Below are 57671 nucleotides of genomic sequence, written 5' to 3' on the forward strand. Positions count from 1 at the left end.
AAAAAACGGAAATTTATTTTTTTAATCCTTGATTTCCCGTCACCCATTATCAATAATTTAAAACTATTGATAACGATCTCGATTGTCTAAAAACCTTGCCGACTAAGGGTTGTGTCAGACACAGCCAGGTTTTGGCAAGTTGTGTGTACACGGTAGCCTTGTAGGGGCGGTGGATGGTGCGTGCCCGCCCTCTTGGCTCGTTCAGATCTAAATTTAATAGTTAAACAGCAGTCTGTGGATGGGTTTGAACTTAAGTTGTCACCAATGGATTAACTCTGAGAAGGAATAGTCATTTTCAGACATTCCATTTGGGGAAAATCCCGTTCAATAATATCGATAACTTGCTGTTGACTTTCATCGTCTTTTACGATAAACTGAGCAGTGCCATCTCCTTGAGAACCGACACCCTTGCCGCCCAAAATATAAGGCTGAATCGGTTGATAGTTCAGGAGTTCGTGCAATATAGGGGCCGTTAATTGCGATCGACAAGCGGGGATTAAATGCGTGTCAAATTCCCTCTGAGCAACTTTCATCAACTCGCCGATTTTGACCGCATCTCCTTGCTGCAAAGCTGAGGCGACCTCTTGCGTAATTTTAGCACTAATTAAACCAAGATATTTCTGCACGTTTTCTTGAACTTCATTCACAGGAAACGGATAAGCCTGATTTAGACTTGCCAGGATTTCTTGAGTATTTTTTCTCGCACCCAAATCTACTATGACAAAAAACAAATCTTTGGGTACTTTTAACTCAACAACATCCATGTGCGTGCCGTCAAAAATCATCATAATCGATCGATTTCCGTAGGCGCAACCCTGATCCATGCGGCCGCAGCGCGAAGGTGTGGCTGTTTCGCCTAAATAAGCCATTTCCATTTCGTCGCGGACGTTCATTTTTAAATCGTACAAGCGATTGAATGCGCGGGCTACTAACACGCAAATTGCGGCACTCGAAGACAAGCCTTTTTTAATTGGCAAATCCGTTAAATAATTGTCTATTTCTAGCCCTCCGACGCGGTAGTGTGTGAGAAATTGAGCAGCAACGCCGGCCACATAACTGAAAAAACTGCCTGTTTCGGCTTCTGCAAGCAGAGCAGTTTTATCCATCGGGAATGCAGCCTCAATTTTTTTGCCGTCGTTCAAAGAAGCGCGAAAAATTAAATGCGTGGGATGCGGCCTAACTTCGGCATAAATTCCTCGATCGATACTGGCAATCAGAGTGTAGCCTTTTTCTATAGCGGGATTGAGCTGGCGGTAACCCGCTGCCCAATCGCTGTGTTCGCCAAACAGGCAAAGACGGCCTGGAACAAAAAGTTGCATCTATCCAAAGGTATCTATATTGCGATTACTTTAACCTGAAATGCCGTAATTTTACCAAAGTTCGATCGTCCTCTAGAGTGATGTATTTGACTGAGGTAATTTGTTCTAATAGGTGAAAACTTAGAGTTGAAGGAAGCAGTTGCAATGCGTAAGTTAAACATAGGTCTATCTGAAGAGCAACGTGCCGGTGTGATCGAACTATTGAATCACGACCTGTCAGATGCTTATCTGCTGTTAATCAAAACCAAAAAGTATCACTGGGATGTAGTTGGCCCGCAGTTTCGATCGCTCCACCAGTTGTGGGAAGAGCACTACCAGGCGTTAACAGTAAATATCGATGCTATGGCCGAACGGGTGAGAACTTTAGGTGGCTACCCAATTGGTACTGCTGAGGGTTTTCTGAAGTATGGTTCGATTAAAGAACATATCGGCGATTTGCCTTTGGCGACTGAGATGGTGTCGCGTTTAGTTGATGACCACGAACTGATTATTCGCAATCTCCGCAAACACGTCGAACAGTGCGGTGAAGAGTTTAAGGATGATGGAACGGCAGACTTTTTGACTGGTTTGATGGAACAGCACGAACAAATGGCTTGGATGTTGCGATCGTTTATTGAAGGGGAATCTATTTCGCCGGATGGTAAGCAGCCGAAAGCTAAAACTCCTACAGCTTCTCACGCTTAGATTATAGCTCGATCGAACAGATTTAACTGTTGTGAGTCAGAGAATTTCACCGCGATTCCCGCAGTACGACAGGGGTTGAAAACCCCTGTCTCATAGCGAAAGTCCTCTTTTAGAGGACTGGAGTTAACCTGATTTCGATCTGGTTTTTGAGTTGTTTTTTAACCGATTTTCGCCTTGAGGCAGGGGTTTAAACCCCTGCCGGACTCCGAGGAGAGCGTGCTTTTTGACAGATTTTGAGTAAGACATGATTACCGACAAATTTGATCTACATTCTCTACATAAAAAATTGATATTATTCTATAGCCTTTCTCAAAAAGATGAGGTATGACTGACAGCTTATATAATCAGTTCAACTACAATACCTCGGACTGTTTTTTGAGCAGCGACCCAAAGCCTCATTCTACCGTTAATATTTCACAGAGGCTGGAACCCAGAACCCTCATTCTACCGTTGGTCATTGAAAACTGTCCGGAGTATTGAACTAAAGATCGCAAATTAAATAATTTACAAAAAATCGCAAATTAAATAATTTACACAAGTTTGTGGGATGGGCGAGAAAGCCCGTCTGTTCTGGACCGGCTCTCCCGCCCATCCCACAAGAACAATAAAGATTGTAAGTTATTTAATTCTCATTCCTAAGAGGGCTGAAGCCCAACAACGTACCTCATCTTTCCGAGAACCGCTATAGTTCTAGATTTCCTAAACTCTTCAACCGCATTCTTTCATAAACCTGCGACGGCAACATTCTGTGAATATTCATTCGCTTTTCGATCGCAGCAATTGTCGTCCCGGCACTTGAATCCGATGTTTGCTTCAACTCCAATCCCGATTCACTTCTCGATCCTAATATCATTTTTAACATACTTTCTATTGCCAACAAATACAAATTATGCCGCAGCAAAACCATTAAAAAATCTTCTTTTAAAGCTCGATACAGCCACAACAGCGTACTCCGGTAATTGCCGTTGCGGTTGCTTTTCACAGCTAGATAAATGTAAAAATTACTGCTAGACCAGCAGTAAACTTTCTCGGGAACCTTCGAGTGATACCGCCGGACATCTGCCATAATTAACGAATGGCCTTTTGCCATTGCTGCATAATTGCAAGACATACTGCTGGCAATTTGTCGGTAGCCGACTAAATACTCCGGTACTACTTTAAATTGATAGTATTGGGCGATGCGGAGGTGCAATTCCCAGTCTTCGCAACCTTGAGCATTTTCTAGTTTGAATTTGCAGTTGTAACCGCCGACTTTTTCAAAGCAAGCGCGACGGATTAGAGATGAACTGGCATTGCCGATAAAATATTTATAAACTAAGGCATCGTGAACCGATCCTTCGATTGTTGAGTTGTAAAATCCACCTGTCAGCAAACCTTCTTCGTTAATATCTAATGACCAGGAATAAACAACTCCAACAAAAGATTCCGATTTTGTCAGGCATTCAACTTGTTTTTCCAGGTTTTGCGGGTACCAAATATCGTCAGCGTCGATCGGAGCAATATGTTCGCCTTTTGAGTGTAAATAGGCTAGGTTGCGAGCGACGGCTACACCTGCATTTTGCTGCTGCAATAAAGTGATTCGCCTATCTTTTTGAGCAAAAGATTTGATGATTTCAGCGGTTGTGTCTGTAGAGCCGTCGTCCACAACTAAAATTTCTATATTCTGATAAGTTTGAGATAGCACAGACTCGAGTGTTTGGGCAATAAATTCCTCAGCATTGTAAGCCGGTATAATTACTGAAATTAATGGCTGATTTAAATTGTGTTTGGTGTTGTTCATGCGATATAAAAACTTTTTTATGTAAAAATTTTGACTCTCAGGCACCGATTTAATGGTATCTTAACAAAGACCTAAGGTCGATCGCACACCGTCGAAAATTTGCAGGCGTACAGTTGAAATATATTGCCAAAACTCATCAAATGTGCATTGACATAGCAGTCGGGATACAGACTTGGTGCAGGAGTGACTCGCCGATCGCATATATAAAATCAACTGTACTGGGCAACTCGCGATCGCCGGAGAGTCTCAGTATATCATATGTTGCTTTTTATACTTGTTACGGTCGAAAAAAATCAAATTCTTGTGCGGTGGAATACTCTGAAACACAATGGCTGGTGGGGCTTTTTAGAAGGTTTACAAAAACAATGATATATATAAAGATTTCGTAAAGCTGTTGTCTTCATCAGGTGAGTCTCAGCCAGATGTGGCTTAGAATACAGGCATGAATGGGTATAAATGCAGCCTACATTGCCAGCAAAAAATTTAGTTGAAGATAAACAGAAATCGGGTTATAAACAAAAATGTAGAGCTGATTTTACTTTTCGTAAAGTAGGAGCATTGAAATTCAATCATTGGTTTTCCATGCAATTCAAAACAAACTCGGTAATGATTTATACCAACGAACCGACTGTATCCGTAATTATCCCAGTCCACAACGGGGGAGCTTACTTCCGCACCTGTTTGTCAAAACTGGCTCAAGCTAGACCGAAGCCGATCGAGATTATTGTAGTAGCAGATGGCGAAAGCGACGGTTCTTGGCGTCTGGCCAAGGAATTCGGCGCCAAAGTCATCAGAATTCCCGAATGCGGCGGCCCCGCCCGAGCGAGAAATTTGGGAGCGCAAGCTGCGAAGGGAGATATTCTGTTTTTTGTGGATGCTGATGTCGCTGTTTGTCCTGAGGCTGTGGGTTATGCGAAATCGGTGTTCAAAAATAATCCCTACTTAGCTGCTTTGATCGGTTCCTATGACGATGCTCCTGGAGATCCCGATTTTTTATCGCAGTACAGGAACTTGCTCCACCACTACGTGCACCAAACAGGTAATGAAGAAGCTTCGACTTTTTGGGGCGCTTGCGGAGTAATTCGCCGGGAAATTTTTTTGCAGATGGGTGGCTTTAATGAGAGTTACCGCCAAGCTTCGATCGAGGATATTGAGCTGGGCTACCGTTTGAAACAAGCCGGTTATAAAATTCGACTGTGCAAAACATTGCAAGTCAAGCATTTAAAGCGCTGGGAAGCGCTGGGGATGGTGAAAGCTGACTTTTTTTACCGAGCGCTGCCTTGGACTGAACTGATTTGGCGCGATCGCAAATTGAATAATGACCTCAACTTGCAAGTATCGAACCGAATTAGTGTAGTTTTAACTTATGCCATGCTGCTGGCAGTGGTGGGGACGTGCTGGTCGCTGAACTTTCTGCTATTGGCTGGGTTGCTGGCAATACCCTTAGTAGCAATTAATTCAGAGCTTTATCGATTTTTTCAGCAAAAACACGGTATCTTATTTGCACTGAAAACCATTCCTTGGCACTGGCTTTTCTATTTTTACAGCGGACTGGCATTTGCGATCGGCACTGCTCGCCACTTATCCCAAAAAAAGCTGTTGACTGGCAAAGTTAGGTTGCCAGTATCCGCTCAATAAATCAAGACAAATTGTCCTTCAGCTTCTAGCCGATCGATATTTTATCAGGGTATTCACTGGTGCATATATTAATTTTAGAAGTTATAAATAATTGTATAGTGGTATAAAAAGGCTGGAGGTAGGCTGAGTGAAACATTATCCTGTGGCGATCGTCGGTGCTGGGCCTGCGGGTTTGACTGCTGCTTACGAGCTAGTCAAGCAAGGCATCGTGCCAGTCGTACTGGAAAAAGGGGATAAAGTTGGCGGGTTGGCCCGCACCGAAAGCTACAAAGGCTATCGTTTCGACATTGGCGGCCACCGATTTTATACTAAAGTTGCAGCGGTGCAGCAGTTGTGGCAAGAGGTACTGGGAAATGAGTTTATTAAAGTGCCGCGCTTGTCGCGAATTTTTTATAGAGGTAAATTTTTTAACTATCCGATCGGGGCCTTCAATACTCTGTTTAATTTGGGAATAATTGAGAGTGCGCTGATTATTGTGAGCTATCTGAGAGTTAGACTCTGGCCGCTTCCCAAAGAAGAAACTTTTGAACAGTGGGTGATCAATCGTTTTGGCGATCGCTTGTACAAAACATTTTTTAAGACTTATACAGAAAAAGTTTGGGGAATTCCCTGTTCGGAAATTCAAGCGGATTGGGCGGCGCAACGGATTAAAGGATTGTCGCTGACAACAGCGATAATTAATGCTTTGTTTGGCAGTAACGATACTAAAACGTTAATAAAAGAGTTTGACTATCCGGCTTTGGGGCCGGGGATGATGTGGGAAAAGTTCGCCGAAGCTGTGGAAGATAAAGACGGCAAAGTTTATCTCGATACCAAGGTGATTAGCTTTGAGCGTGAAGGTAATAAAATTAAAAGTATTACTGCTGAGCATAACGGAGAATTAGTTGAATATTCGGCCGATAATTTCATTACGAGTATGCCGATATCGGCGCTGGTAGCACGGATGAAACCGCAGCCGCCTGAGCCAGTGTTGCACGCAGCGCGATCGCTAAAATATCGAGATTTTTTGATTGTATCGCTGATTGTCGATCGCCCAAGTTTGTTTCCTGACAACTGGATTTACATTCATTCTCCCGAAGTGAAAGTCGGACGGATTCAGAATTTTAAGAATTGGAGTGCTGCATTGGTTCCCGATGCGAGCAAAACTTGTTTGGGAATGGAGTATTTTTGCAATGAAGGCGAGGAACTTTGGCAAATGTCGGATGCTGAACTTGTGGAGTTAGCAACTCGCGAGTTGGCTGAGTTGGGTTTGGCAAAAATGGCGGATGTTAAGGATGGGGTGGTGCTGAGGCAGCCGAAGGCTTATCCTGTTTACGATGCCGAATATCGCGGACATTTGCGGGTTTTGGAGGGTTTTTTGACTGGGATGGAGAATTTGCAGACGATCGGGCGAAATGGTATGCACCGATACAACAACCAAGACCATTCTATGCTGACGGGGATGCTGGCGGTGAGAAATCTGCTTGGGGAAAAGCACGATTTGTGGGATGTGAATACTGAGCGATCGTACTATGAAGACTTTAGTGTCGATCGATCCAAGGAAAAAAGCGAGGCATCTTTAATCGCGCAGTCCAGTGGATATTTGTGAACTCTAGTTGTGACAATGTGAGTTAACTCAGACTTGAAATGGCGATCGCCCGCTCATATTTTCTGCATAATCTTGTAGAGCCGATCCCTTGCGCCGCTTCATCCGGGGCAAGTACGGGCGGACTCCCCTCTACATCTACCACAACCTGTTTAGGTGCTCTGAAGTGCAAATATTGTATATTGGTTAATTAAACTGACCATTTTTTTCACTTTTCACTCTCGGAGTCGTTTTTCTATGCTCCAAAGACTATACGTACATAACTTCAGATGCTTGGAGAACTTTGAACTGATTCTCAAAGAGATGCCATCCTCCCTTTTAATTGGGAAAAATGGTGCAGGTAAATCAACCATCCGTGTTGTATTGGAAATCCTTCAACACATCGGTCGAGGCATTAACAGAATGCGTGACTTTGATAAAAATCATCTGGGTCTTATCGATCCGAAAGATTTCAATCGAGGCAGGTCTGATGTTCCAATTCGATTTGAGATAGAAGTATTACTTGACAATAAACTATACAAATATATCCTAGCATTGGAATTACCAGAAAACTTTAGAGAGCTTCGAGTTTTTGAAGAGCAACTGTTAATTTCAGGAAATCCAATTTACTCTCGCAAGGAAGCCCAAGTCACTCTTTACACCAGCCACAGCCAACGCAATCTTGAAGCTCAGTTTCTGGTGGATTGGCATCTCGTTGCTCTTCCAGTGATTCAGGAACAATCAGAAACCGATCCGCTTCGTATTTTCAAAACTTGGCTGGCCCGCACGATTATTTTAGCCCCGATCCCAAGCCTGATGACTGGAGACTCTAACGGGGAAACGTTGGAGCCAAAACGAGACGGTTCAAACTTTGGGGAGTGGTTCTCTGGGTTACTCAGTCGTTACCCTGCTGCCTACACACAGGCTTACAGACACCTCCAAGAAGTTATGCCTGACTTTCAGGATTTTCTGAATGAACAAATCGGGAAAGACTCTAAAAGTATGATTGTTAGGTTTGAAGCAAAGAATGCCAATCTGAGTGTTGACTTTAAAGACTTATCTGATGGGGAGAAATGCTTTTTTCTTTGTGCTGTTGTCTTAGCTGCTAACAAGTATTACGGCCCACTTTTTTGCTTTTGGGACGAACCCGATAACTATCTTTCCCTGTCAGAGGTTGGACATTTTGTTACATCACTGCGACGTTCATTTAAGGATAGCGGTCAGATTGTAGCAACCTCACATAATGAGGAAGCAATCAGAAAGTTTTCAAATGAAAATACCTTTGTACTCGATCGAAAAAGTCACCTAGAGCCAACCTTAGTTAGGTTGCTGGGCGATATACCTGTCAGTGGGGATCTTGTAGATACCTTGATTCGTGGCGACATAGAATTATGACTGTGAATAAGTATCAAGACCATGTTCTTGTGTTGCCTGAAGATGATGCTAATCGCCAAATTGCCACCGGATTCATTCTCAACTCAAACGTTATTAATGAACGTGCTATTCAAGTCTTGCCAATTGCTAATGGTTGGGGAAAAGTTGTGGATAATTTTCAAGACAATCATGTATCTGAAATGCGAAGACTTCCACAAAGAATGATGGTCTTGATGATTGATTTTGATGAAGATTATGACAATAGGTTTAAGTATGTAAAGGATCGGATTCCCGATGATTTAGAAAATAGAGTATTTGTTATTGGAGTATTATCTGAACCAGAGAAGTTAAGGAGCGATATTAGAAAGAGTTTTGAAAATATCGGAGAAGCCCTTGCAAATGACTGTTCTGATAACACGAATGAATTATGGGGACACGATCTTCTCAAACACAACAAAATGGAGTTAGATCGTATGATTTTATTTGTTAAACCATTTCTGTTTAATTAAGTCAAGGAGAAATTAATGCGTTTTGTCGATCAAAAGAGCGATGTTGGTGTTTTAACCGTTAAAATAGCTAGATAATTAGGAATAAGTGGAATGCGATCGGGACGCTCGCGAACGAAAGGCTCGCACTCCCAAATAGCGATCGCGCATCTTTGGTTTGCGGGCGATCGCTCTTGTAAAATATCTCTTTATTCTAGAAAAACCTATTAAAATAGTCGATATAATTGGTTAAAAAATAGTAGGGAAAAATTTATGAAACTCGCTGATTTACCCCAAGATGCGCTCGACGATTTATGTCAAGACGAACAGTGGCGGTTAGATATCGATCCGGGATTGGACGCCAAACACGAATTTTGGATGGCGTGGCACCATTTTCTTAAGTTACCGGAGCAATCCTATTTTGAGAGTACCGAAGAAGATCTGGCAGAATTTCTCACATTTGAAGGGTACAACTTGCTGCTACCAGTGGCGCGATCGCACCATGCTAGCATTCATCCCATTCGATTGATTCCGAGTGCCGACGGACAGACACTCACCCTGTTTCTTCAGGATTCTTACCATCGCAATTGGTTCACCGAACCCAGCGATGCCCGTTATGGATTTCTGGCGATCGCCGATCGCTATCAGAAGTTTGGCTGCGATTTCTATCTTGCCAGCTATTATCATTTTGCTTACCTCATCGGCAGGGATTACGAAGCGGCTGTGGCGATTCTTACTCAGAAATTAGGTCAGCTATCTTGATAAATCTGGGTTTTATGCCAAGTCTAGATCTCCCTAAATCCCCCTGATAGTCGGGGGACTTTGATAAGACTCTTGTCCCCCCCTTTTTTTAGGGGGAGTAGGGGGCAGGCTAAGGGGGGATCTTGCCTTTAATGGTCAAGCCAGCAGTTTGTGACTGGGTTTTAAGTTAAGTTAACACCAATTGCCTGCGCCATCTCCCAAAGTGAATCATTATTCCGATCGCCCGCTTGCATAAATCACTCGATGCGTTTTCAAAATGTTCGATCGCAAATAAGGATTTTTTAACAGCTTTTTTTCCACTAAATCTACACGACGGTGAAATAAATTCTCTATTTCTTCCTGCATACCCAATAAATGAGAAAGCGTGAGGCGGTGCGATGGCTCGTAAGTAACTAATACATCCACATCACTATCGGGGCGAAAGTCATCCCGCAGCACTGAGCCAAACAGGGCAAACTCGACAATGTTCCAGCGCTGGCAAAATTGTGCGATCGCATCGAGAGAGACTTTTAGGCGATCGTTCACCACATATTCTAAATCTGACTGCAACTCAATCATGCGCTAGCAAACCTCCAACGAGAGCCAATAATATCAGATTCTCAGGCGAGCAGAGTTTGTGTGAACTACCCGCCAGCAATCGGAGTACCGATATGCTCTGTTTCTTCATTGTGAAAGCAGAGATACCAAGTAGACCCAGATGATTGACAGTTGACTGTACCTCAGCCAAATTTGTGAAATATGTGCTAACTCTTGACTACATACAGATAACAGTGAAAAATATGCAAAAACGCAACCAACAAACCAAGCAACCCATGAACCTTTCCCAGAAATCAGGGGGCAAGAGTGGCACATCCCCAAAAACCTACACCACACTGAATCTGCACGCCGCAGGATTGCGGAAAATACTTGTAGCCGCAGGTATAGCCTCTCTTTGTGCTAGTTGTCAGAGTCCCCAAACACCAAGCGCCACAGCCCCCGGCAGCACTCCCGGAACCACTCCCGCAGCCACTCCCGTCGCAGTCACTACCCCCGGAGACCCAAATACCGTCAAAATTGTCTCCATGCTACCGATGACAGGTAGCGCCTTGGGTCAAGCTCAAACAATGGTCAACGGTGTCAAACAAGCCCTTGCCGAAACCGACTCTAAAGCCTGCGATGGCAAAATCAAAATCGAATACGAGATTCTCGATGATGCGACTGCTGCGGCTGGCAAATGGGATCCCAGCCAAGTCACATCCAATGCTAACAAAGTAGCAGCGGATGGATCGGTAGTTGGTGCGATCGGTCATTACAACTCCGGTGCCGCCAAACTTTCAATTCCCGTGCTCAACCAAGCCAATATAGCGATGGTGAGTCCCGCTACCACCTATCCGGGCTTGACAAAACCAGGAAAAGGTGAGCCGAAAGAACCCAACGTTTATTACCCAGCAGGCACTCGTAATTTCGCCCGCGTTGTACCCGCAGACGACCTTCAAGGTGCGATCGCCAGTAATTGGGCGAAATCTTTAGGAGTTAAAAAAGTCTACATTCTCGACGATCAAGAACTATACGGCAAAGGCATTGCTGACGTTTTTGAAGCAACTGCTAAAACTGCGGGAATTGAAGTCCTCGGCCGCGAGGGAATTGATATCAAAGCCAGCGATTACAAAGCTTTAATGAATAAGATTAAAGCTTTAAGTCCCGACATGATTTACTTTGGTGGCACTACCCAAAGTAATGCCGGACAGATAATTAAAGACATCAGAAATGTCGGAATGACTGCGGACGCAGTTAAAATCATGGGCCCGGATGGCATTAAAGAGCAAGCTTTAATTGATGCCGGAGGCAAAGATGCCGAAGGCGTTTATGCTACTTTTGGCGGTTTGCCTCCTAAAGAATTGACTGGCGTGGGTGCGAAGTGGTATGAAAGCTACAAGGCAAAATTTAATGCTGAACCGGAAGCTTATGCAGCTTATGCTTATGAATCTGCTAAGGTGATTATCGGCGCAATTAATAAGGTCTGTAAAAATGACCGCGCGGCGATCCGCGATGCTGTCTTGGCAACTAAAGATTTTAACGGCGTACTTGGCACTTGGAGTTTTGATGCTAATGGTGACACTAGCTTGACTACAATGTCAGGAAATGTTGTTAAAGCTGGTAAGTGGGAATTTGTGAGCCCCCTAAAGACTGAATAATTAGTCAGTTGACTGTTGTCAGTTGACTGTTCATTTATCGATTACCGATCGCAGTTTAGGACGCATTCATACTAAAGAAACCGGGTTTTTACTGGATTTAAGGTTTCGAGCGAGTTGTTTCGGAAAAAACCCGGTTTCTGCCTCAATGCACAATGCCCAATGCCCAATTCCCCATTCCCCATTCCCAATAATTATGAAAAACTGGAAAAGTATTCTCTTATATATAGGTGTAGCGTATATAGTTTTGTTGTTAGGCCCGATCGCCGGATTTGACTTACCGAAAATTATTGGCGAAATAGTCCGCAGCCCAGAAGTGCTGATTCAACAGTTGTTAGTGGGTTTAGTCAACGGCGCGCTGATTGCAATTATTGCTTTGGGTTACACGATGGTTTACGGCATTATTGAGCTGATCAATTTTGCTCACGGCGATTTGTATATGTTGGGCGCTTTTGCTTCGCTGACTGTGTTTGGAGCTTTTGGGATTCAAGACGGCGCACCTTTAAGTGTTGCGATACCGGTGATGTTAGTCGCTTTAATTGTATGTTCGGCGTTTTGTGCGGGGCTGAATATTGTCGTCGAAAAGTATGCTTATCGTCCTTTGCGAAATGCTCCGCGTTTGGCTCCGTTAATTTCGGCGATCGGCGTTTCGTTTATTTTCCAAAATATGGGATTATTTTGGGGAGGTTTGAAAGCTTTTTTTCCGGTGATGGGGTCTAATTCGGCCGCACCGAAAAGCTTCCCTGATTTGTTACCACGAGTTGATATTCTCAAAGCTATGGGAATTGAAACGAGTATTGTATTTACTACAAAAGATTTAATTGTGTTGGTGGTGGCTCTGGTATTAATGGTTTTGCTTCATGTGTTCGTGCAGTACACTCGTCTGGGAAAGGCGATGCGGGCTACTGCTCAAAGCCGCGATGCTGCTAAGATTATGGGAATTAATGTCGATCAGATTATTGCTCTGACTTTTTTGATTGGCGGCGCTTTGGCTGGTTCGGCAGGAATTTTGGTTGGTCTCTACAACAATACTATTGTTTTTACGATGGGTTTTACGGCGGGCTTGAGGGCTTTTACTGCCGCTGTTTTGGGGGGGATTGGCAATATTGTAGGGGCGATGTTAGGAGGGGTTTTGATTGGGGTGCTGTCGTCTTTGAGCGATCAGTATTTGTCGAGTCGCTGGACTAATGCTTGGGTGTTTGGGGTTTTGGTGGTGATTTTGGCTTTTCGGCCCGGCGGTTTGTTGGGTGAGAATGTTCAGGAGAAGGTTTGAAATTGCAGGGTTTAATCGATGGCTCATATCGTTGACCGTTGCATCGGAATAATTTAACCACAGAGTACGCTCCAGAACACAGAGGAATGAGAATTAAATAACTTACAATTTTTATTGTTATTGTGGGACTAAAGTCCCGCCCGTCCAGAAACGACGGGCGGGACTTTAGTCCCACAAATATGTGTAAATTATTTAATTCGCGATCCAGAGATACATTTAAGAGAGATGAATAATTTCGATGAATAGCGGAATTGATATCAATCAATTCAAACAAAATTAACAAAAGGAGCTAGAATTCAGAAGACTTCCAGCTCCTTTTGCTAATGGTTGCAGTCCCAAATGTTAGACAGTTAGCGGTTGCGCCAATTCCGTGACTGGTGCTTCGCTGTCACTTGACTGCTGCACCCGAATTAGCCATCCTTCGGCTTTAGAGTAGTTATCTTTTTGCACCTGTTTGATAGCTTGTTTGAAGTTCAACTGCACGCCCCAAACATCGCTGGTGAAACGCTTTTCTTGCTTCATATTGTCGAAGAACACGGCGGCTTCGATGTGAGATAAACCGCCTTCGGTTTTGGCAATAGAGAGCATCACTTCAAACACATCATCCGCCATCTTCGCATCCCCACAAACGTAGTAGTGACACTTAGGATGACTCAGCAGCTTCCAGACATCCTGGGAGTTTTGCTGCATGAGGTTCTGCACGTACAGCTTTTGGTCGCCAAGACGGGAAAATGCCACTTCCAGACCCGAAAGTACACCTTGATTCTGCCACGTCTGCATCTGCTCCTGATAGAGGAAGTCACTGTGATTGCGACAGCCAAAGTATAGGGTAGCATCGCCCAAGGGTTGTCCTTGCTGCAACAAGGCATCTCGGTATTGGAGGAAAGCAATCAGCGGAGAGACTCCCGTACCAGGTCCCACCATCAGCATCGGTGCATCGAGTTCGCTAGGCGGACGGAAGCTAGAAGTACGGACACCAATGCGAACCTTTGCTCCGGGTTCGAGTCCAGCTAGGTAGTTGGAACAGAGTCCTTGACGGACTTTGCCTGCGTCGGTTTTGATTTGCAGGACTCCAACGGTGATTTGTAGGTGCTGTGGATGGAGCAAGGGAGAGGAGGAAATCGAGTAGAGGCGCGGCTTTTGCTTCGGCAGCAACTCTAGTAGGGCGGCTAGGGTAATCTCTGCTGAGGGAAACTCATCAAAGAGATCGAGAACACTCATGAAGTTGTCCGCGATCGTTTTCTTGAGCAAAACGCTGTCGCGATTGTCGTCTACCTGCCGGAGAATCTCCAGCCAGGTTTCCAGGCGATGTTTCTCCTGGGGATTTTGGGCTGCGGAGTACAGGTAGCCCAGCAGTTCGTTGAATGGTTCCCGCAAAGCTAGATCGAGTTCTTGGGAGAGTACCTGACCTACGGTTGTTGGGACGGCAATCGGGGGTTGGTCTTCTATTTGAGTGCCATCTGGTGTGACGTAACTGGCGGTGAAATAGGTATTAGGGGTGATTGAGAGGCGATCGCACAATCGCTGTACTAATTCCGGTGGATTGCAAGGATAAACAGCAACGTGATCGCCGGTTTCGTATTGCAAATTGCTATCGGAAATATCGAACATGATATAACGAGTAGAACGACTCCCAGGAATCACCTCTTGGAGCAGTTCTCGATTTGCTACGACAGGAACTTCGATGGCTTTATCTCCACTCACGGCCAGAGGGGCAACGGTTGCTGCTTCTGCCTCATTTAAGAAGGTAACGTTGAGTTTTGGGGCGGATGCGGTTGTGGCATCGGCGGCGGTGACATCCTCACCTAAAACGCGGGAGATGAGTCCCAGCCACTGTTTGAAGGTGTCTGCCTGTCCCTTAATTTCATCCCCTTTATGCAACGGCACAATGCAGTTAGCCCCTGCCTTTGCGAGTGTTTTATCTACCGAAATTGCAGCAGCACAGAATTGTTCGTAAACGGTGCTGCCAATGCCGAGGATGGAATAGCTCAACCCAGTGAGGGAACCCGCAGGCTGTTTCTTCAGCCACTGAAGGAATTTTTGGCCGTTTCCGGGGATTTCGCCATTACCGAAGGTGGAGGTGACGATCAGGAGGAGCTTTTCTGAGGCTAGGGTTTCGGCATTGTATTCATCCAGCGCCATCACTTTCGCTTTGTAACGCTGGAGTTGACGGGAGGCTTTCCGCGCAAAGCCTTCGGCAGTCCCCGTCTCGGAAGCATAGAGAATGAGGATGCGGTCTTGCTTGTTGTCGTCTGAGTCGGTATTGGTGATGAATTGTTCCAGGTCAATGCCGTCTTCCACTGTCCATCGATCGGCTCCATAATGATAGGCAGGGTCTAGGTAAAAGTCGCGCATCTGGTGATGCCAGACTGGGCAGGTACTCCCTCCATAGGATGGTACGACCCAACCCCAATCTGCCGGACACTCGCGCCCTGCTTTCTTTTCGCGCAAGTCGTGAGCCATGAATTGTTTAGAGGCAGACTGGTGATCGACCATCGTCACCTTAGATTTTTGGAACGAGTATAGGATAGCGATGTTGAGTTCTAATGCCACGCGATCGCGCCACAAGGTTTGCTCAGAACTGGTATCCAGCTTGAGAACTTTGGCGATTTCCTCTGTTTTGTCGTAGCGCCAATCTTCCAAGAAATCCCGCATGATCTCGGTACCCATGTACCAGCCATTGAAAGGGAGGCAGGTATAGGTAATGCCACCGATGTCCATGCGGAAGTTGCTGATGGCTGGGATGGCATACCACCGAAAGCCAAGGGACTTGAACTCTGGAATTGTGGGATGCTCAATGTCCACTTCCAGTACATCGTCTTGATGAAACTCATAGAATTTGGGTTCCATGCCTGGGACTTCAATGACTAGGGGGAGGATGTCGTAGGGTGTGCGTGGTTCCGGTGGTTGCCAGCCGAGTTTTAAGATGGCTGTGGTGAGCTCGAAGTTGGCGCGATCGCCCATAATACTCCCGTCCGGTTGCTCGTAAGCGGCATAGCGAATCAATTGGGAATTCCAGACGCGCGGCCCCCAGCGTTCCTTCGGCTGTTTGGGACGGAAGACGGTCATCGTAATTTGAATATTGCCCCCATTTGTGGCGTATCGCAGGTGTTCTTCTAACTCGCGAAACATCTCGTCGGGGTTGGTGACATGGCGGCGATCGCGCACCACCATATTATTCCACTGAATTCGAGCAATACACTTGGAAGCATTGCGCCACGACAACTGTGCTCCATAGGCCAATTCTTCGTAGGTTTGGGTGTAAGTGCCTGTGGCTTTCACTTCCTCTTGGATTTCTACCCAACGCCGCGCCCGATCCTCTGGTTCCCATTCTTGCTCGGTGGCAATCTGCTCCAGATACTGCTTTGCTTTTTTGAGCAATCGCTCCTCATTGAGCTTGGGCAACTTCATCACGTTAATAACGCGATCGAACAACGTCTGCCATGCGTGCCTTAACTCAGGGGTGAAGTCTGGCACATACTTCTCAAGTATGAGTACCAATACCTGTACCATACCAGCATAGGCGCAGGAGGGTATATCATCAATACTCACCTGGGTTCCTAACTGCTGGACTATCAACTCTTCAAATTCGTCAAAGTCAATCTCGCCACTACCATCGACATCTACGCGAGCAAACAGATCGTTCAACTCGTTGATGGCGATCGATAGCCCCGACTTGCGCGAGTAATCGATGAGTTCCTCAATAGAGATTGTTCCAGTCCCGTCTGTGTCAATCTCATTAAAGATATACACGCGGAGATTTTGAATTAGTTCGTCTCTACTGCCGCCCTGGAACCAGTGAACCAAAAATTCCAATACCTCAAACAGGTTCAAGGACAGATAATCCATGTTTGTCCGTCCAAAGATAGGCAGCATGAACGGGTATTTTTCAAATAGGGTTTGAAAAAATGCCTCTCCAATTTGCTGCGTATTCTGTCTGAGCATGGTTAAGGATTCGGCCATGCGTTGCTTGACATCTGGGAGCATTGCCTCTTCGTAGCGACGCATCGCCTCTACCATTGGGACAATCACATCAATGTTGAAAAAGCGATAAACAGCGGAGTGAGTTCCTGTTGCTAGATTTTCGCGATCGTACTCTTCTAGGTAAGGAATCGACGGCAACATCCACATCCACACCTGCCGGGCCTTCAGCCAGTGATGGGGACGCATCCCCATATCGGCAAACAGCGCTCCATAATCCTCAACATTATCGAAGCTATCACCTTTTTCTGCCGGCACCCCCATCAGAGGTTCCGAAATCACGTTTTGGGTATCAGGCTGAAGCTGATGTACGCAACAGTCAAATAACTCAAAAAAGTAGTCGCTTACGGTATCCAGGGCATCTCCAAAGATGTACTCTAGTTCTGGAGCCTCCAGCAAGAGGCGCTTCAAGAACTTTTCCATTTGCAATTCTTTCCAAGCCCGCAGCTTGTTCCAAACGTCTTTGACAATTACTTCCTCTTGGGGTGTGAGGGGAAGCGCTTCGGGCATCTCGAATTCACTTTGGCCGTTGCTCTGACTTGCTTGCGCGTGGAGGCGACGATTTTCCGAATGTCCCAACAGCGTCAGCGTGCTGCTACTTGCCTGACTGGTACTTTGGGTAAGGCGAGTTTTCAACTTCAACTGAGGTGCTAGATTCCAGTTGGCGATGGGAAATTCTAACTCGGCGCTGGTTTCACCATTGAGGTAATCCTGCGTCGCCAATGTGACCGTTGCGGCATCCTGCCAGGGCAGAGTAATATCTCCTTCCCGGTAGCATAGGGTAATCGCGATCGTGCAGTCTCCGTTGTTTTTCAGATCCAATAACCAGCTTGGTTGCTTGCGGCTAAAGGAATCCTTTTGCAACAAAGGTTGTCCCTCATCGGAGAGCATCTGCACGCGGCACTTGTACCTGTAGTTGTCCGAAGTGGGGAAATCGGTCGCCGAAACCTCGGTTAAGTGGATAATTCGTGGATTATTGTGCATACTAGGCCGGAAAATTATGTGAGAAGAACAGGCAAGCTAGGTGTCGTTCACCTGTGTAGCAAAAGCTCAAGTTATATTAAACATCAAAAATAGTTCGCGGTCGTGCTAATTTATGTTACTGAAAAATACTTAATGTGTCTATCGATACAACTAAAGGTTTATTTGTATGTGTAAAATAGCACTTCTCAATTGAGTGCGATACAGTAGCCCCATTAAATATTCCCTGGTTTCAACCAGCCAAAAACTTCGCCTAAAGTCAACTGCATTTCCGGCATAAATTCGGGAAGTGGCAGTATATCTGTCGGTTCTTGCAATGAAATCGGCTGCTGCTTTGCGGGATAAGCTAAAATGTTTTTTTCATCGGGATCGAGCAACCAACCCATCTGACAACCGGCATTCAAACAATGCAAAATATTGTTTGTGACTTTGGTTTGGCTTTGGCCAGGGGACAAAATTTCTATTGTCCAATCTGGGTGAGCATTAAATGTATTGGCAATTTCGCCGTCAGCATCTAAGGGAATACGATTCCAAACAAAAATCGCGACATCGGGAACAATAGAACGTCCGCCAAAGGTGCAGCGAAGTTCTGGTAGGGCTAGGGCAATTTGCTGTTTTTCTCCGATCTCGTTGGCGACTGTGACGAGTCTGGCTTGTAGTTTACTGTGTTTTCCTTTTGGCATAGGTTTTTGTAAAATGGCACCGTTGATGTATTCGCTAGCGGGTTTGGTTTCTGGCAGTTGCAAAAACTCGTCCAGGGTGATAGTTTTTTGAAGAGCTTGTACCATATCGCGATCGCCCGTTGAAGTGTGTTGCGGTAACAGTTCCAGTATATTGCAAATTTCGTCGCTTTTGGTGCAATAATCAAACTCAAAAGACTCTAAACTGTACCTAGTGCGATCGCCAGTTCCCAAAACCAGCAGTCGAGCGAGTTCCTGGGTAATCGGCAATCGGTAATCGGTAATGAGAATTTAACCAATAACTAATAACCAATAACTAATAACTTATTCCTATGTCAAACAAAATAATCAAAGCAATTAAATCGAGCGGTATATTAGGCGCGATCGCCTCTTTGACAGTCCTCCTATTCGGTGGTTGGAGTGGCACTGTCATCGGCTGGCTGATGGGTACGGCGGCGGGCTTTATGGCTGGTCAGGAACAGAAGGTTAACAACCCGAAAATGGGTGCGACAATTGGCAGTTTAGCCGGATTGGGATTGGGAGTTTGGCTGTTAGTTGCTAGCGTGGTCGAAGGGGTTTTAGTTAGACCTTTTTCGGGTCAGTCTGCGGTGGATTTGCCGACTACTTTACTGCACGGAATTTGCAGTTTGACGATCGCAATTTTGACAGCTACGTTAATGGGTGCATTGCAGGGTTTGCCGGGAGAACGCCAGCGACAGGCTACTCTGGTAACATTAGCTTTTATCTTAATTCTGTTTCCGTTTATCGATCTTGAGGCTAAGACCGGCTGGATTGCTACGGTAGTACAGATTCAAATCTTTATTATGCTGGCGCTGGGTTTGAATATTACTGTGGGTTTTGCGGGTTTGTTGGATTTGGGATATGCGGCGTTTTTTGCGATCGGCGCTTACACCACGGCTTTGCTATCTTCTGAGCAGATAAATATTGGTTGGAATTTTTGGGTGGTTTTGCCGATCGCCGCCGGTGTAGCTGGCATTGCGGGCGTTATCCTGGGTATTCCGACACTGCGGCTCAAGGGCGATTATTTGGCAATTGTTACCCTGGGCTTTGGCGAAATTATCCCGGTGGTGTTTAGGAATTTAACCGCAATTCGCATCGATGAACCAATCTCGAAGATTGTCGCTGCTGTTTTGGGTAAGCCGGAATTGGTGCTTTGTCTCGTTGGGTGCGATCGACCTTTCAACCTCACCGGCGGCGAAGCGGGCATAAACCCGATCGGGCGTCCATCTCTCCCCATCGTCGGCACCTTCAGCACCGGCAACTACTTTCCCTGGTACTACCTAATTTTACTGCTAGTAGTCTTCTCTTACTTCATGATTTCGCGGCTGCAAGATTCCCGTTTGGGAAGGGCATGGAATGCCATGCGCGAAGATGAATTAGCGGCGAGTGCGATGGGCATTAACCTCGTCAAAACCAAACTTTCGGCTTTTGCAATGGGAGCGACATTTTCGGGGTTTGCAGGCGCATTTTACGCAGCTTATATCAGCGCCATTTTTCCCAGCGTCTTCGATTTCTCAGTCTCCGTCATCATCCTGTGCATGGTGATTTTAGGCGGTTTGGGCAACATGACAGGCGTGATTTTGGGCGGTATCATTATCATGTCTGCCGATCGGCTTTATCTACCCCAACTCGCCCAAGTCCTCAAAGGTTTTATGAATACTTTTGTGTTGCCGAGAATAGCAATTCCGCAGTTAGCAGACTTTCTCGCCACCAGTTTAGACCCGATTCAAATGCGTTTATTTCTCTTCGGTTTAACTTTAGTTGTGATGATGATCGTGCGGCCGGAAGGGCTGATTCCCGATAAAATTCATCAAGCAGAATTGCATGATGATGCTGAGGCGAGCAATCAGACTTTAGCAGATGCGAGAAATCAATAGATCCATCCAATAATTCTTGTGGAACAGGCCGAAAAGCCTGTTCAAGAAAGGACTTTCTGGAAATATCTAATAGTTAAGGGGGAAAATGAGCAATGAGTAAGAATGTAACAGGAACTGCTTTTATCGTTGCAGAATTTAGAGCAGAAGAAAATGCAGAAACTGCTCCTCTTTACACCGACAATGTAGTCAAAATTTGGCTGAATGAGGAAACAAAAGAAATCGCTGCTAAAATAGCTCAAAACTCTCCAGCCGCGAAAGAAATGGTTAAGCTGCGGACTAAATATTTTGATGATGTTTTGTCAAATCAAATTTTAGGAGGTTGCAAGCAAGTAGTGATTTTAGGCTCCGGGTTGGATACTCGCGCTGCGAGAATTAATGGAGAAAAAGCTACTTATTTTGAAATAGACGATAGCGCTACGCTACAATTAAAAGCAGAAACTCTCAAAGCCAACAAAGTCAAGGCAAATGTTCGCTACATTCCCGGCGATTACGTAAAAGACGGTTTAATCTCCTTGCTGAAACAGAGCGAATTTGATTTTGAGCTGCCGACATATTTTTTGTGGGAAGGTAACACTACCTTGCTCGCAAAAAAAGATGTAATATTTGTATTAGAACAAATTCGCGACAATGTGAAGAGCTTTCGATTGTCTTTTGATTATATGTCGGAAAAGGTGATTTTAAGGACAACGGGCTACCAAGATATCAATGATTACATAGATAAATACGAAAGTATGTATGCACCGTGGATTACTGGGTTTGACCAAATTCCCACTTTAGCTGACGAACTCAATCTCAAACTTATTGAGAACTTTTCGACGGCAGATTTGCACGCACAATATCGCCCTCTCCGTTCGCTGGAATCTAATCTTTTTAAGTTCTATTTTGTTTGTACGTTAGAGAATATGTCCGACAATAGACTTGAATTGCAAAAATAGCGAGGACGATGCTCGGAGCAACGTCCCACAAAAATCTTTTTTTATTTTGGGATGGGCTTCTAGCCAGTCCGAAAACTTGACAAAAAGGACTGTTGCAATCTTGTATAATCTTCCAAGTTAATTTGCGAGGGTGAGAGTACAAGCTCGCACTGCAATATAATATATTAGGAAACACGACCAAAATGTCACTATTAGAAGCACAGCAACTTACAATGCGATTCGGCGGCTTGACTGCGGTAAATCAAGTCAGCTTAACTTTGGAAAAAGGCTCGATCGCCAGTTTGATCGGCCCCAACGGTGCTGGCAAAACCACATTTTTTAATATGCTGACGGGCATCTACAAACCGAGTGCGGGCCAGTTGGTACTGGAAAATAAAAATATCACCGGTTTAGCACCCGATCGCCTCACAACCTTCGGCATTGCTAGAACTTTCCAAAATATTCGATTGTTTAACAACATGACCGTGTTGGATAATATTTTAGTAGGCAGACACTGCCGTTTAAAAGCTGGTTTGTTGGGCGCAATCCTCCGCCCTCCGACTGTGAATTCGGAGGAACGGGAAGCTAAAATAAAAGCGCTGACTATGCTAGATTTTGTCGGTTTGGGCGTGAAGAAAGCGCCGGAGTTGGCAAAAAACCTTTCCTACGGCGACCAGCGCAGATTGGAAATTGCGAGGGCTTTGGCATCTGATCCAAAAGTTTTGCTTTTGGATGAACCGACTGCGGGAATGAATCCGAATGAAACGGCCGATTTGACTCGCTTTATTTACCGGATTCGGGATGAGTTGGATTTGAGTATTTTGCTGATCGAACACGATATGAAAGTGGTGATGGGAATTAGCGATCGCGTGAGTGTAATGGAGTACGGTACTAAAATTGCTGAGGGAACTCCGGCAGAAGTTCGCGCAAATCCTCGCGTGATTGAGGCATATTTGGGAAAAGAAGAAGATGCCATTGGATAATAGTTAGAACTCAATTGCAACAATAATTAGGACGGGCTAGAAGCCCATCCCACAAGAAAAAAATTGTGGGATGGGCTTCTAGCCCGTCCCAAAATTTGATTAAAAGGACTTTTGCAATCTTGTCTAGTGAGGTGTATAGCGGTTTTCACAAAGATTCGCGGACGTTGTTGGGAAGAGAGCCCTCTTGATTTCAGCGGTTATGTAAGCTGTCAGCCATACCTCATCTTTTTGAGAAAGGCTATACACTGCGTATCCTACGGATTGATCTTCGGGGGTTTTCCCTAAACTTTTTATTGAACTTCAGATAATTTATTCTTGAGTTTTCGTGCTCTAGCAAACAATCCTAAAAATATTGCAGCACCCAATACAGTGCTCGGTTCGGGAACGGCTTGTGGTTCTGCCTCTGCTTCTGCGATATTGTTCTTAACTTCTACTAATCTTAAGTTAGTGGCGCTGTCGAATGTCCGCGAATACACCCCAGAAGTATAGAGGAGGCTTTCTGCTCTACTTCCTTCCTCCATAAAATTAAAATTGACTTTTGTGGGATGAAAGTTGTTGCTGGCGGACAAATTAAAATAACTTCCCCCAGAAGAGTCTAAAAAGCTGACAAGTTCAAAGGAGTCTAAGAGAATGTTACTAACAGTGTTAATCAACCCGAAAAATATATTTCCACTGGCTCGGGCGCGTTCGGATTGGCTGTTGTCAACTGATGTCAAAACATTTAAAACTGTCTGGAAATTGAAGGAAAAAGTTTCTTGGGCATCTATCTCGAAGTCGCCGATAACTGTTGCTTGGCTTTCGGCTAAACCTGCATAGTTGCTGCCGCTACCTGTGACTTGACTCTTCGAGAGATTTGCTGCGAGCAATTCGTGACAGTTAGAGATAAATACTGCCTCAGCGTTGGCTTCGCTAATCACAACACCTTTGTTAGTTATCGCCAAGGTATTAGTATTAGTAGATCTACTTGTATCTGTCGGTCTTTGACTGAATGTGTCAATGCTTACTTCGGCCGCAGAACCTGCTATTGTGGCAGCATTGCTGGGCGCTATACCTACTGTCAAACCGGTTACTAAAGGAGTTACTAATAAAAATGCGATTGCTCCGGTGCTGTGATTGAATTTCATGGTGAATCTCCTTAAATTTGCCAAATTTTATGGGTTGTTATCTTCGTAATTACTAGCTGTTGATTTCCCTTACGTATTCATACTATCTCTTTACTTAGACATGGTTGTAAAGTTACTGTCAAGAAATCGTTTGTTTGATTAAAAGTTCTGTAAAGTTGGCGACAAAAACTTCTGGTAGTCCTGTTTTCTTCAATGATGCAATTCGATGCAATCCCCTCTGCATAAGGATCGATCGCCGGAAAATTCTTACTTCTGCACCACTACCCAATTTCTAAAACTGTATGGTATTCGATCGCTCGCTGGGTATTTATTTAAGTAAAAATGCTGTCTACTATAAAAAAAGTTAATTTTCAATAAATGCAATAAAAATTTATAATGAGTCGGGATAATATAACAAAGGACAAAGCAGAAAGACTAATTATGCTAGAAATCAAAGACATACATACCTACTACGGAAATATCCACGCTCTCAAAGGAGTATCGCTAACTGTCTCGCAGGGAGAAGTTGTGACTTTAATTGGTAGCAACGGGGCGGGGAAAACTACCACTCTCCGCACGATTCAAGGATTGCTGCGCCCGCGCAGCGGCACTGTATTATTTGAGGGTAAGCCTTTGGAATCGCTGTCTACAGAGGCGATCGTCCGTTTGGGCATTTCTCAAAGCCCGGAAGGAAGGTTGATTTTTCCGCGCATGACGGTGCAAGAAAACCTGGAAATGGGTGCTTATCTACGCAACGATACTCTCGGTATCAAGTCGGATATGGAAAAAGCTTTAAATTTATTTCCCCGTTTGCGAGAAAGAATCAGTCAAAAAGGGGGCACTCTCAGTGGGGGTGAGCAGCAAATGCTGTCGATCGGCCGCGCTTTGATGTCGCGCCCCCGTTTGTTATTGTTGGATGAGCCGAGTATGGGCTTGGCGCCGATGTTAGTCAGTCAAATTTTTGCGATCGTCCGCGATATTAATGCGGGCGGAACTACTATTTTATTGGTGGAACAAAACGCTCGCATGGCTTTGAGTGTAGCCCACCGCGGCTATGTGATCCAAACTGGTGAGGTTGTAGTCGCTGGTAGTGCTAGCGATTTGCAGTCAAACGAAACTGTTCGCAAAGCTTATTTAGGTGAAAGTTAAATGTGGGGATTGGGGATTGGGGCATGGGGCATGGGGCATGGGGCATTGGGCATGGGGCATTGGTTATTGGGAATTGGGAATTGGTTATTGGTTATTGAAACTGACAAATAACAAATAATAACCAACAAATAACAAGTAACAACCAACAAATTAGCCCATTTGCGATCGCAAATTCCCCGTTTTCAATTCCGTCTCAAAAGCCGATCGCACCTTTTCCCACTCGGCTTCGGCTTCCAACAGGCGATCGCGCGCCGCCCTCGCATCAAAAATCTGTTCCCCTCCAGACTCAACCGCCACGCGGCCCATCAACTCCAACTCTTTGCATACTTCCGAAAAAGACACTGCTCCTAAATTGGCGCTGCTTGACTTGAGCGTGTGAGAAGCCAGCTTCAAACTGTCAGCATCTCCCAGAAAAATAGCTTCCTTAATTGTTTCTAAATGCTGCTGTGCATCTAACAAATATATCTTAATCAACTCCCCCAAAAAATCTGGATCGTCATCATCGTCTAGCTCGCGGAGATTGTGCAAAACCTCAAAATTAATCGGAGAATTTGCTGGCGGTTGAACGATCGAATGTTTAGTAACATGACTGCCATTTTGATCGGAAATATCTGGATTTTTTGGCTCAGTAACGGCATTCAATTCATCCCGACGCAGAGGTTGGCACTTGCTGAGGGCGAGGGCCAACTCTTCCCGGCGCACCGGCTTAGTAATATAATCGTCCATACCCGCTTCCAGACACTTTTCGCGATCGCCCTGCATGGCATTAGCCGTCATCGCAATAATTCTCGGCTTCTTGTTGGCTGGCCATTCCCCACATATGCGGCGCGTCGTTTCCAAACCGTCCATCTCCGGCATCTGCACGTCCATCAGCACAACATCGTAAGATTGTCGCTTCAAGGCCTCCAAAACCTCCAAGCCATTAGCGGCAATATCCGCCCGATATCCTATCCTGTCGAGCAAATGGGTAGCGACTTTTTGATTCACCACATTGTCCTCTGCTAGCAAAATCCGAATCTGACTGGAATTACTTGGATCGTGTGGGGCAGAATTGCTCGGAACCTGCCTTAAAACCGCAGGAGTCCGCTGCACGCGGTGCTGTTCTTGAGAATTTTCAAAATACTTCAATCCCGAAGTCAAAGTCGCCACATTTGAAAGTTCTCCCTTGCTGCTTCTACCGGCAACATATCCAAAAACTTGCAGCAATACATTATAAAACTGGGACTGTTTTAGAGGCTTAGTTAAAAACGCCGAAAAATGTACTTCTGTAGTTTCAAGTTTTTTCCAAACTTCTGCCTTGCTCAAATAAGTAAACAGCACCAAAGGTAGCGTAACTTTGCGAGGACTTTTAACTTTGATGACATTCGGATTTAACGCGTCGCCACTAGACAAATTGCTAAGCTCAAATTTCCGAATCTCTACAGCCAAAGACACGCCGTCCATATCTGGTAGATTCATCGCCAAAATAGCCAAATCGATCGCCGAGTTTCCTTTGATGATTTCCAAAGCCTCAGCGCCTGAAGTTACAGCCACGGGTATCATGCCCCAAGCCTCAGCTTGCCGGATCAAAACTTGCCGGTTAATGGCATGATTCTCGGCAATTAACAAACGCTTCCCAACAGTAAATTCCGGTTTTTTTTCTTCAGCCGCGTTTTGATTAGCTTCAGCAATCACAGTGAAATAAAAAATCGAACCGGAACCCGATATCGACGGTGCAGAAAATCCCGCAGGTGGGGTTCCTGCCGTACTTTGTCCGATCGCAGAAACAGCAGGGTGAGACTTAGAAGTGCCCGGAGCAACCTGGCTGACAACCCACGTTTTACCGCCCATCATATCGCTCAAACGTTGGCTGATAGCCAATCCCAACCCAGTCCCGCCGTAATGTCGCGTTGTCGAAGCGTCTACCTGCGAAAAAGCTTTAAACAGGCGATCGATCCTGTCTGGCGGAATCCCAATACCCGTATCTTGGACACCAAATTGAATCTCGTACAGTCTCCTAGCTGCCAAATTTTCCTGTTTAATTGCTAGCGGTTGTGGCGCTAGAATATTGCTGATTTCCGGCGAACTATTAGCAGGTAATTGTTCAATTTCCCGAGCCGTACAGCAGACAACAATTTCTCCAGACTCGGTAAATTTAACTGCATTTCCCAGCAGATTTACTAAGATTTGGCGCAGCCTTGTGACATCTCCTAAAATATTTTTTGGTACAGAATCATCAATAAAATAAGCCAACTCTAAACCTTTTTCCGACGCTCTAGGAGCTAGCAATTCCAGAGATTCTTCTATACAGTTTTGCAGATCGAAGGGGCTGCGTTCCAAATCCATTTTACCCGATTCAATCTTAGAAAAATCGAGGATATCGTTAATAATAGTTAGCAAAGCATCGCCACTGGTGCGAATTGTCTCGACAAAATCCCGCTGTTCTGGAGTTAGTTGCATATCCAGCAGCAAACCCGTCATCCCGATTACCGCATTCATCGGAGTGCGGATTTCGTGACTCATAGTTGCTAAAAATTCGCTCTTAGCTCTGTTAGCTACTTCGGCCGCTTCTCGCGCTTGCTCCAAAGCTTCATTTTGCTCTGCTAACTGTCGCTGGCGCTGAACTTCTGTTTCTAAGAGCAGTGCTTGAGCTAAGGTAATTCCGACTTGAGCGGCAACATCTTCTAATAATTCAATTTCGTCGGGAGTCCACTGGCGAGTTGCATCGCACTGGTGCAAAGTAATAATTCCATTCGGTTCTCCTTGATAGGAAGTGCGAACTGCCAACATAGATTTTAATCCGATGCGGCGGCACATTGGTACGGAAGATTCGAGCAAAGGATCGGCAAACACGTCGGGAGATGCCAGGGCTATATCTTCTGCGAGTAGTTTTTCGGTGTAGGGGTTGTAAGTGACAGAAAGTTCTAAATCTAAGGCCGATTCGTGACCTGGTTCTAGGTATTCTGCGACGCAAGGAAGGTGGGGATAAGGTTGGGAAAGATAGGTGTGAATTGTGCAGCGATTGACGCCGAATACGCGGCCGATTTGGGTGGCGGTAGTCTGAAAAATTTCTTGAGTGTCTAAGGTCGATCGCACTTTTTGAGTAATTTGTTTGAGCAGCAAGACGCGCTGGTACTGTCGCTGCAAAGTTCGCTCTCGCTCTTCCCTGGCAATTTCTGCGCCGATGTAATTGCCCATCAGCTTTAAAATTTCAAAATTCAGCGGTTTTAAAGGAGATTTAGGGGTGCGGGAAGTAAAGCTCAAGGTGCCAAAAACTCGCCCTTGGACTATTACCCTGGTGCCGACAAAAGCCTCCAACCTCCGCACGGCGTAAGCCGGATGCTGCTTCCACTGAGTAGTGCCGGCGGATTCGATCGAAATAGGTTCGATCGATCGCAAAACCTCTCGCTCGAAGGTTCTGCTTAAAGAAAAACCGTCTCCTTTCGCAAATCCGAAGGGAAAATCTTGCGGTACGTAGGCCGCGAGCACTTCGTAGCGATCGCCCAAAACCCTGCCCAACAGCCCGATATCCATCCCAAACTGACTGCAACCCATTGCCAGCAACCGGGCCGTTCGCTCGTCAAAAGAGCCGGACGAGCCTACCATTACCTCGTAGAGCGATCGAATTGCCCGCTCGCTTTCCCGCAGTTCCTCAACTCCTTCAACGCGGTTGCAGACATCGTGCAAAGTCCCTAAAATTCCCAGTATTTCACCTTGGGAATTCAGCCGTACTTGGGCAAATATTTCAACTGAAACAAAGCCTGAATCAATCTGAATTCCCAATTCGTTTTTGCCAGATTCTAACTTGTATTTAAATCGCAGTTCTCGCCGATAAAATTCCGAATTACCAGACAGTAAAGACTCCAATAACTTTGCACAATGCGGGCGCTCATCTGGATGCACCCAATCTAAAAAATTAGTTGTCAAACTTTCAGCCACCGAAAAACCTGTAATTTCAGTCCAAGCGCGGTTGAGAAATGTCCAAATCCCCGCCGCATCCATCTGGAAAATTACTGTTGCTTTCAAAGCATCAAATACTTGGAATTCCTCGACGCCATCGGAGTGTTTGAGTTCTAACTGCTGGTTTGGAGTAATATCTGTATGAGTTCCGACTACCCGCAGCGGTTTGCCGGTAGCGCTGCGTAAAACTTGACCTCGATTCAGCACCCAGACAGTGGTGCCGTCTTTGCAGTACATTCGATATTCTGCTGCAAAATCCGCTGTTTTTTGTGCGAAGTGATCTTCTAAAGCTGCCTTTACTCCGTCAATGTCGTCTCGGTGAATGCGACTCCACCATTCCGATCGCCGATTCGAGATTTCCCCTTCTTTGTAGCCGAGCATTTCTTGCCATCGCGCCGAATAAAAAAATTCATCTGTTTCGAGATTCCAATCCCAAATCCCCTGATTGTTGACGGTAGCGGGGAGATTTGGGGGCTGCGCGACGCTAATGTTTTGAGCAATTTCTGCATCTGGGTAGGGATTGGCTGCCGGAATTTGTATTTGGGCCAAGAGTTTTTTGTACTGCGCGTTGCTAGATTCTAGCTGGCGCTGCAAAGCGAGCAAGCCTGAATGCAGAGATTTTGAGTCCAGTGCTTGTAACAGGATAGTTTGAGGATTGACAATCCCGATCGGGTGATTGCTGTCGTTGATGACTAATAGAGGTAACTGGCAGTAGTGTTTTTGCAGCAGGGCGATGGCTGCTTCGAGGGTAGAGTGCGATCGTACCAGGGCTGGCGAACTGCTGCAAATCGCTCCTGCTTTAATTCTGCTAGAGTCTCTCCCCGTGGCTTGCAACTGCACGATGTCCCGCGAACTTACCACCCCAACCAGTTTGTGGAGGTTGGGATTTGTAAATTTGGCATTTTGAGCTGCACCATTCGAGTTTGGTTCCGGGGTTTCAGTGATTAATACATAGCTAACATTGTGTCGGAACATCAGTTGCGCCAAATAGCGAACCGAAGCAGTAGCCGGAGCGTGAATAATTCGCGAGGCTGCGATTTGAGGGATTTGATCGAGTTTAATTAAATTTGCGGGGATCTCTAATTTCGGATGTAAAATTGGCAGTGGCGGAGGAAATGGCAAGGGCGAAGCAGGTGGCAAAGGGCTGCTAATTGGTTGTGGCGATTCCCCAATTTCCTGCAACAGTTCTACCAAGCTTTGAGAGCTAATTAAACCGACAAGTTCTTCTGTGTCGCTAACGACTGGTAAATGCCCGATCAGGTGTTTGTCTAGCAGATTGGCTAAGGCAAAAAAGTCGGGAATTTCCGATTCTCGGGCTACAGTGACGGTTCTGATCATGATTTGCTCGATCGCAAATCCCCTCAAAGCAGCGCCGATCGAATTTAGCTGTACGACATCTCGCGCTGTAAAAATCCCCAGCACCATCTGGCCACCGGTATCGTCGGCTTTTGAGCCGTTGAGGCCGTTGAGACTGAGCCTGTTAGCACCTGCGTGTAGCGCGCGCGGTAGGCCTTTGTAGAAACCTAACTGTTCCCGCGACTGCGGGGAAGTCCCGTTGGTGGGATTTCCCAGTTGAAAATTTCCGCGCGGTTCTACCACAAGGACGTAACTGGCTCCTGTGCTGCTCATCAGCTCGATCGCCTCTTCTACGGGCGTCCCAGGGGTGACGGTGAGGGGATGGCGGTTAATTACCTGACTGAGAGAGGGAATAAACATCAGCGGGCATAAAAGTGATATTTGTTTAAAAAACCCGATCGTCGCAAGCAGCAGGTTGATTGAGAGGCTTTGCGCGCGAGGTTACTGTGCGCGATCAAAGTTTCTGTAAGATTAAAATCACCCCTACTATCAGCATCTTGGCATTAAAAATTAATTCCGTGCCAAATCTTGACAATTTATAGGTGCTGAAAGTCAGAACCAATGTTATCTAGCAGAGGGAGGACACAAAGACTGGCAGGCAATTCCTCACGTCACCTAACTGCTGCGGGTTTACGAGCTAGAATTTCTGCGATGTCTAGACTTCGGCTACCTTCTCGCGCTCAAGGGAATTCTCGATCGGATTCTGTTTGAGGCAAGATAGTTACACGCTACCAATTTACCAGCGACAGGAGGGGAATCACAACACGATTTAGATATTTCAACTGTCTAATTAAGGGCTCGAGGGTTCGAGGGCACAAAATAAATAATTGCGATCGTAACTAATTCTATCTTATCCCAATTCTGAACTCCGAGAATTTGACATTCAATTCGGGCGATCCTCTTCGAGGGCTGCGCTAACGAACTTGATGAGAATAGCACTGTTCCCCGGCACCAAAAAAGTCGCCTTACCACCCTTCAGGGTCAAGCTGCCAACAACCTCATCCATTGACTTCAAACTAAACTCCCGCACCGTCCCATTACCAGCTTCGATTAAAGCTGAAATATCGGCACGAACAGTATAAGATTTTGCTCGATCGTTGACAGCCAGCAAGTAAACATTCTTACTAGAATCGAGAGTTGCAACTGCCATTAAATCGGAACTATTAGCGATCGGAAAAAAGCTAGCCCTACCGCCTTGTAAAGCCCGAATTCCCATCCGCAAAGCATAGTAGCTCGCGCGCCGTTTTCCCCCGTCCCCCAGCAAACCTTCCGCCAGTGCCGGCTTTCCCCAGTCGTACAAACAGAATATGTGACTCCCGTAAATATAATTATCCCCCGGTTGGGAACCTCGGATCAAATTTTTAATCAAACTTAAAGCTAAAGGGAAATCGTTATAGCTAATTTGATAACTTCCCCATTCTCCCACCCAAACCTCTGAGTTAGCACGGACTGTCCCCTTCATCCAGCCGCGGACTTTGCGGGTGTAGTTAGAAATATCTGCATCGTAATTGTGGAAGTTGACAGTATCGAAATAATTAGGAATTTCTCGCAAAGCCTCAGCCGGCCAATTGCTACCACCTACGCTTGTCGGGCTGTGGATGCGGTAAGCGCGATCGGGCAAATAATTTTTGTACACAAAGTCGATCGCATCTTTGGTCACTTTCACCAACTCAAAATAGTCAGCCATAGTTCCACCCCAACCCTGTATGCGGTAGTCCGGTTCGTTGTGAATTTCCCAATCATCAACGCGGTAATCGTTGCGTACATTCAACCAATAAACCGTAGCAAACACGTGTTCCCACCACTCGTTCCAATCTTCTTTTGTGCGGGGCGGATTCAGTTGCAGCGCCCAAGACGGATTCCAGTCACCATCAACATTACGAATACTCACAACCGGGCGAATCTTAGCCTGTTTGAGAGCATTAAAAATAGTCCTAGCATTGCCTTCCCAAACTTTACCACGTTCTCCCGACCACGAATAATCGCTACCCCGGGGCGGATCGGTCATAATTTTATCCCAATGCGCCCAATTAATAATATTTGGATTTGCCTTAATTTGGGAGATTTCCGGCCAGCCGTATTTACCGTCATCGTCTTCCGGTTCCCATCGAGACATCCCGCCGTAAATGCGGTATGTATTAATTCCCAAATCTTGCAAATCTTTGAGATCAAAGTTAATATTGCCCTCGACTGCACCGATGTAGCGAGTGCTGACACCCGCAGCAGTACCGGAGAATTTAATTGTTGCGATGTTTTGAGCAAAAGTTGTTGTTGGGCCCAACAACTCTATGCCGATGGCAATTAAAAGGGCGAGGGTGAAATTCCGAATTAGAGTTTTTGATAACACTGGGTTAATAACTAAGGACTAACTGCCTAAGACCTACTGATTAATTAACTTCAACCGACGCTGAATCTGCCCGGCCGCCGCCGCAATTACGATCGCCAAAATCGGGTGCAGTGGCTCGCTGTGGCGAACTTCTGCATAAGTGAGCGCATGAATCAAAGTAAAATAGCCGCAGACTGCCAGCAGTGGCAAAAACTCCCGCCAGCGATGTCGCAAAACTATCATGCCCAAAGCCGCAAAGACAGGTAAAATTCGCGACATTAAAATGCCGACAATCCGTTGCGGCGAAAAGAATGGCCGCATTGCCTCTACATTAAACATAGCGCGATAGGGCCAGTCATTTATAGGGTTTCCCAACCACAAATAAACTGCCTTTTGCAAACAATACCAGAGATACACACCAGGATCGCGGAGGATTGAAGCGATCGCCCGTTTGGTAAAATAGCGATCGCCCTCAATGGTAAAAACATCGTGTCCGCCATTCCGAGCCGGATTGAGTTCTTCCTGCCAAATTTGAAGGATATGGCGTTTTGGCAGTTGTTCGTAGGCAAAATGATAAAACTCTGGGCTTCCTTGCCACAGCAGCCCCGTAGAAACACTGTAAATCAAAAAAGTCTTGTGAGTTCGATAATTGTGGTAAGTCCAAGGTGTGGTAATGATGATAATTGCGCCCAAATAAGCAACAAACAAAGCAATCTTGCGCTTAAAAGACCATTGGCGCGGCATCAATAGTGGCACAATTACCGGAAGCAACATCGCTGTCGGCCGACAAAGATTCGTAATTGCCAACAACCCACCTGCTAATGAAAAATTTTGCCACTGCGGCTGTTCCAATGCTCGCAGCAAACCCAGTATTGTTAAAATCATTAAAGGCGCGTATAAAATCTCTGTTTGCAGCAGCCTGACATGAAGAATCAGGGAGGGATGTAGCGCAGTTAATCCAGCGGCTACTAAGGAACTTTGAGGGCCAGTAAAACGCCGTGCCAGGATAAAAGTTAGGGGTATGATTGTCGCCCCCAAAAAAGCTTGTACGTAGACTACAGATGCAGGAGAACGACCAAAAAATGTATAACATCCAGCTATGAAAAATGGATAAACTGGTGTGCGGCCCGCCCACTCAAAAAAATGACCCTTCAGCAACCAGTATGCCAAACCCTCATAGCCCGGTTCATCGCCTGTGAGACGGGCGGGAGTATCGGGGAGAGTTTGGTTGGTGCGCCACGCCAAATAGAGCCGGAATGCCATTCCCAGCAGCGTCAGACCAACCAGGGCCAAGACAATTATGCGGTCATTTCTTTGCTGCTGCGTTGCGGAGATATCTGGTGTCATCAAAACTGACTGCAAAAATTTGATTGTTTCCTCTCAATTTTTTAGGTTGGGAATGTCAAAAATTATATCGTTTCAGATACATTTTTTTCGACAAGTGATATTTTTCACGCCATGTCCGACCATTCCAGCGGACGATCGCATCAGGAGACTGGCGAGTCAGGGTTTCGCCGATTCCCTACGGGATAGCTTGGCACGCGCGTAATTTCCGGTTGCAACACCGATTGCAGGGAAGTTTGTTGCGATTTAGAACTAATAGTACCCGTAGCAGCGATCGAACTAAGGAGCGCAAATTAAATAATTTACACTCTTGAAAGTGGGATCGGCCAGAAGAACCAGTCCAGAAAGGAGGGGCTATAAAGGCCCATCCCACAAGAACCATCAAATTATAAGTTATTTAATTCTCATTCCTAACTGCAAGAATTGCGAAAATTTAACCCAGTTTCAGAGGCTGGCACGGTTTTACATTCATGGCGTTTATTGAAAATAATAGTTAAAAGCTAGTTGCGAGCAAGATTTAAAGCCAAACTTGTCAACCAGCTAGTTTTCTTCAACACTTCTTAATGAGTTATAGTGACATCATTCTTATTAAGAAGATGAATAATAAGCAGACTGTAGCAGTAAAGAGAGCATCTCAGTTTTGATTTTATAGTGCTGTCCCCGCTCGCGAGCTATCGAATACTCGCGAACTCTTAAGCTCGGACTGTCAAGAAATTGCTTTTTTTCATTCATTGAGATGCTCCCACAGTAAAAGTATTACATTGAAGTAATTTTAGATATTGGCAGTATTCAATAAGAATTAAAAGCCATAAATTAGTTGATTTTAATTAGCAATAAGTCTAGAAGCTATAGCGGATCTAGTTCCCCTATTCGCGGACGTTGTTGGGCTTGGACTCTCTTGGCTTAAGTGGTTATATAAGCTGTCAGTTATACCTCATATTTTTGAGAAAGGCTATACATCCTCTAGATTAATTGGAGCAACACAATTAAACATAATTACAGATACGTGATTCTTCCAGTCTTTTGACTGAGAAGATAAATCGAGCTTGTTAGAGAAAGGGCTGCTTGCGATCTATGCGATCGACATTACTTTCTGATATTGACATAGCTTGACCCGCAGATAGCCCTTGTGAAAACTAAAAAAATCGCTTGCAGGAAAACTCACTTATAAATCAATACGGTTCACTTAAGATAAGTAGATGGGTGTAAATAAATCGGTTCATGTAACAGAACGTAAAGCAACCGTAACCCCTGCGTTGGCGAAGCCGCCCTGAAAGGGCTAGGGCTTATGCTTCGCTTCACTTCGTTTCGCTCTCTTCGGACATACTTGTGTATTTTCATACTCATCTACTTAGTCATTGCGAGGAACGAAGCAATCTCCGTATCTATTTTAAATAGGGTTTTACCCCCAGGGCGGTCTTAAGTAAACCGTATTGACTTATAAATTAGATACGTTTGCCTCGCGGCTGAAGGCGATTCCGACAACTTAAATTGGTCCACACTGATATTTTGTACTCGTCCCTATGGATGAGGAAATACCTAGAAAATATCTGCGTTTATCTGCGTTTATCTGCGCTTTAAAATACAGCAGATTCCATATTGATGAAGTATACCCCCGCTCGATCGAGCCTTCTATGGAGACTCTAAAAGCCGTGTCCTTACACTTCATAAACTTGGAATACGCTATATCTCTTATTTCAACATCAAAGCAACTTCCTTCGCAAAATAAGTCAAAATCAAATCGGCACCCGCCCGTTTGATACTCGTCAAAGTCTCCAAAATAATCCGATTTTCATCAATCCAACCTAACTTTCCAGCAGCTTTGATCATTGCGTATTCGCCGCTGACATTGTAAGCAGCTACGGGCAAATTAGTTGCTTCGCGCACTTGGCAGATAATATCGAGATAAGCCAAAGCAGGTTTTATCATGACAATATCTGCGCCTTCAGCGATGTCCAAAGCAATTTCTTTGAGTGCTTCCCTCGCATTAGCAGCATCCATTTGATAAGTCTTTTTGTCTCCAAACTTTGGGGCAGAATCGAGGGCATCCCGAAACGGGCCATAATAAGCAGAGGCATATTTTGCTGAATAAGCCATGATTGCGGTATCGATGTATCCTGCTGTATCTAAGGCTTTGCGAATTGCGCCGATTCTGCCGTCCATCATGTCGGAAGGTGCGACCATATCCGCACCAGCATCAGCTTGAGAAACTGCCATTTTTACTAAAACTTCAACAGTCGGATCGTTGAGAATTTTACCAGTTTCGTCAACTAAACCGTCGTGTCCGTGTGAAGTGAAAGGGTCGAGGGCTACGTCGGTAATTACTACTATTTCGGGAATGTTTTGTTTGATGGCTTTGACTGTTTGTTGCACCAATCCTTCTGGGTTGTAGCTTTCGGTAGCAGTGTCATCTTTCTTGTTTTCTGAAATTACTGGAAAAAGCGCGATCGCACAAATTCCCAAATTCCAACATTCAGCGATTTCTGTTAGCAATAAATCCAGCGAATAGCGATAACAACCGGGCATAGAAGCAATCTCAACTTTTTGCCCTTCTCCTTCCATCACAAACATCGGATAGATGAGGTCGTCAACAGTCAGGTGATTTTCTCGTACCATGCGTCGCAAACCGGGTGTGCGGCGGAGGCGGCGGGGACGGATGGTTGTGAGGGAGGGATTGCGATCGTTTAAAGTGGGTACGGCGGACTCGACGTTATTTGCGGATGACATAGGAACTGGCTGCAATAATAATGATTATCATTATTATTGCATTGTTGCGCGAAGCGGTAGCGCCACGGAATTGAAAAAACAACTCCTCACGCCTGTGTGACAAGCTATTTCACCAATCTGTTCTATTTTGAGCAGAATAGTATCGGCGTCGCAGTCGTAAAATATTTGTTTGACTTTTTGGATGTGCCCGGATGTCGCGCCTTTGTGCCAAAATTCCGATCGCGATCGGCTCCAATAGTATGCTTCTCCTGTAGCTAGAGTCTGCTTAATTGACTGTTTGTTCATCCACGCCATCATTAAAATAGTACCGTCTCGATCGTCCTGGGCGATCGCCGGAATCAAACCTCGATCGTTAAATTTTAAAGCTTCAATCCACAAATATTTTTGATCCATATTCAATTTACAGTTGTATTTCCTCAAGTAAGATTTTTTTTAACCGCAGAGAGCGCAGAGAGCGCAGAGGGAGGAAAGGGAAAGAGAGAAATATGGTAATGCAATATGACTCTCTTTTCTTTGATTTATCCTGCAAAGAGGCAATTTTTTGTAGACAATTCTAGCTAGTGAAAGCTTGATTTGTGAGCGATTAAACTCATGAATTCTTGACGAGTTCTGGAATCTTCAGCAAACACTCCCCGCATCGCTGAAGTCGCAGTCCAAGAACCTGGTTTTTGCACGCCGCGCATTACCATACACATATGGGTTGCTTCAATTACAACTGCTACACCTTGAGGTTTTAGCAATCCTTGCAGTGCATCCGCAATTTGTGCAGTTAAGCGTTCTTGTACTTGCAATCTGCGGCCGTACATTTCACAAATTCGAGCAATTTTTGACAGTCCAATTACTTTCCCGTTGGGAATGTACGCAACGTGTGCTTTGCCAATTATTGGCAGGATGTGGTGTTCGCAGGAACTGAAAATATCAATGTCCCGCACTAACACCATTTCGTTAGCATTTTCTGTGAATACTGCTCCGTTGAGCAGTTCGTCGAGAGATTGACGATAACCTCCAGTTAGAAACTGCAAGGCTTTGACAACTCGTTTCGGTGTATCTCGCAACCCTTCGCGGTCTGGGTCTTCTCCCAATCCTAGCAGCAATGTACGCACTGCTTGCCTCATTTCTTCATCTGAGACTGGAGGTTGAGATTGGGTAGGAATTGATGACACTACACCATTGGGAGAAGTCAATTCTGGACGAGTAGATAAAGTCATGCTTGCAGTTTGTGAAAATGTTTAACAGTGGCTGTGGACTTTTATTTGCTATCTGATTATAACAAGATTCACAAAATGAAACATTAAATGGTTTGTTTTTTTATAAGTCAATAATAACTCAAAATATAAAATCAACCGTTGGTAGTTACACGGTTTTTGCTGTCAAAAAGTGCAACTACTAACGGCGCAATTAAATCTAAAATCTCTTAGCTATGGACGTGACACTGAGATTGACAAAATCTTAAACTAAGCAATTGTTAAGCTGTTCTCGAATTTGAGCGGTATCTAAGTTGCGGCCGATGACTACGAGTTGAGTCTTAGGTGGAGTCAAGCATTCGTAAGCATTTAGTTCATAGCGCGCGCCACTAAGTTGAAAAATGTGTCTCATCGGGCTGTCTTCAAACCAAAGAATCCCTTTTGCCCGAAATACATCTAAGGGCATTTCTTCGGTGAGAAATTCTTGGAATTTGTGGATATTAAAAGGTCGATCGCTCTGAAATGATAGCGAAACAAATCCGTCATTATCTAAGTGATTGGAGTGATGTCCGTGATGGTGATGTTCGTGATGATGTTCGTGATGATGTTCGTGTTCGTGATGCTCGTGTTCGTGATGCTCGTGTTTTTCCTCGGTTTCCAAATTATCGAAAAGATCTGCTTGGGTTAAACCTACACCCAAAATCAATGGTAAAGGAACTTCACCATATTCAGAGTGTAAAATTCTCGCTCCTTCCTTGATTGTGCGAATGTAAGCTTCTAATTCTTCTACTTTTTCTGAAGGAGCTAAATCGGTTTTGTTCATCAGCACGATATCTGCAAATGCGACTTGTTTTAAAGCTGCTTCGCTCTCAAAATGATCGGTGGTGAAGGTTTCGCTATCCACTACAGTGAGTACAGAATCTAGAGTGGTCAAATCCCGCAATTCCGTGCCAAGAAATGTCAATATAATCGGCAATGGGTCGGCAATTCCGGTGGTTTCAATCACCATGCAGTCGATACGGTCTTCCCGCTCTAACACTCGGTATACTGCATCAACCAAGCCTTCGTTGATGGTACAACAAATACAGCCGTTGCTCAGTTCTACCATGTCATCTTCGGTAGAAATTAAAAGCTGCGAATCGATGTTGATATCGCCAAATTCGTTAACTAAAACTGCTACTTTTAAATCTTGACGATTTTTGAGGATTTGATTGAGTAAAGTGGTTTTGCCGCTGCCTAGAAAGCCGGTAATTATAGTTACTGGCATCCCTCTCTTGGGAAAATCGGAAATTAAATCTGGGGTTTGTACAGTGAGATTAGTCATTGTCCCTCGTTGATTAATTGTAGAGGCCCTGCTGTTAGTTCAGAAAGCTGCTAATTATCCCAAAGCTCTTGTGGATAGCACTTCCTAGCCAAAATTTAGGTACGATCGCCTGTATCGCACTGGATCGAGTATGATAATCATTATCATAGTATCTTAGATGTGCTTTAAGCGCAAGCCCTAGAATTATTGCTCAGCTAGCTGATGACTCATAAACACTTGACTGTCATCCCTTTTCCAGATAAATCTCATGTTACAAACGGGAAGTTAAGACAATGTATTGAGGGCGAGTGCGATCGATAAATCCCTCTTCTTCCAGCCTCCCCATCAGCCGCGTTACTGTGATCCGCGTAATTCCAATAGCTTCGGAAAGCTCCTGGTGAGTCAATCTCAAATCAATTAACACTCCTTGTGCGACTTCGCGACCAAATTTTTGTCCCAACCAAATCAATAGTTGCAGCAGTCTGTCGCGCAGGGATTCGGTGCGAACTATGTAGAATAATGCTTGAGCTTGCTGGATGTGTTTGAAAATTTCATCTAACGATCGATCGCACAAATTTGCAGGAATGTAGCTAATTTCTACATGAGTTTTGCACTCAATTTGGTAATGTTGCACGCCTGACAGCGGCTGACCGATCGCATCTCCTACTCCCCAATATCCCAGCGTAATTGGTGTCCCCTGCTCGCTCCAAGTCACGGTTCGGACAGCACCCCGTTCTATTCGCAGCAAGCCTTTAGACGGCACGGGCACTAACTGGCGGCAGGTGAAAGTCTGCTGTCTGAGACTGGGGTACAAGGCTGGAGTGTAGGTCGAAAAAGTCATGGGATTCACCGTTACTTTGAATACAAAATGGATTCTAGCCTAATTGAGAAAATATATCAACTAGCAAGTTAGGAAATTACCTAAAATCAAAGAAACCTGGTTTCGTGACAAAAACCTAGGCTTTCCGTCATCCGGTGACAAGAAACCGGGTTTCTAACCCTTGCGAGTGCGTCAGCCATAGGAATTTTTGCAAGCATCGCGACAGGGAAAGACTAAGCCCCAAAACCTTTGCGGGTGTTGTAGGAGAGGTTTCTGAACTTCACAATATCGGTGTCCGGGTCGTAAAGAGTATAGGTTGCTCGATCGGGCAACCTACCGACATTCCCCACTCCAACCACCCGCCGCGGGGTTGCAGAGATCGTTGATTGCGGCTCTAGAGAGTCAAGAGTCTGGAGCGAGTTATTGATAATACTTCTCTCTAATTGATACTCAAAGGCTAAGCCCGATCGCCCGCAAAACAAAGTATTGGCATCAGCGCGGATTGCGCGATCGAGCATCACAGGCGGCGGAGTCTCCGGGGTAAGCTCATCAGACGCGCTAACGGTACTCCCGTGAATCAACAAACAATCCAATTCGTGAAAGCCGAAAGTCAAAGAGCGCAACCACTCTACAGTTTTCCGACTGACAGAATCCCAGAGCAACTTAATCGTATCTGCACTGTATTTTTCTCGCAATTCTGTCGCATCAGGGCTAGAACCTATTCCGTGTAAGTTAAAACACTGCTCTTCCCACCACCCGATACATACTTGGGGTTGGATGTCTCCTCGTTTGGGCGATCGAACTCGCTCAACTAATTTTTCACAATCGGGATTAGGGCCGACTAAATCGCCTAAAATATACAATTCATCAACGCGAATTTTCAGACGCTTGATGTCAGCGACTACAGCTTCGTAAGCAGCCAGATTTCCTTCGATTCCTGTTAGTATTGCCCAGTTTGTCATTATTTATTTATTTCCGAAAATTTAGGTTCGTAGTGAGGACTTTAGTCCTCTTTTTTGTTCGTAGTGAGGACTTTAGTCCTCTCTCTGATTCTTAGTCAATAAGGACTAAAGTCCTTACTACAAACAACTGTTAATAAGGACTAAAGTCCTTACTACAAACAATTGCTAACTATCTTTCACAAACATGAGTCGGATCGTCAGCTCTTTCGGCATATTCCAAACCCCTAGCCAAACGCCAAGCAAAAATCGGCGGTAAACCTTTTTCAATAATTGCAGCACAAGTTGCTTGATAGTCATATTCCACTTCTCGCAAAGTCACCTGTTCGGCATCAGTATCGTAAATAACGTAAGTAGCATTCGGTCTACCGTGACGCGGTTCTCCTACGGAACCGACATTCACAATCCGCTTTAAAGGAGCCGTAAAATTTAAAGCTTCCTCTCCTTTAACGCTCGGCCCGCTAACCTTTACCTGCATTTTTTCCGCGTCTAAAGTGCGGACGTAGGGGATGTGGGTGTGACCGCAAAATAGCACGTCAGCACCTGTATAAAATACCCGTTCTAAAGCAGCAAAAGCATCCATTGTTGGCAATAAATATTCGTGGTTGCTGTGAGGGCTGCCGTGGACAAAACACATATTGTCTTCTCGCAAACTGTGTGGCAAAGTTGCTAAATATTCTCGCGTTTCTAAGGGAATTTGTGCGTTAGTCCATTCGTGGGCCAATTTGCCTCTTTTTTCGGCTAAAGCTGAGGGATAGCTGCATTCGCAGGAGTTCAAACCTTCGACAATATCTTCGTCCCAACAGCCGACGCAGGTGGGAATGTCGAGCGATCGAATCATTTCTACTACTGCCTGGGGATTGGGGCCGTAACCGACTAAATCTCCGAGGCAAAAGATTTTTTCGGCTTTTTGTTGGTCAATGTCTGACAGCACTGCATTTAAGGCTTCGTAGTTGCCGTGAATGCAGGACATTACTGCTATTTTCATGCTGTTTATTCTCCTAATGATAGTGATTGTTTGACTTGTTGTTGGTAATTCCACATAATTGTTTCGGACAGACAGCAATCTTCTAGGGTTTGTCCTAATGCTGTTGTATCGAGGTTTTCGCCGACTATTTCTATGCCGCTAAATCTTTGGGGACGGCCTTCGAGCCAGCGGGGAAGTGGCAATTCTTCGTGGGCGGTTTCTTGAAATGCTGCGGCGAAGTCGAAGTAGAACGATCGCCCGTCGGCTATGTCAAAGATGCCTTTTGCTCTGTGAACTTTGCCGTAGGCTCCTTGGGTCATTTCTTGGTACCAAAACATATCTAGGCTGGCGGGATCTAAAACTTGGCCGCTGGCGGGGCTGCGCCAAATTGATAGTTTGTCCACTTTCCCGCTAACGGCTATTCCCTCGACAATTACATCCGCCCATTGATGCCATTCGGTGTTTTTGATGTCTGGCGGGACTACACCAAATCGGCGGCTGGGGAAGCTTTGAAGCAGGTTTTCTAGTGTTGTCAGTTGCAGGTGAAATCCGAGTTCGATGTAGGCTGAAACGCCGTTTTCTAGGTGTTTCGCGAGTAGGGACTCTTCGCCTTCTGTGATGGTTTTGATTTGGGGGAATCCTGCGGCGATGCAGGTTTGGTCGATCGGCACATTGCCACTTCCGGGGCAGAAATACAGCACGGGTTCTGTCTCGGCTGCTAGCTGCTGTCGGATCCAGGTAGTTTTGCCGCTTCCGGGCGGCCCTGCTACGGCGGTGATTGTAGGTTGACTCATGAATATAATGATAATCGTTATCAAGCGCTGTCAGCTCTTATACATTTAAATTTAATTTGGCGATCGGGCGGAATGCTCGCGCTACAAGCTTTTGCAGCTATTGTCAGTTGTTCGACACTGCTTGCAAACCATTTTTTTATTTAAAAGATGTTGACTATCGCCACGGATGGAGAATCAAACTGCATCTTTACTCAAACAGCTTTGCTTACCAAAAAATCTCTGATGTACCGATTGACTAACTGCGGCTGTTCCTGATGCACCCAGTGGCTGCAATTGGGAACGTAATGAATCTGAAAATCCCGCACGTAATCTGCGGTTGCGTAGGTTAACTCTTTGCCGAGGGCCCGATCGTTTTCGCCCCAAATCATCAACGTCGGAACTTCGAGGAGCTCTCTATGCGGGCGATCGACAAATCCGCGAGCAATATTGCGGTAATAATTGATAGTAGCAGTCAGAGCCCCCGGTTTAGCTGCCGCATCTTTGTAAGCTTGGATATCGGAGGGGGTAAAGCTGCTTTTGTCAACTGCCATGCCTTGCAAAGCGCGATCGATCGCCCGATAGTCGCCCAACTTAATTAAAAATTCCGGCAAAAATGGCAACTGAAACAAAAAGATGTACCAACTTTTCAGCAATTGTTGGCGAGTTCGCAACCCTTCAGCAAACTTTGCCGGATGCGGTATATTCATCACAATTAATTTATCCACCATCTCAGGATAAGCATAAGCAAAACTCCAGGCGATCGCACCTCCCCAGTCGTGGGCAACTAAGACGCAGCTTTTGTATCCAAGGCCTTGAATAATTCCCTTGATATCTTCTACAAATTCTGCCATCACATAAGCAGATTTATGCTTAGGTTTGTCGCTGTCATTGTAACCCCTGAGATCCACAGCAACAACTTTATAATCTGATGCAAATTCCGGGATTTGATGGCGCCAAGAATACCAAAACTCAGGAAATCCGTGCAGCATCAGCATCAGCGGCCCAGAACCTTGAGTGACACAGTGCAGTTTGATGCCGTTTGTAGCGATAAATTCGTGTTTCCAAGCAGCTTCTAGCACAGACATAAATTTTCACTCTAGATGTAAACTTATACTAGCAGTTGCTACCTTTAATAGAGGTAAACTGAAGACAGAGCTCAGCCAAAACTAGGAAGTTAAGGAGTCATTACCATGTCTGGCGATCGCCTGCAAACAATTGTCAACCGCTTGACAGATCGTCTCAAGCGCGACGTATTAATTGAAAAATCCCTATACGACATTCGAGAAGTGGTGCAGAGCGATCGCGCGGTACTGTATTATTTTTACAGGCAGTGGCAAGGTCGAGTGACTTGTGAGATGCTAAGTGCGATCGAACTGTCAATCTTGGGTTCTACTGGCCCAGACGAGTGTTTTAACGACGAATACGCTGCTTTGTACGAAGCGGGCCGAGTCAGAGCAATTACAGATATTGAAACAGAGCCAATCCACCAATGTCACCGACTGTTTCTGCGGAGCCTGAAAATACGCGCTAATTTAGTAGTACCAATTTTAACAGCAAAGGGACTTTGGGGGCTGTTAATCGCCCATCAGTGCAGCGGGCCCCGTACTTGGTTGCGATCGGACATTGAATTCATGCAGCAACAAGCAGACAATATAGCCATGTCTCCTACTGTTCAAGATATAGCCTTTCTCAAAAAGATGAGGTACGACTGACAGCTTACATAACCAGTTCCACTAAGAGGGCCCAAGCCCAACAACGTCCGCGAATCTTTCTGAAAACCGCTATAGTTAACTAATTAAAATTGACATCAGATGCTGTAGATGCTAGCGTAGAATCATAAATTCATAGGTTATATTTATCATGTCAGTTTTGAACTTTCAAGCTTTAAGCAAAGTATTGCCTACCGTCATTTTAGGGTTATTGCTTAGCAGTTATACCAGCAACATTGACTCGAAATTAAGCAACAATCAATTAACCGCACCTAGAGTCATAACCTCAACAGAGATTATAGCTGATAACACCAGCGAGCAAGCAGCAATCAAATTATTAATCGATCGGCAGTTCAAAGCTTTGAATGAAAGAAATACTGAAGCCTATATGGCGACAGTAGATCCAAACTCTCCTGGTTTTCAACCAACAATAATTACAATTGCAGAAGTCTTCAAAAGAAATTTAAAGTACGAACCAACAAAAATTGAAATTGTGGGAATTTCAGGAAACGAAGCCAAAGTAAGAATCGAACAAACAACCACAAAGATTGACGGCCCACCTTCACCTTTCAGAGATAATAAGATGATAATATTACATACGTTACGCAAATCAAATGGAGAATGGAAATTTTTTAGTTCGGAACCGGAAAATATTCAGTATTTGAATTAGGCTAACTTGTACCATGAGAGCAAAAGTCGCCCTAGACAATGGGAGCATCCCAATTTGGTAAAAAGCGTTTTTTACGCAGTGCGAGCGTCCATAGCGAACGGCAGGGTTCGCGAGCGAGACGCTCGCACTGCTCCGATCGAAATATATTATTCTGATGCAACCGTCCGCGATCTGAAAGCAAAAATGGGATGCTCCCTTCCTACTTTCCTACTCGCCTAAATCGAGAAAAATTTCTTCAGTTTACTGCGCTGTATTTATATTTATCTTATAGGAGCGACAGTTTAGCTCTGGTGGATTGCTTTTTATCTCAGTACATTCCATAACACCTGTTCGATCGTTAGCTGATTCCGTCACTAACAAAACACGACCATCCGGTGTGACGGCAATATCCTCAATTTCAGTACAACCGGTTAGGCACGTTAGGAGAACGAGTAAAGTTATCGACATAACCGTGACTAATTGTTTTAAGTTCCGATAACTGCAATGCTTCACCAAACGACCTCTGTGAAGTATTTTCCAAGGCTGGCGATCTTCAAAATACGGGCTAATTAGAATTCTCATAAAACTTCTCTCCAGCATCTTAAACATTATCCTTGGTAATAGGCAAATTTAGCCATTTGCTCAAATTCCGAGCTAGCCGATCGAGTTCTGGAGCAGTCTGACTGTCTCCACCACTCATTGAACAGTTCTTGGTTCCTACACCAAGGTTAATCTGAGAAGTAACTGCAACATTACCCTTTTGGGAATTTCCATTACTGTCAATAACTCATAATTAAAAGTTGTAATTAAAATTATCACATAAACTCTTTACTAAGTCAATTCATAAAGTTCATAAATTAAAGTCATAAAAATCATATTTGTAAAAATATATTGCGATCGCGTAGAATTATTTTACTAAAATTATCATCCAACCACATATCTCAGCTTAAATATCAATTTTCTGCCATATCTCTTGCACTTAAAATTAGAGAGCGATCGGAGGGCTTATAAATAAACAGCACTGCTAAATAACGTCCAGCATCGGTTTGTCCTAAAGCAAGATATACATCTTCTCCCTCGCGATCGCCCTTTTCCACAAATCTAAATTTGGGTTTGTTGCCGAGAACCTCTTATACTTCATTAGCTTCAACGCGATGCTTTACAGCTAGCTTCTCTATAATTGCATCTAACCAAATAATTTGTTCAAGTTGCTACCGCCTCTACTTATTATACGACTTATTTTATTTTAAGTGTAGTGTGCGTCAGGTAAGTTTCTTAAACGATTATTCAGGGTTTAAATATCTGACGCACCTTACTAATTATGACACTTCGTAACTACTGTTACTATTAACTAACAGCTACAGCACTCCCTAAAGGATGCTGCTCTAAAACAGCTTTCAAATACTTCCCAGTATAAGAACGAGGATTTGCCGCTACCTCCTCCGGCGTTCCCGCCACAATAATCTCACCGCCCTTATCTCCCCCTTCCGGGCCCAAATCGATCGCCCAATCGCAGCACCGAATCACGTCCAAATTGTGTTCGATGACCAAAATTGAATTACCCTTATCCACCAATCTTTGCAGCACATTTAGTAAGTGGTGAACGTCATAAAACGACAAACCAGTCGTGGGTTCATCAATCAAATAAAGCGTCTTCCCAGTAGCACGACGCGACAGTTCCGTAGCCAACTTCACCCGCTGCGCTTCCCCGCCAGAAAGCGTCGGTGCAGGCTGTCCCAACTGAATGTAACCCAAGCCAACATCCACTAACGTTTCCAGTCTGGCGCCCGCCCTCGGAATATTTTTAAACATTTCCGAAGCTTCCTCCACAGTCATGTTCAAAACATCAGAAATTGACTTGCCTTTATACTTCACTTGCAGCGTTTCCCGGTTGTACCGCGCACCTTTACAAACCTCGCACTGTACGTAAACATCCGGTAGAAAATTCATCGAAATCACGTTCACGCCTTGGCCGCCGCAAGCTTCGCACCTTCCCCCTTTCACGTTAAAAGAAAACTGCCCTGCTTTGTAACCTCTTGCCTTCGCTTCAATGCTTTCGGAGAACAAATCCCGAATCACATCAAAGACTCCCGTGTAGGTAGCGGGATTGGAACGCGGAGTGCGGCCGATGGGAGATTGATCGATGACAATTACCTTATCAACTACATCATCTAGAGAGCGTTCGCCCCTGGTTTTGAGGGCGTCCATATCTGGTGGCAAAGGAACTTTTTTTGTCAGATAGTGTTGCAGTGACGGATAGAGCAATTCATTGATTAAAGTTGATTTTCCGGAACCGGAAACGCCTGTCACGCAGACTAGTTTTCCGAGCGGAATTTCCACATCAACGTTTTTTAAATTGTTGCGACTCGCATTTTTGAGGCAGAGAGCTTTGCCGTTGCCTTTTCTCCTTTCATTGGGGGTTTCAATTACTCGTTTTCCAGACAGATAAGCACCTGTCAAAGATTCTTCTGCCGCTAGCAGGTTTTCTAAACTTCCTTCGGAGATGATTTTGCCGCCGTGAACGCCTGCGCCGGGGCCGATATCGACAATGTGATCGGCGGCGCGCATGGTTTCTTCATCGTGTTCTACCACAATCAAAGTATTGCCTAAATCGCGCAATTTTGTTAAGGTTTGCAGCAGGCGAAAGTTGTCTCTTTGGTGCAGTCCGATGCTGGGTTCATCCAAAACGTAGAGGACACCGGTCAAACCCGAACCGATTTGAGTGGCGAGGCGAATTCGCTGGGCTTCTCCGCCGGAAAGTGTCATTGCTGCACGGTCTAATGTCAGGTAATCTAATCCGACATCGAGCAAAAATTGCAGTCTTGCTTTGATTTCTCTGAGGGCTAAATCGGATATTTGAAATTGCCGATCGCTCAATCCCAAATTATTTACCCGTTCCCGACATTCGCGAATCGAAATCCCCGTCAAATCCACAATTCCATAGTTTCCTAAGCGCACCGACAGCGCCTCTGGTTTCAAGCGTTTGCCGTGACAACAATCGCAAGAGCGATCGACCCGATACTGTTCCAGTTTCTGTTTGATCAAATCAGAACCAGTATCGTCGTACTGGCGCTGCAACATGGAAATTACGCCCTTAAAATCTCTCCTCAAATCGCTGGCGTTGCTGTCTCGCTTCTTGCTTTCTGCGGTTTGTTTTGACTCATTACCGTACAAAATCACTCGCTGGTGTTCGGGCCTCAAGCGGAACCAAGGAGTGTCGATATCAAACCCGCAACTATCGGCAACGCTGCACAGCAAAGAGAGATAATAGGAGTTGTCTTTGTCTGACCAAGGGGCGATCGCACAATAAAGAGGTGCTTTCTCGTCAGGAATGACCAACTCCGGCGCAAAAGTCCGCAAACTCCCCAAACCGTGACAGTTGGGACAAGCGCCGTAGGGCGAATTAAACGAAAACAACCGGGGCGAAAGTTCTTCCATCACTGCCCCGTGCTCGGGACAAGCAAAGTTTTCGGAAAATACGATCGGTGCATTGGCTGGTTCAGAATTTTCGTCAGGCGGTAACTCTTCTACGATCGCAATTCCCTCAGAATGTCGCAAACAAGTTGCCAGAGAATCGACTAAACGCTCTTCTAAACCGGGTTTTTTAACTAACCGATCGACAACTATCTCGATATTGTGGATATGATTTTTATCTAATTCGATATTTTCCGACAGTTCTAAAATTTCTCCGTTAACTTTCACCCGAATAAATCCTTCGGAAGCTAAACTCGACAATAATTTGCGGTGAGTGCCTTTTTTTCCGCGCACAACAGGCGCCAGAAGGTGAAAGCGAGTACCGTCTGGAAGTGCCATAACTCGATCGCACATTTCATCAATTGTCTGCGGCGCAATGCAGCGATCGCAAATCGGACAGTGCGGTTCGCCAGCTCTGCCGTACAGTAATCTGAGATAATCGTAAATTTCTGTAACAGTGCCGACAGTCGATCGCGGGTTGTGAGAAGTTGACTTTTGGTCGATCGAAATAGCCGGACTCAAGCCTTCGATCGCATCCACATCCGGCTTGTCCAACTGTCCCAAAAACTGGCGGGCGTAGGCGCTGAGAGACTCAACATAGCGGCGCTGTCCCTCGGCAAAAATTGTATCGAAAGCCAGGGAAGACTTACCGGAACCAGAGACACCAGTAAAAACTATCAGTCGATCGCGCGGCAGTTCCAGATCGATATTCTTAAGATTGTGCTGTCTCGCACCGCGAATCCGAATCGTATTTTGGCTGTTGGAGTTAGAAGTCGTCACCTGATGCCCGTTGTGGGATGCACTTGGCTGGCTGTGTGAGGTTTTGGCGCGTTGGGACATGAGAGTAGTGCAAAACAGTGCTTAACCATCTTAGCGCTGCCTTTGAACTAGCTGGCATCCAAACTCAAGAATATCGAATAATTTTAAACAGTTGATAGTTGACGGTTGAGGGTTGACTGTTGACTGTTGACTGTTGACAGTTGATAGTTGACAGTTGACAGTTGAGGGTTCAATTGGGAGCATCTCTTGTTTGAAAAAAGCATTTTTTCTTTGAGTGCGAGCGTCCCCGCTCGCGTGCTTTATAAAGCACGCGAGCGGGGACGCTCGCACTATGAAATGCAAAACTAAGATGCTCCCGTTTTATTTCCCACTGCTGTTTGCACAGGCTGCATAATGTTTACTTCCCCGACCTTGAGATTAACATCAAAGAATATTAAAAAGTTGACAGTGTGTAGGGGCGGTGCCCCCGTGCCCGCCCTATTAGTTAACAGTTGATACTTGGCAGTTGACAGTTCAGTTTTAATGCCCGCTGCTGTTTGCAGAATAGACTGCATATCGCAAACCAAGTGCACTTATGAAGTAAAATCGAGTCTAATCCTTTAATTGCTGAGGTCTGGTGCGATGCCAATTCCCAAACTTAGTGAAACGATCGTCAAAAATAACAGTTCTGAGCGATCGCTCAACCGAGCCGAAGATTATTATCTCGGTGGCAATGTTGCTAGCGCAGTCCTCCGCGGCAATATGGTGCAAGCAAAAGTATACGGTTCTCAAGTTGAACCTTACGATGTTACCTTGCCCTTTACTGATGCCGGATTAGCACCTACAGTATTCTGCACTTGTCCTTACGATGGCGATGGATGGTGCAAACACATTATCGCTACGCTGTTTTTGTGCCTGCGAGAACCAGAAAAAATTGAACGGGGCGAAACGCTGGAAGACTTGCTCTCTCGACTCAACGACGCCCAAATCTATGAGTTAATAGAGCATTTAGTGGACAACGAACCGTCACTGATAAGTGCGATCGAACTATACGTCAACTCAAACGCTGTGTCGGGGCCCACAAAGCAACCCACGAAAACACATCGGCAAAGTGCGATCGATCCTGCTCCTTTTCGGCGACAAGTGCGAGAAATTTTCCGACAAGCTCGGGATTATTGGGAGGATGAATATGGTTATGATGAAGAAGACCCGATTACAGAAGAAATTTTAGAACTGATTCAGCAAGCCCAGGAATTCAGCGAACATGGAGACGGCAAAAACGCTTTAGTAATTTTAGAAGCCATTACCTCAGGTTGTGTTGATGATTGGGACGACGTAGCAGAATATTGTTTTGACAGTGATGAAATTACTAATGTTTTAGATGAAGCTTGGACAGAAGCCATTTTGACGGCAGATCTAACTGCTGAAGAAGAAATAGATTTCGAGGTGATGTTAGAAGGTTGGAAAGATGAATGGGATTGTGATTTCAGTATGAGCTTGGAAGCTTTACGCCAAGGTTGGGACTACCCGCCACTCCAGCAGATACTAGAAGGAAACCTTACTGGACAAGGACTTTGGGCTGTTGACGAACCAGATTATGCTCGTGACTTAACCTTGACTAGATTGCAAATTCTCGATCGGCAGAATCGCAACCAAGAATACTTATACCTAGCCAAAGCAGAAGGCTGCATTCAACAATATCTGACGATGTTAGCTCGTTTGGGGAGAATAGAAGAAGCTGTGGAAGCTGCCACAACCGAGATGACATCAGTCGAAGAAGCTTTTGCTCTAGTTCAAATTTTACAAGAAGACGGATACTCAGAAGAAGCTCTCAAGATTTGTCAAACTGGGTTGAATCTACCCGGCAAATCTACCTACAAGCTGGCAGTTTGCATGAGTAAATTAGCCGATGAATTGGGCGAAAAAGAAGCGGCATTTGATGCTAAAATGAAAGTCTTTGAAATTCAACCTTCTTTGAATGATTATCTTTCATTGCAGGAGTTATCAGGGGATAATTTGTCAACTTTGAAAGCAAATTTATTGGCAATTTTAAGAGCAACTCACAACTACAACTCTACCGAAGCGAAGGTTGATATTTTTCTGCACGAGAAACTAATTGAAGAGGCGATCGCCCTTGTTGACACATCCTACGGTTCAGAATTGGTTCATCGAGTGATGGTGGCGGCAATTCCCCATCGCCCCGATTGGGTAATCGTCAATGCCAGTCGCCGCGCTGAATCGATTCTAAATCAAATGAAATCAGCCGAGTACGATAGTGCGATCGAGTGGCTAGAAAAAGCCCGTGCTGCCTATATACAAGCTGGGCGAAATGTTGAGTGGTGTGCTTATCGCGCTCAACTGATGGAAGTACACAGTCGGAAGCGGAAATTTATGGGCTTGTTCAAAAACTCATATTTAAATTGAGTATTTGTAGCAGGGCTGTTTCATTCTCTTGTAGGGGCGGTGCCAAGAGTGCCCGCCCCAATCTCTGAAACACATACAAAATCGTGGACGAAGAGGGTAGGCACGCACCATCCACTACCCCTACAAAATCATCGTTTTCCTGAGAATGAAACAGCCCTGGTATTTGTAGGGTGCGTCGCCCTCGACAATCCTTGCATCAAAGCGACAATCTGAAAGCGACGCACCTAACACAATTCCCATCTATCAGGTGCATCGCTTCCTAGATATAACCGTGTTGACAAAGATTCGCGGACGTTGTTGGGCTTGAGCCCTTCTTAGCTTAGTGGTTATCGCTCTTTCATCACTCTAAGAAAGGAAAAATCTGACCATAATTTGATAATGCTAATGTGGTATGGCTTTGTGGAACGATTTTCTAACACCTTGCTGGCGTTAGGAGCATTTGGGAAGAGATCCTTTGCTGTCGTGTCTTCGAGAATTTACTCTCATGAAAGTGACGAAAGAGCGTTATATTGCCAATTATCCTGAAGAAAGGACGATCGCAGATTTGTGCTGTTCAAAAAATGCCATAAATTATCACATAATTCAGGGCTTGTAGATACGGTCTTGACCTTGTATCTTAAAAGAGTGAGGGCGATCGCACCGACAATCAGTCGATCGGCACTTCGATCGCAAATTCCGTACCGGAGCCCAACACAGATTCGCAAGTCAGCTTACCGCCGTGGGTTTCCTCCACAATTTGGCGGCTGATAGACAGCCCCAAACCGGTACCCTTCCCGACTCCCTTCGTAGTAAACAAATGGTCAAATATTTTCGCCCTCACATCCGGCGACATCCCTGCGCCGTTATCTTTGATGCGAATCACCACGCTGTTGTTATCCGGCGAGACATGGGTGATAATGGCGATCGTATTAGGTACAGCCTCAACATCAGCATAACTGCGATCGCGATCGAAATCGTCAAAACAGTCGATCGCATTTGCCAACAAATTCATAAACACCTGATTCAACTGTCCCAAATAACACTTAACTTTCGGAATATTTCCATACTCCTTAACCACTTGAATCAGCGGGCGGTCTGGATTAGCTTTCAAGCGATGCTGTAAAATCATTAAAGTGCTGTCAATTCCTTCGTGGATATCCGCCGACACTTTTTGGCGGGTGTCCCCACGGGAGAACGTGCGGAGAGATGTGCTAATATTGCGAATGCGATCGCACCCAACTTTCATCGACCCCAACATTTTCGGCAAATCTTCTATAAGATACTCTAAATCGATATTCTCAGCATCCTGTGCAATTTTTGAGCTAGGATCGAGAACTTCTTCCTGATACAGTCGCAAGTGGCTAATTAAATCGCCCACAGCCGCAGTAGCTTCGGTAATATTCCCAGAAATAAAACCGACGGGATTGTTAATTTCGTGAGCGACACCAGCAACCAAATTGCCCAAAGAAGACATTTTTTCACCTTGAATTAATTGCAATTGCGCTTGTTGCAGTTCCGCAAAAGACTTTTCTAACTGTTGGGATTTTTCTTGCTCGCGCGCGTACAAACGAGCATTCTCGATCGCAATAGCGACTTGACTAACTAAAACCTTTAAAACTTCCACCCTGTCTGCGGTAAAAGCTGCTGCCGCTAACTTATTTTCCAGATAAATAATCCCTTGCAACTGGGATTGATAAATAACTGGCAAACACAGGATTGATTTAATTTCAAATTCTCGAATGTACGCATCCGCATTAAAAGGTGCAGTAACAGTCGCATCATCCAATACCAGAGGCTTTTGAGTGCGAAAAACATAGTTTATAGCAGAAACAGGCAAATCTTGACTATTTTCAAATGGTATAGATCGTAAAACTGTAGCCTGGGTATCAGTAGAATTTCCTACAGCTTCGATGTAGAGTTTATTATCTTTTAGCAGCAGCAGCGCAACTTTTTGAGCCGCCGCATTTTCTAAAATGATTGTGATTAATTTTGTCAGCAAGTTGTCCAGGACAATTTCACTGTTAATGGCTTGCGAAGACTTAATAAAAGTAGCCACATCTAAAAAATCGCCTAAACTGTTGCTGGTAGTGCTTCCAGTATTAGTGCGCGTGACATCGAGGGGTCGAGTTTCTGTTGCGCGCGTTTGTGCTACTAAGAAAGGATGTCTTGATTCCAAGTGTTTAACTTTCGCTAGAGCTCCCCAGCGGATATAGCCGTAATAAGCCTTAGTCAAATATGCTTGAGAAATTATCTGTTTTCCCAGAAATTGATAGAATTCTCCGGCTAATTCATAGGCCAATGCTTCCTCTTGAATATAACCGTTTTTAGCTGCACCGGCAATTGCGCGATCGTACAAATCCATTGCTTGGGTATCATACCCCAATACCCGCGCTTTTTCCGCTGCTACCAAGTCATATTTGTGTTGATAATTCATTGGAGCATCAACAGCCCATTTTTTCATTTTATTTTGGTTCTGTACCACTTTATTTAAATATTGCTTTTGCCCCTCTTTGTCAGATTGGGAATACAAAGCTAGGAGACTGAGAGAGTAGTAAAAATTATTCAAGGAAACTAGATAAAATCCAGAAACTGATTCTTCATATTTCTCAAATAACCTTGAATTTTCTGAAGCTTGTGCATAATTGCCGAAGAAGAAATTAATCATAGATTTGGCATTACAAATAAAACAAACTAAAAAAAAGTTTTTAGTTTCAATTGCAGCCGTAACAATTTGGTCTTCATTAAACTTCTTATCTACCAAGTTACATGATTCTACAGATTCACCACGCAAAATTATGGCTGTATATCTCAATATACTAATACATTGTGAAGAGCCTTCTTGTTTAAGTTTCTGCATTAATTTTAGATACTTACTTATTTCTTCTTCAACCAGTTCGAGAGGCTCTCCCATCCACAGTTTATAAGTACAATATCCATTGACAGAATAACCAACATACGGTAAATCTCCAGTTTCGATTGCAGCTTTAAACCCTTCCATCATATAACTCAAGGCTAACTTGATATCTACTTTACGGTGCTGAATTGAACAAGTAAGTATTAGATAAACTCTACTTTTGATAGAATCAGATGGAAATCTATCTAAAAGCCTAATTGCCAATTGACCAAATTGGTATCCTAAACTAATGTCTCCTATTCCACACAAAATTGCACCATAAAAAACGTAAGCGACACTAGCATAAGGCGAATTTCCATATTTAATGGACAGCTTAACCATCATAAATACTAACAATGGTAATAGTCTGGGCTTGACCGCCATCGCGGTACCCAGAATCCCTGATAAAATTCGCATGGTTGCTTGTTTTTTAGAATCTGTCATTTCTGGCAAATTAGCTAAATCCTCAATTCCTTTCAACCCCAATCTCAGTTTTGTATTAATCAATTCCACCAATATATTCAATAAGTTGGGATTTTGAGGAAGATAAATCCCTAACAATTTTAGGACTTCCAGCCCTGTATTTACTGCTTCACTAACTCTATTTTGAACAGTATAAGACTGAATTTGCAGCTCATAAACATTGAGTTTGTCCAGTAAAGTTTTAGCCCGACTTAGAATAACATCAACTAATTCTTTTGAGATTGAATAGTTCGTATTTAAGTATTCAGCTCCCGCTGTTGATTCATAAATTGCTAACGTTAATTGATACTGACTGTCCCAACTATCCTCTGGCAATAATCCCATCGCCACCCGCAAATACCTCACAGCAGCTTCATAAGCATTCGCTGATTTTGCTTTGCGTCCCGCAGTTAAATTTAATTCGGCTAACTGCGTCTTTTCTGCTGGCTGGCTAATTGTGTCAATTCCCACATTCAACTGATTGACAATATCAAAGATGTTTTCTTCTAGCTTTTCGGGTGGAGTATTGTGTAACAGTAATTGACCAATTTTTAAATGGGTGGATTGCTTTTGCTCTTCGGGAATCAACGAATATGCTGCTTGCTGGACGCGATCGTGCAAAAATTTGTAACTAACCCGCGAAGTGTCTAATTTGAGGTTTATTGATTCCGACTTATCAAAAACTAAAGGAATGCGATAAGCATCGCTCAAAGGCAAAATTAATCCTGCTTGCAAAGCTGAATCAAGTTCAGTAGCTGTAACATTCGCTGACTTTTCGCTGACAAGTGACAGCACGTCTAGAGCAAATTTATCGCCCACGCAAGCTGCTAATTTTAACACTTCTTGCGTGGTTGCTGGCAACTTTTCAATGCGAGAAGCTACGAGTTCGACTACACTTTTATCGGTGATTCCAATCGCTTGAATTTCATCAATACTCCAATCCCAGCCTCCTTTGCCTCCTAGATGAGCGAAGTTGAATCTTAAAAGGTTTTCTTGATAAAGTGCTTGTAAAAGTTGCGTCAGAAAAAAAGGATTTCCTCCCGTTTTATTGCAGATTAATTCGGCTAAATCGTTGGCTTTTTCTGTGAAATTGCTAAGAGTTTCAAAGACTAATTTCGTTACATTTTCTAACTCCAGGGGTTGCAATACAATATTGTTGACAACCGTACCTGTTTTTTCAATCTCTTCTACTGTCTGAATTAACGGATGAGTCGGGCTGACTTCATTGTCTCGATAGGCGCCGATCAGCAACAAATATTGCTGGTCGGGGTCAGTTATCAGTGTTTGCATCAACTTTAATGTAGCTGAATCTGACCACTGCAAATCGTCTAAAAAGATAACTAGCGGGTGTTCTTTTTGGGCGAAGACGCGAATAAATTCTTTGAATACGCGATTGAAGCGATTTTGCGATTCTACAGGGGAGAGTTCTGCTACTTCTGGCTGTTTACCGATAATCAATTCAACTTCCGGAATTACATCGGAAATTACTTTGCCGTTAGTTTCCAAAGCTGTTAAAATTTTAGTGCGCCATGTTTCTATAGCAGCAGTGCTTTCTGTGAGCAATTGGCGCAGCAGCGAGTTAAATGCTTGAATTAATGATGCGTAGGGAATGTTTCGTTTGAATTGGTCGAATTTGCCGCTGATGAAGTAACCTTTTGAGCGAGTTATTGGTTTGCTAACTTCGTTGACGACTACTGATTTGCCGATGCCCGAATAACCGGATACTAGCATTAGTTCGCTTTGGGAACGGGCGGGTTTTTCTGTATTTTGGTTGGATGGCAAAGATTCGGGCGAAAGGGTTTCGGCGTTGGGGGGGGCGGGTTTTTCTGTATTTTGGTTGGGTGGCAAAGATTCGGGCGAACCCGCCCCTACACGTTCAAAGGCTGCTAATAGTTCGTTGACTTGGTTTTCTCTACCGTATAATTTTTGGGGTATTAACAATTGGCTGAGAATGTCTAAGCGTCCGGGGATAAAATCGATTATTTCTCCTGTTGCTTCTAACTGATGCAAACAATTTTCTAAGTCTGCCAATAATCCGGCTGCACTTTGATATCTATCTTCGGCATTTTTTGACATCAATTTCATGACTATTCCTGAGATTGATGTGGGAATTTCCGAATTGATTTGAGCGGTCGAAATTGCTTGAGTTGCGATGTGGCTGTAAACTATTTCTAAAGGGTCTTTACTCGGAAATGGCAGTTCACCTGTCAGCATTTCATACAGGGTAATTCCGAGGGAATAAAAGTCGGTGCGGTAGTCGAGGGTGCGGTTCATTCTCCCGGTTTGTTCGGGAGACATATAAGCTAATGTGCCTTCGACGGAGTTGGGATTGTTAAATTGTGGGTTTTCTTTGTTTAGTTTTGTCGCAATCCCGAAGTCGGTGAGTTTAACTTGTTTTGTTTGGGAGTTGATAATGATGTTGCTGGGTTTGATGTCTTTGTGAATAATCTGATTTTGGTGCAGGTATTCTAAGGCTTTGACGATTTGGATGGCGATGTTTAAAGTTGCTAGCAAACTCAGCCTTGCTTTTTCGAGTAGTTGTCCGAGAGACTCGCCGCCAAAGTCCTCTAAAACTATGCCTAATCGGTGGTTAAAGGTTTTGAGACTGATGGCTTTGACGATTTGTTTGCTATCTAAATTTTGGCGGATTTGATATTCGTGTTTGAGGCGGGTAATGGCTTCGAGTGTGGGATATTCGGCTTTGAGAACTTTAAGAATTGTTGCGGACTTGTCGCTCGCTCTCTGTCCGCGATAAATAATTGTTTCGGCACCTTCGTGCAGAGTAGAATGTATTTGGTATTCTGAAAAAATTTGCATAGGTTTATTTTAAAAATTTATGGCATCTAATTTAGCCTAGGCTAGCGCTAATTTAGGGGAAATTCATG

At 44.7% G+C, this 57671-nt stretch carries 38 protein-coding genes; 15 read left to right on the top strand and 23 right to left on the bottom strand.

The genetic code is table 11. From position 1 onward, the window contains the following. Window positions 1-269: 269 nt before the first annotated feature. Entirely contained in the window at window positions 270-1319 is a 1050-nt protein-coding gene (locus QZW82_RS22720) for a GHMP kinase (RefSeq protein WP_293153232.1), read from the bottom strand. 144 nt (window positions 1320-1463) lie between these two features. Between QZW82_RS22720 and QZW82_RS22725 the strand changes: the two genes are divergently transcribed. Beyond that, complete coding sequence (locus tag QZW82_RS22725) at window positions 1464-2003, top strand: Dps family protein (protein WP_293153234.1); 540 nt, start codon at window positions 1464-1466, stop codon at window positions 2001-2003. Window positions 2004-2685: 682 nt separating this feature from the next. On the opposite strand, the gene QZW82_RS22730 is transcribed toward QZW82_RS22725, so the two are convergent. Continuing rightward, window positions 2686-3783 (bottom strand): glycosyltransferase family A protein, encoded by a 1098-nt coding sequence (locus tag QZW82_RS22730; protein WP_293153236.1) that lies wholly within the window; start codon window positions 3781-3783, stop codon window positions 2686-2688. A gap of 606 nt (window positions 3784-4389) precedes the next feature. On the opposite strand from QZW82_RS22730, the gene QZW82_RS22735 reads away from it, so the two are divergent. The 5 genes from QZW82_RS22735 (at window position 4390) to QZW82_RS22755 (ending at window position 9606) form a co-directional block, all read left to right on the top strand. Beyond that, window positions 4390-5421: a glycosyltransferase family A protein gene (locus tag QZW82_RS22735; RefSeq protein ID WP_293153333.1), complete on the top strand. Its 1032-nt coding sequence runs from the start codon at window positions 4390-4392 to the stop codon at window positions 5419-5421. Window positions 5422-5548: 127 nt separating this feature from the next. Then, entirely contained in the window at window positions 5549-7009 is a 1461-nt protein-coding gene (locus QZW82_RS22740) for an NAD(P)/FAD-dependent oxidoreductase (RefSeq protein ID WP_293153238.1), read from the top strand. Window positions 7010-7243: 234 nt separating this feature from the next. Next, window positions 7244-8380 (top strand): AAA family ATPase, encoded by a 1137-nt coding sequence (locus QZW82_RS22745; RefSeq protein ID WP_293153240.1) that lies wholly within the window; start codon window positions 7244-7246, stop codon window positions 8378-8380. 2 nt (window positions 8381-8382) lie between these two features. Continuing rightward, window positions 8383-8868 carry a hypothetical protein gene (locus QZW82_RS22750; protein WP_293153242.1) on the top strand — a complete coding sequence of 162 codons (486 nt, stop codon included), beginning with the start codon at window positions 8383-8385 and terminating at the stop codon, window positions 8866-8868. A 249-nt stretch (window positions 8869-9117) separates the two neighbouring features. Further along, entirely contained in the window at window positions 9118-9606 is a 489-nt protein-coding gene (locus tag QZW82_RS22755) for a hypothetical protein (RefSeq protein WP_293153244.1), read from the top strand. Window positions 9607-9816: 210 nt separating this feature from the next. Here QZW82_RS22755 and QZW82_RS22760 read toward each other — a convergent pair whose 3' ends face one another. Further along, on the bottom strand, window positions 9817-10164 hold the full coding sequence (locus QZW82_RS22760; RefSeq protein WP_293153246.1) for a nucleotidyltransferase family protein: 348 nt from the start codon (window positions 10162-10164) through the stop codon (window positions 9817-9819). Window positions 10165-10385: 221 nt separating this feature from the next. On the opposite strand from QZW82_RS22760, the gene QZW82_RS22765 reads away from it, so the two are divergent. Together QZW82_RS22765 and QZW82_RS22770 are read left to right on the top strand one after the other, a co-directional pair. Then, on the top strand, window positions 10386-11780 hold the full coding sequence (locus QZW82_RS22765; RefSeq protein ID WP_293153248.1) for a branched-chain amino acid ABC transporter substrate-binding protein: 1395 nt from the start codon (window positions 10386-10388) through the stop codon (window positions 11778-11780). A gap of 193 nt (window positions 11781-11973) precedes the next feature. Then, window positions 11974-13050, top strand: a complete 1077-nt coding sequence (locus QZW82_RS22770; protein ID WP_293153250.1) for a branched-chain amino acid ABC transporter permease — start codon at window positions 11974-11976, stop codon at window positions 13048-13050. A gap of 342 nt (window positions 13051-13392) precedes the next feature. Here the strand turns inward: QZW82_RS22770 and QZW82_RS22775 are convergent, their stop codons facing one another. Further along, window positions 13393-18015, bottom strand: a complete 4623-nt coding sequence (locus tag QZW82_RS22775) for a nitric oxide synthase oxygenase (RefSeq protein ID WP_293153252.1) — start codon at window positions 18013-18015, stop codon at window positions 13393-13395. A 212-nt stretch (window positions 18016-18227) separates the two neighbouring features. After that, window positions 18228-18800, bottom strand: a complete 573-nt coding sequence (locus tag QZW82_RS22780; RefSeq protein WP_293153336.1) for a Uma2 family endonuclease — start codon at window positions 18798-18800, stop codon at window positions 18228-18230. A 224-nt stretch (window positions 18801-19024) separates the two neighbouring features. Between QZW82_RS22780 and QZW82_RS22785 the strand changes: the two genes are divergently transcribed. The 3 genes from QZW82_RS22785 to QZW82_RS22795 all read left to right on the top strand — a co-directional run bounded on the left by QZW82_RS22785 (window position 19025) and on the right by QZW82_RS22795 (window position 22487). Then, window positions 19025-20590 carry a branched-chain amino acid ABC transporter permease gene (locus QZW82_RS22785; RefSeq protein WP_293153254.1) on the top strand — a complete coding sequence of 522 codons (1566 nt, stop codon included), beginning with the start codon at window positions 19025-19027 and terminating at the stop codon, window positions 20588-20590. A 92-nt stretch (window positions 20591-20682) separates the two neighbouring features. Further along, entirely contained in the window at window positions 20683-21525 is an 843-nt protein-coding gene (locus tag QZW82_RS22790; RefSeq protein WP_293153256.1) for a class I SAM-dependent methyltransferase, read from the top strand. 182 nt (window positions 21526-21707) lie between these two features. Continuing rightward, window positions 21708-22487 (top strand): ABC transporter ATP-binding protein, encoded by a 780-nt coding sequence (locus QZW82_RS22795; protein WP_293153258.1) that lies wholly within the window; start codon window positions 21708-21710, stop codon window positions 22485-22487. A 290-nt stretch (window positions 22488-22777) separates the two neighbouring features. On the opposite strand, the gene QZW82_RS22800 is transcribed toward QZW82_RS22795, so the two are convergent. Continuing rightward, window positions 22778-23611: a PEP-CTERM sorting domain-containing protein gene (locus tag QZW82_RS22800; RefSeq protein WP_293153260.1), complete on the bottom strand. Its 834-nt coding sequence runs from the start codon at window positions 23609-23611 to the stop codon at window positions 22778-22780. Window positions 23612-24031: 420 nt separating this feature from the next. Between QZW82_RS22800 and QZW82_RS22805 the strand changes: the two genes are divergently transcribed. Then, complete coding sequence (locus QZW82_RS22805) at window positions 24032-24739, top strand: ABC transporter ATP-binding protein (RefSeq protein ID WP_293153262.1); 708 nt, start codon at window positions 24032-24034, stop codon at window positions 24737-24739. A gap of 150 nt (window positions 24740-24889) precedes the next feature. On the opposite strand, the gene QZW82_RS22810 is transcribed toward QZW82_RS22805, so the two are convergent. The 12 genes from QZW82_RS22810 to QZW82_RS22865 form a co-directional block, all read right to left on the bottom strand. After that, window positions 24890-30394: a response regulator gene (locus QZW82_RS22810; protein ID WP_293153264.1), complete on the bottom strand. Its 5505-nt coding sequence runs from the start codon at window positions 30392-30394 to the stop codon at window positions 24890-24892. A 523-nt stretch (window positions 30395-30917) separates the two neighbouring features. Then, entirely contained in the window at window positions 30918-32381 is a 1464-nt protein-coding gene (locus QZW82_RS22815) for a hypothetical protein (RefSeq protein ID WP_293153266.1), read from the bottom strand. Window positions 32382-32414: 33 nt separating this feature from the next. After that, complete coding sequence (locus QZW82_RS22820; protein WP_293153268.1) at window positions 32415-33707, bottom strand: glycosyltransferase family 39 protein; 1293 nt, start codon at window positions 33705-33707, stop codon at window positions 32415-32417. Between the two features lie 1689 nt (window positions 33708-35396). Next, window positions 35397-36431 carry a porphobilinogen synthase gene (gene hemB, locus QZW82_RS22825; protein ID WP_293153270.1) on the bottom strand — a complete coding sequence of 345 codons (1035 nt, stop codon included), beginning with the start codon at window positions 36429-36431 and terminating at the stop codon, window positions 35397-35399. Window positions 36432-36464: 33 nt separating this feature from the next. Continuing rightward, entirely contained in the window at window positions 36465-36824 is a 360-nt protein-coding gene (gene hisI, locus QZW82_RS22830; protein WP_293153272.1) for a phosphoribosyl-AMP cyclohydrolase, read from the bottom strand. A gap of 164 nt (window positions 36825-36988) precedes the next feature. Further along, window positions 36989-37639: a GTP cyclohydrolase I FolE gene (folE, locus tag QZW82_RS22835; RefSeq protein WP_293153275.1), complete on the bottom strand. Its 651-nt coding sequence runs from the start codon at window positions 37637-37639 to the stop codon at window positions 36989-36991. Between the two features lie 241 nt (window positions 37640-37880). Beyond that, window positions 37881-38939, bottom strand: a complete 1059-nt coding sequence (locus QZW82_RS22840; RefSeq protein ID WP_293153277.1) for a GTP-binding protein — start codon at window positions 38937-38939, stop codon at window positions 37881-37883. A 250-nt stretch (window positions 38940-39189) separates the two neighbouring features. Continuing rightward, a complete protein-coding gene (locus QZW82_RS22845; protein ID WP_293153279.1) occupies window positions 39190-39759 on the bottom strand; it encodes a Crp/Fnr family transcriptional regulator in 570 nt (189 codons plus the stop codon). Between the two features lie 212 nt (window positions 39760-39971). Further along, window positions 39972-40700, bottom strand: coding sequence for a metallophosphatase (locus QZW82_RS22850; protein WP_293153281.1), 729 nt, complete (start codon window positions 40698-40700; stop codon window positions 39972-39974). Window positions 40701-40869: 169 nt separating this feature from the next. Next, on the bottom strand, window positions 40870-41685 hold the full coding sequence (locus QZW82_RS22855; RefSeq protein WP_293153283.1) for a metallophosphoesterase family protein: 816 nt from the start codon (window positions 41683-41685) through the stop codon (window positions 40870-40872). Between the two features lie 5 nt (window positions 41686-41690). Continuing rightward, entirely contained in the window at window positions 41691-42458 is a 768-nt protein-coding gene (locus QZW82_RS22860) for a GTP-binding protein (protein ID WP_293153285.1), read from the bottom strand. Window positions 42459-42649: 191 nt separating this feature from the next. Beyond that, on the bottom strand, window positions 42650-43522 hold the full coding sequence (locus QZW82_RS22865) for an alpha/beta hydrolase (RefSeq protein ID WP_293153287.1): 873 nt from the start codon (window positions 43520-43522) through the stop codon (window positions 42650-42652). Window positions 43523-43627: 105 nt separating this feature from the next. Between QZW82_RS22865 and QZW82_RS22870 the strand changes: the two genes are divergently transcribed. Both QZW82_RS22870 and QZW82_RS22875 read left to right on the top strand, forming a co-directional pair. After that, window positions 43628-44149 (top strand): GAF domain-containing protein, encoded by a 522-nt coding sequence (locus tag QZW82_RS22870; RefSeq protein WP_293153289.1) that lies wholly within the window; start codon window positions 43628-43630, stop codon window positions 44147-44149. Window positions 44150-44297: 148 nt separating this feature from the next. Beyond that, complete coding sequence (locus tag QZW82_RS22875) at window positions 44298-44816, top strand: hypothetical protein (protein WP_293153291.1); 519 nt, start codon at window positions 44298-44300, stop codon at window positions 44814-44816. Between the two features lie 932 nt (window positions 44817-45748). Here QZW82_RS22875 and QZW82_RS22880 read toward each other — a convergent pair. From QZW82_RS22880 to QZW82_RS22895, 4 genes are all read right to left on the bottom strand, one after another. After that, on the bottom strand, window positions 45749-45892 hold the full coding sequence (locus tag QZW82_RS22880; RefSeq protein ID WP_293153294.1) for a hypothetical protein: 144 nt from the start codon (window positions 45890-45892) through the stop codon (window positions 45749-45751). Window positions 45893-46142: 250 nt separating this feature from the next. Then, entirely contained in the window at window positions 46143-49109 is a 2967-nt protein-coding gene (gene uvrA, locus QZW82_RS22885) for an excinuclease ABC subunit UvrA (RefSeq protein WP_293153296.1), read from the bottom strand. A 30-nt stretch (window positions 49110-49139) separates the two neighbouring features. After that, window positions 49140-49292 carry a hypothetical protein gene (locus tag QZW82_RS22890; protein WP_293153298.1) on the bottom strand — a complete coding sequence of 51 codons (153 nt, stop codon included), beginning with the start codon at window positions 49290-49292 and terminating at the stop codon, window positions 49140-49142. A gap of 101 nt (window positions 49293-49393) precedes the next feature. After that, window positions 49394-49603: a hypothetical protein gene (locus QZW82_RS22895; RefSeq protein WP_293153300.1), complete on the bottom strand. Its 210-nt coding sequence runs from the start codon at window positions 49601-49603 to the stop codon at window positions 49394-49396. 67 nt (window positions 49604-49670) lie between these two features. Here QZW82_RS22895 and QZW82_RS22900 point away from each other — a divergent pair, with 67 nt between their 5' ends. Then, window positions 49671-51452 carry an SWIM zinc finger domain-containing protein gene (locus QZW82_RS22900; RefSeq protein ID WP_293153303.1) on the top strand — a complete coding sequence of 594 codons (1782 nt, stop codon included), beginning with the start codon at window positions 49671-49673 and terminating at the stop codon, window positions 51450-51452. 646 nt (window positions 51453-52098) lie between these two features. On the opposite strand, the gene QZW82_RS22905 is transcribed toward QZW82_RS22900, so the two are convergent. Then, complete coding sequence (locus QZW82_RS22905) at window positions 52099-57603, bottom strand: ATP-binding sensor histidine kinase (protein WP_293153306.1); 5505 nt, start codon at window positions 57601-57603, stop codon at window positions 52099-52101. Between the last annotated feature and the right edge of the window lie 68 nt (window positions 57604-57671).

This window comes from Microcoleus sp. bin48.metabat.b7b8b9.023, assembly GCF_013299185.1.
Lineage (GTDB): Bacteria > Cyanobacteriota > Cyanobacteriia > Cyanobacteriales > Microcoleaceae > Microcoleus.

Bases quoted from the DNA above. Each gene is read 5' to 3' on its own strand.
- QZW82_RS22720 (WP_293153232.1), bottom strand. From the start codon at position 1,319: ATGCAACTTTTTGTTCCAGGCCGTCTTTGCCTGTTTGGCGAACACAGC.
- QZW82_RS22725 (WP_293153234.1), top strand. From the start codon at position 1,464: ATGCGTAAGTTAAACATAGGTCTATCTGAAGAGCAACGTGCCGGTGTG.
- QZW82_RS22730 (WP_293153236.1), bottom strand. From the start codon at position 3,783: ATGAACAACACCAAACACAATTTAAATCAGCCATTAATTTCAGTAATT.
- QZW82_RS22735 (WP_293153333.1), top strand. From the start codon at position 4,390: ATGATTTATACCAACGAACCGACTGTATCCGTAATTATCCCAGTCCAC.
- QZW82_RS22745 (WP_293153240.1), top strand. From the start codon at position 7,244: ATGCTCCAAAGACTATACGTACATAACTTCAGATGCTTGGAGAACTTT.
- QZW82_RS22755 (WP_293153244.1), top strand. From the start codon at position 9,118: ATGAAACTCGCTGATTTACCCCAAGATGCGCTCGACGATTTATGTCAA.
- QZW82_RS22760 (WP_293153246.1), bottom strand. From the start codon at position 10,164: ATGATTGAGTTGCAGTCAGATTTAGAATATGTGGTGAACGATCGCCTA.
- QZW82_RS22765 (WP_293153248.1), top strand. From the start codon at position 10,386: ATGCAAAAACGCAACCAACAAACCAAGCAACCCATGAACCTTTCCCAG.
- QZW82_RS22770 (WP_293153250.1), top strand. From the start codon at position 11,974: ATGAAAAACTGGAAAAGTATTCTCTTATATATAGGTGTAGCGTATATA.
- QZW82_RS22775 (WP_293153252.1), bottom strand. From the start codon at position 18,015: ATGCACAATAATCCACGAATTATCCACTTAACCGAGGTTTCGGCGACC.
- QZW82_RS22780 (WP_293153336.1), bottom strand. From the start codon at position 18,800: ATGGTACAAGCTCTTCAAAAAACTATCACCCTGGACGAGTTTTTGCAA.
- QZW82_RS22785 (WP_293153254.1), top strand. From the start codon at position 19,025: ATGTCAAACAAAATAATCAAAGCAATTAAATCGAGCGGTATATTAGGC.
- QZW82_RS22790 (WP_293153256.1), top strand. From the start codon at position 20,683: ATGAGTAAGAATGTAACAGGAACTGCTTTTATCGTTGCAGAATTTAGA.
- QZW82_RS22795 (WP_293153258.1), top strand. From the start codon at position 21,708: ATGTCACTATTAGAAGCACAGCAACTTACAATGCGATTCGGCGGCTTG.
- QZW82_RS22800 (WP_293153260.1), bottom strand. From the start codon at position 23,611: ATGAAATTCAATCACAGCACCGGAGCAATCGCATTTTTATTAGTAACT.
- QZW82_RS22805 (WP_293153262.1), top strand. From the start codon at position 24,032: ATGCTAGAAATCAAAGACATACATACCTACTACGGAAATATCCACGCT.
- QZW82_RS22810 (WP_293153264.1), bottom strand. From the start codon at position 30,394: ATGTTTATTCCCTCTCTCAGTCAGGTAATTAACCGCCATCCCCTCACC.
- QZW82_RS22820 (WP_293153268.1), bottom strand. From the start codon at position 33,707: ATGACACCAGATATCTCCGCAACGCAGCAGCAAAGAAATGACCGCATA.
- hemB (WP_293153270.1), bottom strand. From the start codon at position 36,431: ATGTCATCCGCAAATAACGTCGAGTCCGCCGTACCCACTTTAAACGAT.
- hisI (WP_293153272.1), bottom strand. From the start codon at position 36,824: ATGGATCAAAAATATTTGTGGATTGAAGCTTTAAAATTTAACGATCGA.
- folE (WP_293153275.1), bottom strand. From the start codon at position 37,639: ATGACTTTATCTACTCGTCCAGAATTGACTTCTCCCAATGGTGTAGTG.
- QZW82_RS22840 (WP_293153277.1), bottom strand. From the start codon at position 38,939: ATGACTAATCTCACTGTACAAACCCCAGATTTAATTTCCGATTTTCCC.
- QZW82_RS22845 (WP_293153279.1), bottom strand. From the start codon at position 39,759: ATGACTTTTTCGACCTACACTCCAGCCTTGTACCCCAGTCTCAGACAG.
- QZW82_RS22850 (WP_293153281.1), bottom strand. From the start codon at position 40,700: ATGACAAACTGGGCAATACTAACAGGAATCGAAGGAAATCTGGCTGCT.
- QZW82_RS22855 (WP_293153283.1), bottom strand. From the start codon at position 41,685: ATGAAAATAGCAGTAATGTCCTGCATTCACGGCAACTACGAAGCCTTA.
- QZW82_RS22860 (WP_293153285.1), bottom strand. From the start codon at position 42,458: ATGAGTCAACCTACAATCACCGCCGTAGCAGGGCCGCCCGGAAGCGGC.
- QZW82_RS22865 (WP_293153287.1), bottom strand. From the start codon at position 43,522: ATGTCTGTGCTAGAAGCTGCTTGGAAACACGAATTTATCGCTACAAAC.
- QZW82_RS22870 (WP_293153289.1), top strand. From the start codon at position 43,628: ATGTCTGGCGATCGCCTGCAAACAATTGTCAACCGCTTGACAGATCGT.
- QZW82_RS22875 (WP_293153291.1), top strand. From the start codon at position 44,298: ATGTCAGTTTTGAACTTTCAAGCTTTAAGCAAAGTATTGCCTACCGTC.
- uvrA (WP_293153296.1), bottom strand. From the start codon at position 49,109: ATGTCCCAACGCGCCAAAACCTCACACAGCCAGCCAAGTGCATCCCAC.
- QZW82_RS22890 (WP_293153298.1), bottom strand. From the start codon at position 49,292: ATGCTCCCAATTGAACCCTCAACTGTCAACTGTCAACTATCAACTGTC.
- QZW82_RS22895 (WP_293153300.1), bottom strand. From the start codon at position 49,603: ATGCAGTCTATTCTGCAAACAGCAGCGGGCATTAAAACTGAACTGTCA.
- QZW82_RS22900 (WP_293153303.1), top strand. From the start codon at position 49,671: ATGCCAATTCCCAAACTTAGTGAAACGATCGTCAAAAATAACAGTTCT.
- QZW82_RS22905 (WP_293153306.1), bottom strand. From the start codon at position 57,603: ATGCAAATTTTTTCAGAATACCAAATACATTCTACTCTGCACGAAGGT.